The sequence below is a fragment of the Curtobacterium sp. 1310 genome (assembly GCF_017834105.1).
In the GTDB taxonomy this organism is placed as follows: domain Bacteria; phylum Actinomycetota; class Actinomycetes; order Actinomycetales; family Microbacteriaceae; genus Curtobacterium.
Genome location: NZ_JAFICY010000004.1, coordinates 224,625 through 282,295, shown reverse-complemented (window position 1 = coordinate 282,295; position 57,671 = coordinate 224,625). Strand labels below are relative to the sequence as shown.

The window sequence follows — 57,671 nt, the reverse complement described above, 5'->3', positions numbered from 1 at the left end:
CACGGGTGACCCGGATCATGTCGGCGGCGGTGGTCCCGGCGAGCAGCAGGTTCGCGGCCTGCGGGTGGTCGAGCGACGCGGGCTTGGCGAAGACGTCCGCGGCCGGGACGGTGATGCGCTCGGCCCAGCCGCCCTCGACCCGGAAGGCGAGGACCTCGTCGCCGACCGCTCCCCCGCCCGAGGCGATCTCGGTGCCGGGGCCGACCGCGCTGATCACGCCGGACACCTCGTACCCGACCGCGATCGGCAGGTCGGACGGGTCACCCTGCCGGGTGTGCTTCGTGTCGGCGGGGTTCATGCCGGCGGCACGGACGTCGATCGTGACCTCGCCGGTGCCGGGGGCGGGCACCTCGACGTCGACGTACTCGAGGACCTCGCTGCCGCCGAACTCGGGGGTGACCCAGTGCTTCGTCATGGGGTGGACGCTACGCTCCGGGACCGGCCTGCCCTCAGGTCCGGGCGGCGCCGCAGCGTGACGGCGGCGTCTCGTCGAGACGCCGCCGGGTCGGCGAGACACCGTCGGATCCGGCTGCGTCTCGCGGGCAGCGCGGCGTCTCGCGGGCGGCGCGGTACCCGGACGCACGGGAGGCGCGGTGCCGGCCGGCACCGCGCCTCCAGAGCGTCGTGTCGTCGCGTCAGCCGCGCGCCGACCGCACCCGGTCGGTGAACGCCGCGTGCAGCGGGTGCTGCGCGTCGAGCCCGGTGATCTCCGTCGCCACGTCGGCGTCCGAGCGGTCCGAACGCAGCAGCTGCTGCAGCTCGACGCTCTGCTCGTCGTCGGCGACGTCGAAGCGCAGCGCGGCGCCCATCGCGTCGAGCAGCGCGGTCGGCTCGGTGCCGTCCTCGGCGAGGGCGGCCGCGGGCGAGACGAAGCGCTCGTCACGCGACAGCTTGCGGAGCGGCTGCCGACCGACGCGGGTGACCGTGTCGGGCAGGTGCGGGTTCTCGAAGCGGCCGATGATCGCCTGCACGTACGAGCGGTGCACCTCGGGGTCCAGCTCGTGACGACGCACCAGCAGGTCGCTCGTCTCGGCGAGCACCGACTCGAGCTCCGACCGCACGGCCGGGATCGCGATCGCGTCCGAGATCTTGTCGGCGCCGGCGAGGAAGCCGTGGTACGCGACCGTGGCGTGTCCGGTGTTCACCGTGAAGAGCTTGCGCTCGATCGACGCGGCGAGCCCGTCGACGTAGTGCGCACCGGGGATCTCCGGCTCGTTCCCGCCGAAGGGCGTGCGGTCGATGGCCCACTCGAAGTACGTCTCGACCGTCACGTCGAGGCCGGCGCCCTCGGGCTGGGCCGGGACGATCCGGTCGACGGCGGTGTTCGCGAACACGGCCTTGGCCAGGGCCTCGTCGCGCGACTCGGCCGGGAGCGCCTCGACGATGAACTCGCGCAGGCGGTCGGTCGCGTTGATCGCGTTCTCGCACGCCATGACAGCGAGGGGCGCGGCACCCGCGTCGCGCTGCTGGAGCGCCTTCGCGATGACCGGGGCGATGAACTTCAGGACGGTCGGCCCGACGGCGCAGGTCACGATGTCGGCGGCGGCGACCTCGGCGACCACGCCGGCCTCGTCCTGCGCGCTGTTCACGGCACGGAAGCCGGTGACCTCGTGGTCCTGTGCGCCCTGGCCGACCTCGTGCACGGTGTACGACTCGGCGGCGGCGAGGGCGTCGATGAGCGGCGCGGCGACGTCCGCGAAGACGACCTCGTAGCCGGCTTCGTGGAGCAGGAGCCCGACGAAGCCGCGCCCGATGTTGCCGGCGCCGAAGTGGACGGCGGTCCCGGTCACTCGTTGACCTCGCCGAGGATCGACAGGATCGCGGCGGTGTCCGGCGCGTCGGTGAGCTTCTGGACCTCGTCCTCGTCCGAGAACACGATCGCGATCTTCGACAGGATGTCGAGGTGCTCGTTGTTCACGCCGGCGATGCCGACGACGAAGCGCACGGGGTTGCCGTCCCAGTCGATCGGGGTGGCGAAGCGGATGAACGACAGGGCCGAGGACTTGATGGCGTCCTTGGCGTCGTTCGTGCCGTGCGGGATGGCGAGGAAGTTCCCCATGTACGTCGAGACGCTCTTCTCACGCTCGAGCATCGCCGGGTAGTAGTCCGCCGTGACCGCGCCCGCAGCCTCGAGGATCTCGGCCGCCTCCTTCATCGCCTCCGACTTGGTCGGGGCGGTGTCCTCGGTGTGGATGCGGATCTGGCTCTCCTGCAGGACGGGCATCGGGGTTCTCCTTGTTCTCGACGGACGTGGTGGAGGGGACGGGTTCGCACCCGTCCCCTCCGATACTGCACTTCGTTACTGGTTCTTGAGCTGGTCGACGACCTGGTCGTACTGCGGCGCGTTCATGAAGTTGCCGACCGACACGTGCTGTGCGTTCGGGTTCTTCTGCTTCGCACGGTCGGTCAGTTCCTCCTGCGTGATGATCAGGTCCTCGGTGCCGTCGAGGTTGGCGATCGCCTTGTTGACGACCGTGACGCCCTCGATGCCCGCCTTCTTGACCTTGTTGCGCAGGACGCTGGCGCCCATGGCGCTCGAGCCCATGCCCGCATCGCAGGCGAACACGACGCTCTCGACCCGGGTCGCCGTCGCGGTGGACGCCGAACCGACGCCACCGAGCGCGGCCTCGGCCTCCTCGTCGTTGGCCGGCGCGTTGTTGCCGAGCAGGCCCGAGGTCGCGGCGTTGACGTCGCGGCCCTTGTTGGCCTGGAGCTTCGCCATCGCGGCGCTCATGTCGCCACCGTTGTTCGCCAGGTCACGCTTGCGGCTGGCGAGCAGGAAGAACGAGGCCACCGCGAACGAGACCGCCGCGGACAGGATCACCGAGAGGATCACGCCGACGTAGCTGTCCTTCGCCGTGGCGGTGAGGACGGCGATGATCGAACCGGGCGAAGCCGGGGCGACCAGGCCGGACTGGAACGCGACGTTGGTGGCGACACCGGTCGCACCGCCGAGGATGACGGCGAGGAACAGGACCGGCTTCTGCAGCACGTACGGGAAGTAGATCTCGTGGATGCCGCCGAAGAACTGGATGAGGATCGCACCGGGAGCGGTCGAGCGGGCGATGCCGACACCGAAGAAGGTGAAGGCGAGCAGGATGCCGAGACCCGGGCCGGGGTTCGCCTCGAGCAGGAACAGGATGCTCTTGCCCGACTCCTGGACCTGCTGCGCACCGAGCTGGTCGAGCACGCCGTGGTTGATCGCGTTGTTCAGGAAGAAGACCTTGGCGGGCTCGATGATGACGCTGGCGAGCGGCAGGAGCGAGCTGTCGACCAGGAACTTCACCGCGGCACCGAGGCCCTCGGCGATGAGCTTGAACAGCGGCGCGAGCCAGAAGAAGCCGACGAGCGCGAGCACGAAGCCGAGGATGCCGGCCGCGTAGTTGTTCACGAGCATCTCGAAGCCGGGCTTGATCTTGCCGTCCCAGATCTTGTCGATCTGCTTGATGAGCCACGCGCCGAGCGGGCCGCAGATCATCGCGCCGAGGATCATGATCGTGCCGTTGGCGCCGATGATGACACCCATCGCCATGATCGAGCCGACGACGGCGCCGCGGGTCTCGTAGATCATCCGGCCGCCCTGGAAGGCGATCGCGAGCGGGATGAGGTAGGTCAGGATCGGGCCGACGAGACCGATGTTGGCCACGCCGTCGGTCTCACCGAAACCGCCGAGGACGCCCACGGGCGTCCACCCGGTCTCGATGAAGAAGGCGGTGATGAGGCCCCACGCGATGAAGATCGCGATGTTCGGCATCACCATGCCGGAGAGGAACGTGCCGAACTTCTGGACGGCGACGCGTGCGCCGCCCCGCGACTTCGCGGGTGCGTCGGGCGCTGCAACGGACGACGTTGTCATGTGCCTGGCTTTCTGTGATGGGTGCTGCTGCGGTGTGAAGGGGTGCTGGGTGGTGCTGGTGCTGCGGTGGTGCTGGTGCTGCGGTGGTGCGGGTGCTGCGTGGGGTGGAGCTGGTCGGGTCAGACGGCGTGCGCGGCAGCCGCGGCGGACTTGGCCGCCGCCGCGGTGCTCGCGGCGAGTGCCGCCTTCGCCATCTCGCGGGCCTGCTCGAGCGAGTGCTTGCCGAGTTCGGCGCGCACGTCGGCCAGGGCCGCGGGGGTCATGGACAGGGTGGTGGCGCCGAGGCCGACGAGCACGACGGCGAGCAGCGGGTCGGCCGCGGCCTCGCCGCAGATGCCCACGGCCTTGCCCGCGTCGGCGCCGGCCGCACCGAGCTGTGCGACGAGGCGCAGCACGGCGGGGTGCCACGGGTCCTGGTAGGACGCGACGGTGCCGAGCATGCGGTCGGCGGCCATCGTGTACTGGGTCAGGTCGTTCGTGCCGATCGACACGAAGTCGGCGTTCGTGAAGACCTGCTCGGCCATGAGTGCGAGCGAGGGCACCTCGGCCATGACACCGGCGGTGCGGATGCCGAGCTCGCGGGCCAGGTCGACGAAGTACTCGGTCTCCTCGGCGTCGGCGACCATCGGTGCCATCACCCAGAGGTCGGCCTCTGTCGCCGCGTCGGCCTGGGCGAGCGCGGTGAGCTGGTCGCGGAGGACCTCCTCGTGGTTCCGCAGCGCGCGCAGTCCGCGACGGCCGAGTGCCGGGTTCTCCTCGTCCTTGTCGGTGAGGAAGGGCAGCGGCTTGTCCGCGCCGGCGTCGAGCGCGCGGACGACGACCTTCTTGCCGGGGAACGCCTCGAGCAGCTGGCGGTAGGACTCGGTCTGCTGCTCGACGGTCGGCGCCTTCGGCGAGTCGAGGAAGAGGAACTCGGTGCGGAAGAGCCCCACGCCCTCCGCACCGAGAGCAACGGCGCCGGCGGCGTCGGCGGGGCTGCCGAGGTTCGCGAGCAGCGGGACGGTGTGGCCGTCGGCGAGTGCACCGGCGGTCAGCGGTGCGGCGGCGGCGGCGAGGCGGTCCGCGATGCGCTGGTCGACGTCGGCCACGAGCTCGGTGGACGGGTCGGTGACGACGGTGCCGGCCGCGGCGTCCACGACGACGTGGGTGCCGTCGGACAGGTCGTCGGCGCCGGTGACGCCGACGATCGCGGTGATGCCCTTGGCACGGGCGAGGATCGCGGTGTGGGAGGTCGGGCCGCCGTCACGGGTGACGAGGGCGAGCACCTTGTCGAGGTCGAGCAGCGCGGTGTCGGCCGGCGCCAGGTCACGGGCGACGAGGACGAAGGGGGTGTCCGACTCGGGGACGCCCGGGGCGGGGACACCGCGGAGCTTCGCGATGATGCGCTGCGCCACGTCGTCGAGGTCGGCCGCGCGCTCCCCCATGTAGCCGCCCATGCCGACGAGGAGGTCACGGAACTGGCCGAACGCCTCGAACACCGCACGCTCGGCGTTGGTGCCGCCGTCGATGCGGGCGTGCACGTCGTCGAGGAGCGTCGGGTCCTGCGCCATGAGCGCCTGCGCCTCGAGCACGGCCTGGGCGTCGCCGCCGGCGAGCTGTCCGCGCTTGTTGAGGTCCTCGGCCACGGCCGCGAGCCCCTCGGCGACGGCGTGCTTCGCGTCGTCCGCCGTGCCGGCCAGCGCGTCCTTCGAGGGTTCGCCGAGCGGGTCCGCCATGCGGAGCACGGGGCCGTGGGCGACGCCACGGCCGACGCCGGTGCCGAGCAGTTCGGACATTCGAGACTCCTTCATCTCCACGCGCTCACGGTGGGGGTGGTTCGTTCGGTGCGCAGCGACACGAACGGACCACGCCCGTGCGGCTTGGCAGCACACTACCCCGATCCGCGTTGACAAACAAACACATCCGGGGATAAAAATGCAGAAACAGATGCCCGTTTGCGTCTGGCGGACGAAGCGATCCGGACGGATCCGGCGCCGATCTGCCCGAGCATGCCCGTTCTGTTCCGAGCAGGCCGATCGACCGAGACGACGAGGTCCATGTACGCACCAGAGCGCCACCAGCGCATCGTCGAACGCGCCAGGTCGCAGGGACGGGTCGACGTGAAGGACCTCGCCGAGCTGCTCGAGGTCACGCCCGAGACCATCCGTCGTGACCTCACCAGCCTGGAGCGCCGTGGGCTCGTCCGTCGTGCACACGGTGGCGCGATCCCCGTCGAGCGGATCACCCTGCACCCGGGCGTCGGCGACCGAGGCGGCATCAACCAGGCCGAGAAGATGGTCATCGCCGAGGCGGCCCTCGCCGAGCTGCCGGAGAACGGCTCGGTGATGATCGACGCCGGGACCTCGACGATCTGCCTGGCCGAGATGCTCCCCACCGACCGCGGGCTCACCGTCGTGACCCACTCGCTGCCGGTCGCCATGGCCGTCGCGAACCGGTCCGGCATCGACCTGCACCTGCTCGGTGGCAACATCCGCAGCGACTCGCTCGCCGGCGTCGGCACGTGGACGCACCAGCTCATCGGCATGGTCAGCGTCGACGTCGCCTTCATCAGCATCAACGGCATCACGCCCGAGCGCGGGCTGACGACCCACAACATGGCCGAGGCCGCCGTGAAGAGCGCGATGATCAAGTCCGCCCGCAGGAGCATCCTGCTCGCGGACCACACCAAGTTCGGCCGCGAGGAGTTCGGTCGCGTCGCGCCGCTCGCCGCGATCGACACGATCATCACCGACCCCGGCGTGAACGCCGACCTCGTGCGCGAGGTCGAGGCCGCCGGCACCGAGGTCCTCTGGCCCGGTCGCGACTGACCGGCGCCGGTCCCCGGGACCGCCCACCACGCGCTCGCTAGCATGAGCGCACCACCCGTCGACAGGAGTCCATCGATGTCCGAAGCCACCCGCACCGTCACCGTCGCCAGCGCGTCCGGCCTGCACGCCCGCCCCGCGTCCCTCTTCGTCCAGACCGTCACCGCGTCCGGTCACCAGGTGACGATCGCCAAGGGCGACAAGTCCGGCAACGCGGGCAGCATCCTCGCGCTCCTCGGCCTGGGCATCGAGAACGGCGACGAGGTCACCCTCACGGTGACCGGCGACGACGCCGAGACGACGGCCGACAGCCTGGTCGAGTTCCTGCAGACGGACCACGACGCGGCCTGAGCAGGTCGGTCGCGCGACGCGACCACGTGACGGACGGGAGGCACGGTGCCAGCTGGCACCGTGCCTCCCGTCCGTCTGTCGCGACCCACGGCGACGGGCTGCGACGGAGCCGTCGGCCCGCGTCGGTAGGGTGGTCGGCATGACACGCCTGCGCCTCGCATCCGTCAACGTGAACGGCGTCCGCGCCGCGTTCCGGAAGGGCATGGGCGACTGGCTCGCCACCCGCGACGTCGACGTGCTCGCCCTGCAGGAGGTCCGTGCCTCGACCGACGACCTGGCGGGGCTGCTCGGCGACGAGTGGGACATCGTGCACGACCCCGCGACGGCGAAGGGCCGCGCGGGGGTGGCGATCGCCTCGCGGCACCGGGCGCACGTCCACCGCGTCGAGCTCGGGCCGTCCGACTTCGACTCCGCCGGGCGCTGGATCGAGGCCGACTACGAGCTCGACGGCACCACGGTCACGGTGGTGTCCTGCTACGTCCACTCGGGCGAGGTCGACACCCCCAAGCAGGACGAGAAGTGGAAGTTCCTCGACGGGATGACCGAGCGGCTCCCCGCGCTGCGCGAGCACAACCCGCTCGCGGTCGTCGTCGGCGACCTCAACGTCGGGCACGACCAGCGCGACATCAAGAACTGGAAGGGCAACGTCAAGCGCGCCGGCTTCCTGCCGCGGGAGCGCGCCTACTTCTCGCGGTTCTTCGGCGCCGAGGGCGAGCAGGTCGAGGGCGCCGACGGGTCCACCGCGCCGGGTCTCGGTTGGGTCGACGTCGGCCGTGAGCAGGCCGGCGACGTCGACGGTCCCTACACGTGGTGGTCGTGGCGCGGGCAGGCGTTCGACAACGACTCCGGATGGCGCATCGACTACCAGGTGGCCACCCCCGACCTCGCCGCGAAGGTCACGAGCTCCACGGTCGACCGCGCTGCGGCGTACGACCAGCGATGGTCCGACCACGCCCCCGTGGTCGTCGACTACGAGCTCTGATCCCTTCCCCTCCACGCAGTACAGGAACACCCTCATGACCAAGACGCGCATCTTCTCGGGCATCCAGCCGTCGGCCGGATCCCTCCACCTCGGCAACTACGTCGGGGCACTCATGCAGTGGCGCGACCTGCAGGACGACCACGACGCCATCTACTGCGTGGTCGACATGCACGCGATCACCTCCCCGCAGGACCCCGCGGAGCTCCGTGCGAGCACCCGGGCGACCGCGGCGCAGTACATCGCCTCCGGCATCGACCCGACGAAGTCGACCCTGTTCGTGCAGTCGCACGTGCCGGCGCACGCCGAACTCGCCTGGGTGCTGAACACCCTGACGGGGTTCGGCGAGGCGAGCCGGATGACCCAGTTCAAGGACAAGTCGGCACGGCAGGGCACCGAAGCGGCCTCGGTCGGGCTCTTCACGTACCCGATCCTCATGGCGGCGGACATCCTGCTCTACGACACCGCCGTCGTGCCGGTCGGCGACGACCAGCGGCAGCACGTCGAGCTGACGCGGGACCTGGCGACCCGGTTCAACTCCCGCTTCGGCGACACCTTCGTCGTCCCGAAGGCGCAGATCGGCACCGAGACCGCACGCATCTACGACCTGCAGGACCCGACGAGCAAGATGAGCAAGTCCGCCGCGTCGGACAACGGCCTCATCCGCCTGCTCGACGACCCGAAGCGCACCGCGAAGAAGATCCGCTCCGCCGTCACCGACACCGAGCGCGAGATCCGGGCGGACCGCCAGGAGAAGCCCGGCGTGACCAACCTGCTCGCGATCCTGTCGGCGTTCACGCGGACCCCGGTCGCGGCGCTCGAGGAACAGTTCGTCGGCAAGGGCTACGGCGACCTCAAGGGTGCCGTGGCCGACGCCGTCGTCGCCGAGCTCGAGCCCGTGCGCGCGCGGACGCTCGAACTGCTCGACGACCCTGCGGAGCTCGACCGGCTGCTCGCCGTCGGCGCCGAGCGTGCCGAGTCCATCGCGCAGGCCACGCTCGCCCGCGTGTACGACCGCATCGGCTTCGTGCCCCGCTCGGGCGGCTGACGATGCTCCCCGTGACGCTGTCGTCGGACCGGGTGCACCTCACGGTGCCGACCCGGTCCGACACCGCGGCCATCACGCGGGGCTGCCAGGACCCGTCGGTCGTGCGGTGGACGACCGTCCCGACGCCGTACACGGACCGCGACGCGCAGACCTTCGTCGACGCGCTGGTCGGCCCGGGGTGGGCGTCCGACCGCGAGTACACGTGGGGCATCCGGCGCCCGGGGTCGACGTGGCTCGAGGGTGTGGTGTCGTTCCGCACCGAGCACCGCGACCTCGGCTTCTGGCTCGCACCGACGGCCCGAGGCCAGGGCCTGATGCACGCGGCGGTGGAGCTCGTCGTCGCGTGGGCGTTCTCCCAGGGGGCGCCCGACGTGTACTGGGAGTGCTACGAGGGCAACGTCGGCTCCGCCTCGGTGGCCCGCGCCGGCGGCTTCGCGTTCACGGGCACCGGGACCGCCCGGATCCCCGACCGGGACGGCGGGCCGACGACCGCGTGGACCGGCCTCCGTCGCGCCGACGGCGTCCCTGCGTCCGACCTGCCCTGGCCCGCGGCGTCGTTCGCTGACAGGGGACAGCAAGGTGACGCGTCATCGACGCCTCGTCGGTAGTGTCGGAGCGTGATGTCGCCGTCCGACCCGCGCGCCCGCCCCGAGGAACTCCGGGCGATGCGCCGCGCCCTCGAGCTCGCCGCGCTCGGACCGGTCGTCGGTGACCACGCCCGCGTCGGTGCCGTGCTGCTCTCCCCCGCCGGGGACGTCCTCGCCGAGGGCTGGCACAAGGGCGCGGGGACCCCGCACGCCGAGGTCGACGCGATGGCGAAGGTGCCCGCCGAACAGCTGCGGGGCGCCACCGCCGTCGTGACGCTCGAGCCGTGCAACCACGTCGGTCGCACCGGCCCCTGCGCGCTCGCCCTGATCGAGGCCGGCGTCGGCCGCGTCGTCTACGCCGTCGACGACCCGGGTGAGCAGGCGAGCGGCGGGGCCGAGCGACTGCGGACGTCCGGCGTCGAGGTCGTCAGCGGCGTCCTCGCCGACGAGGCCGAGGCGTTCCTCGAGCGCTGGCTGCTGTCCGTCCGCACCGGGCGCCCGTGGGTGACCGTGAAGTGGGCGTCGAGCCTCGACGGTCGCGCGGCCGCCGCCGACGGCACGAGCAAGTGGATCACCGGCGCGGCAGCCCGACAGCACGTGCACGAGCAGCGTGCCGCCCACGACGCGATCCTGGTCGGCACCGGCACCGTGCTCGCCGACGACCCGAGCCTCACCGCACGCGGCGACGCCGGCGAACTGCTCGCCGACCAGCCGCTCCCCGTCGTCGTCGGCGACCGCCCGGTACCCGACGACGCGGCCGTCCGACGCCACCCACGCGGCCTGCTCGCCCTGCCGGGGCACGACCTCGCCGCCGCGCTGCGCACCCTGCGTGACCACGGCGTGCACAGCGTCCTCGTCGAGGGCGGTCCCACCGTGGCCTCGGCGCTCGTCGCCGCGGGCCTCGTCGACGAGCTGCTCGTGTACCTCGCGCCCGTGCTGCTCGGTGGCCCGCGCGTCGCGATCGGTGACGTCGGCGTGGGAAGCATCGGCGACCGCCACCCGTTGGACATCACATCGACCACCAGCCTGGGACCCGACCTCCTGGTCCGCGCTCGACCCCACCGCGCCCGGACCGCCCGTGCCGACGACGCGACGTCGACGGCCGCGACGACCAGGACCGCCGACCAGGCACAGAACGACCGGAGCACCCCATGACCGACGCCCTCACCTCCCCCACCCCGGGCAGCCCGGTGCAGTTCGAGGTCGCGACCACCGTCCCGACCACCCACGGCACGTTCGAGATGCGGGCCTACCGCGACCTCGTCACGAGCGCCGAGCACGTCGCGATCATCGCCGCGCTGCCCGACGGATCGGCCCCCGGGGACGACGCCCTGGTCCGCGTGCACTCGGAGTGCCTGACCGGCGAGGCGTTCGGGTCGCTGAAGTGCGAGTGCGGGCCGCAGCTCGACGCCGCGCTCGACACCATCGCCACCGAGGGCGGGGTCGTGATCTACCTGCGCGGGCAGGAGGGACGCGGCATCGGGCTGATCAACAAGCTCAAGGCCTACCGCCTGCAGGAGGACGGTCTCGACACGCTCGACGCGAACCTCGCGCTCGGACTGCCGGCCGACTCCCGCGAGTACGGCGGTGCGGCGGGCATCCTCACCGACCTCGGCATCGCCCGCGTCCGACTGCTCTCGAACAACCCCGAGAAGCGTCGGCAGCTCGAGGAGCACGGCATCGCGGTGTCGTCGCTGGTCCCGCTCGTGGTCGGCGTCGTCGCGCAGAACGCCGGGTACCTCGACACCAAGCGCGACCGCATGGGCCACCAGCTGCCCGCGCACCTGGAGACCGGCGCGACCAGCTGACGGCGGTGGCCCGCTGACGGTCGTGGCCGGCTGACGGCGGTGGCGGCGGCTGACGGACGCTCCGCGACGCGCGGACGCTGCCACGGGCCTTCCGGCCGATTTCCAGCTGCGCGACGGGTGTCGTAAGGTGAGGGTTCCGTCACGAGCGGTCCACCACCCACCGAACGCACCCGGTCCGAGCCCGCGCCACCCCGCGCGACCGACCGGTGTCCGCAGCCTCGGTACACCGCCGCGCTCCTCGTGAGTGCTCCCCTCGGAGTCCCCGTACATGACCGCCGCCCCGGCACCCGCCGCCACGACCGACACGAAGGCCACCGGCAACCCGCGCTCCCGCGTGATCATCGCCAGCCTCGTCGGAACCTCCATCGAGTTCTACGACTTCTACGTCTACGCGACCGCCGCCGTCCTCGTCTTCCCCACGCTGTTCTTCCCCAACGAGGACCCGACGGCCTCGCAGCTGTCGTCCTTCGTCACGTTCGCCCTGGCGTTCTTCGCCCGCCCGGTGGGGTCGATCGTCTTCGGCCACTTCGGCGACCGTGTCGGTCGCAAGGCCACCCTCGTCGCGTCACTGCTCGTGATGGGGACCGCCACGTTCCTGATCGGCTGCCTGCCGACCTTCGCGTCGATCGGCATCTGGGCACCGGTCCTGCTCGCCGTGATGCGCTTCGCCCAGGGCGTCGGGCTCGGCGGCGAGTGGTCCGGCGCGGCGCTGCTCGCGACCGAGAACGCGCCGAAGGGCAAGCGCGGTGTGTTCGGGTCGATGCCGCAGCTCGGCGCCCCGATCGGCTTCCTGCTCGCGAACGGCCTGTTCATCGCGATCAACGCCGCGATGCCCGCCGGTGCGGACGGCACCCCGAACGCCGACTTCCAGGCGTGGGGCTGGCGCATCCCGTTCCTGCTCTCGGCCGTCCTCGTGATCGTCGGCCTCTACGTCCGGTTCAAGCTCGTCGAGTCCACGGTGTTCCGCGGCGTGCAGGAGTCCGGCTCGGTCGCCAAGGTGCCGCTCGGACGGGTGTTCCGCACCTCGTGGAAGGCCCTGATCGTGGGCACCTTCGGCATGGTCGCGACCTACGTGCTCTTCTACTTCATGACGACGTTCACGCTGTCCTACGGCACCACCGCCGCCGAGGCCGGCCCGCTGGTGCCGAAGGTCGGCCTCGGGTACAGCCGGGGCGAGTTCCTCACGCTGCTCATGATCGGCGTCGTGTTCTTCGGCGTCTTCACCCCGATCGCCGGGTGGCTCGCCGACAGGTACGGCCGCCGACGCACGCTGATCCCCACCACGATCGGCATCGCCCTGTTCGGCCTGACGTTCCAGTTCTGGTTCGCCGCGTCGACCGGGCCGATCACCGTCGTCACGTTCCTGGTCGTGGGGCTCTCGCTCATGGGCCTGACGTTCGGTCCGATGGGGGCCCTGCTGCCGGAGCTCTTCCCGACGAACGTCCGCTACACCGGGTCGGCGATCGCCTACAACGTGGCGTCGATCCTCGGGGCGTCGCTCGCGCCGACGATCGCCCTGGCGCTGTGGCAGCCGGACGGCACGATCGTCTGGGTCGGGCTCTACCTGACGCTCGCCGCCGTGGTGACCGTGGTCGCGCTCTTCTTCGTCCGTGAGACGAAGGGTGCGGGGCTCGACGAGGCCGACGCCGCCGGTTCGCCGGACGCTGCTCCGGCAGACGTGCGGGCGTGACCGGCGCGTCCTGACGCGACCACCCGACGGACGGGAGGCGCGGTGCCGGTCCGGCACCGCGCCTCCCGTCCGTCGCGTCCGGCGTCGCGCGCGCGATGTCGCCTGCGCGTGCTGCCGCTGTGGGACGACACCCCCGACGTCGTCCGACAGCGGGGATGTCGTTCAACGGCGAGACGACCAACACGACGCCGCGCACCACGCTCCCACGGGACGGTGCGAAGATGGACGACGGCCGCCAGCACACCCCGCACGGGCGGCAGGAACCAGGAACGATGAGCCTCTTCTCCGCACGCCGCAAGCCGTCCGAGGGCCCACGGGCGAGCTTCGGCCGCCTGCTGACCTACCTGTTCGAGAACAAGCCCGCGATGGCCGTGATCATCGTGCTGAGCGTCCTCGGAGCCGGCGCCTCGCTCGCGCAGCCGTTGCTCGTCAACCAGGTCGTCACCGCCGTGCAGCACGGCGAGACGCTCTCGATCCTGGTCTGGGCGCTCGTCGCCCTCGTGCTCGTCTCGGGCGTGCTGAACGGCGTGCAGCACTTCCTGCTCCAGCGCGCCGGTGAGGGCGTGGTGCTCTCCACCCGCCGCAAGCTCATCGCGCGGATCCTCAACCTGCCGATCTCGGAGTTCGACACCCGCCGCACCGGCGACCTCGTGTCCCGCGTCGGCAGCGACACGACGCTCCTGCGCGCCGTGCTCACGCAGGGACTCATCGAGTCGATCGGTGGCGCCCTGACGTTCGTCGGCGCGATCATCGCGATGGCGGTCATCGACCCCCTGCTCCTCGGCATCACCGTCGTCATCGTCCTCGTCGCGATCGTCGTCGTCGGCGGGCTCAGCCGACGCATCCGCGTCGCGTCGAAGCGTGCCCAGGAGAAGGTCGGCGACCTGACCGCGGCGGTCGAGCGGGGCATCGGTGCCGTCCGCACGATCCGTGCCGCCGGGGCCACCGGCCGCGAGGTCGCCGAGGTCGACGGACACGCCACCGAGGCCTACCGCCGCGGCCTGGACATCGCGAAGATGTCGGCGTTCGTGGTGCCGGTCGCGAGCATCGTGATGCAGGTCGCGTTCATCGCCGTGCTCGGGGTCGGGGGTGCACAGGTCGCCGCGGGGCAGATCACCATCGCCACGCTGATCACCTTCATCCTGCTGCTCTTCATGATGGTCATGCCGCTCGGGCAGGCCCTCGGCGCAGCCGTCGCGGTCGCGCAGGCACTCGGCGCCCTCGGCCGCATCGAGGAGATCCTGCACCTGCCGACGGAGGACCAGGACGACGGTGCCGTCCGGGTCGCCGCGGCGACGGAGACCGACGACGCGATCGCGTTCGAGCACGTGACGTTCCGGTACGCGCGGGCTGCGGATGCGACGGGCGCGGACGGCGCGTCGGGCGCGGGTAGCGCGTCGGGCGCGGACGGCGCGACGGGCGCGGGCAGCGCGACGGACCGGTCGGGAGGCTCGGGTGCCGTCGACGCCGCACCCTCCGCCGAGGACGTGGTGCTGGACGACGTGTCGTTCCGCGTGCCCCGCGGCGCGCGGGTGGCGCTGGTCGGTCCCTCCGGGGCCGGCAAGTCCACGACGCTCGCGCTCATCGAGCGCTTCTACGACCCGACCTCGGGTGTGATCCGGCTCGGCGGCGTCGACGTCCGCGGGCTCGACCGCGCCGAGCTCCGCGCGCAGATCGGGTACGTCGAGCAGGACGCCCCCGTGCTCGCCGGCACCATCCGGGCGAACCTGCTGCTCGGCTCCCCCGACGCGTCCGAGGCCGAGTGCGTCCGGGTGCTCGAGGCCGTCAACCTCGGCGACGTGCTGCACCGCGACCCCCGCGGGCTCGACGCCCAGGTCGGTGAGGACGGCGTCATGCTGTCCGGTGGTGAGCGGCAACGGCTCGCGATCGCCCGGGCACTGCTCGCCGCGCCCCCGATCCTGCTGCTCGACGAGTCGACGTCCTCGCTCGACGGGGTGAACGAGCAGAAGATGCGGCTCGCGATCGACGCCGTCGCGGCCGACCGGACGCTGCTCGTCATCGCGCACCGGCTGTCGACCGTCGTCGACTCCGACGTCATCGTCGTGCTCGAGCACGGCCGTGTCGTCGGCACGGGCACGCACTCGGAGCTCGTGCAGTCCACCCCGCTCTACCGCGACCTCGCGAAGCACCAGCTGCTCGTCTGACGTCGATCCCGCGGAACGCAACGTCGGCGGTTCCTCGCAGGGCTGTACCGTTGCGGGGAACCGCCGACGTTGCGTCGTGCGGAGGGGGGTCAGGCGGCGAAGGGGTCCGGCGTGAGGACGTAGACCGACTCCAGGTACTCCTCGAGGCCCTCGTGCGAACCCTCGCGGCCGAGCCCCGAGGACTTGACCCCGCCGAACGGGAACGCCGCGTTCGACACGACGCCCGTGTTCAGCCCGAGCATGCCCGTCTCGAGACGCTCCGCGAGCCGCTGACCGCGCCGGAGGTCGGTCGTGAAGGCGTACGCGACGAGCCCGTACTCGGTGTCGTTCGCGAGGCGGATGCCCTCCTCCTCGGTGGCGAACCGCGTGATCGACACGACCGGCCCGAAGATCTCGGTGGTGAGGATGTCCGACCCCGGCGGGACCTCGTCGAGCACCGTCGGTGCGTAGAACGTGCCCGGACGGTCGACCCGCTCCCCGCCGGTCACGAGCCGGGCACCCCGCTGCACGGCGTCGTCGACGAGCCCGGCGGCCTTGTCCACGGCGCGGTCGTCGATGAGCGGACCGATGGTCGTCCCGTCCTCGGTGCCCCGGCCGATCCGCAGTCCGTCGACCTTCGCGGTGAGCGCCGCGGTGAAGGACTCGGCGATGCCCTCCTGCACGAAGAAGCGGTTCGCCGCCGTGCAGGCCTCGCCGACGTTGCGGAACTTCGCCTGCATCGCCGCCGTGACCGCCTCGTCGAGGTCGGCGTCGTCGAAGACGAGGAGCGGAGCGTTGCCGCCGAGCTCCATGCTCGTCTTGAGGACGTTGTCGGCGGCCTGCTTGAGGAGTGCCGACCCGACCGGCGTCGAACCGGTGAAGGTGAGCTTGCGGAGCCGGCGGTCGGCGATGATCGGCTCCGACAGCGCCTTCGCATCGCGCGAGGGCACCACGTTGAGCACGCCGTCGGGCAGCCCGGCGCGGCGGAACAACTCGACCAGGAAGAGCGTCGTGAGCGGCGTGAGGTCCGCCGGCTTCAGCACGACCGTGCAGCCGGCCGCGAGTGCCGGGCCGATCTTGCGCGTCGCCATCGCGAGGGGGAAGTTCCACGGCGTGATCGCGTAGACGGGACCGACGGGGCGTCGGAGCACGATGCCGCGTCCGGTGCCCTCCGGGTTGGTGCGGTAGTCACCCGAGATGCGGACGGCCTCCTCCGAGAACCACCGGAGGAACTCGCTGCCGTAGGCGACCTCGCCCCGGGACTCGGCGAGGGGCTTGCCCATCTCGAGCGTCATCAGGGCGGCGAGGTCGTCCTCGTGCTCGTGGGCCAGGTCGAACGCCCGGCGGAGGATGTCCGACCGTCGCCGCGGCGCGGTCGAGGCCCAGGCCTCCTGCGCGGCCACGGCGGCGTCGAGGGCGGCGATGCCGTCCTCGGGCGTCGCGTCGGCGACCTCGGCGAGGACCTCGCCCGTGCTGGGGTCGCGGACGGGGAAGGTCGCGCCGCCGCTCGCGGAACGCCATTCGCCACCGATGAACAGCCCGGTGGGGACGTCGGCGACGGTGACGTGGTCGTCCGAGACGGTGGTGGTCGGGCCGGCCGGGGTGGGTCCGCTGGTCGTGGTGGTGGGTGCGGTCACAGTACTGCTCCTCCGGGGTTCGCGAGCCCCTCGTCCATGTCGCTGTGGTCGACGTGCCCGCCGACCGCGCTGATCTCGTCCAGGGCCCGTGCGCTGCGGTCCGGGTCCACCCCGGCCACGAGGTCGTCGTAGACGGCGACGTCGTACCCGGCGGCCCGCGCGTCGAGCGCCGTGGCGCGCACGCAGTGGTCGGTGGCGATGCCGACGATGTCCACCGTCGTCACCCGACGGTCGGCGAGGAGGTCCGGCAGCGCGGTGCCGTCGTCCGTGCTCGCCTGGAACGCCGAGTAGTCCGGCCGGCCCCGCCCCTTGAACACGTCGACGTCGATGACGCTCGTGTCGAGGTCCGGGTGGTACGCCGCACCGGGCGTGCCACCGACGCAGTGCACCGGCCACGTGTCCACGAAGTCCGGCCCCTCGGGTCCGGCGAAGTGTCCGCCGTTGTCGTCGTCGCCGTGGTGCCAGTCGCGGGAGCCGACGATGAGGTCGTACTCGTCCGCGTGCCGACGGAGGAACGCGCTGATGCGCTCCGCGACGGCCGCGCCCCCGGTCACACCGAGCGCGCCGCCCTCCGTGAAGTCGTTCTGGACGTCGACGACGAGCAGTGCCCTGGCCATGTACCCATCCTGCACCCGGCACCCTGCGGCTGCGTGGACGTCAGGACGAGGTCAGGCTCCCACCGCACCGGTACGTCGCCGCGGTGACGGCGTCGAGCGCCGGCAGTGCCGCGGCACGCGGAGACCCGATCGCGTAGAACGCGAAGGTGAGGCGTCGGCCGTCCGCCGCGTCGATGTACCCGCCGAGCGTGTTCGCGCTGTCGATCCACCCGGTCTTCGCGTGCACCTTGCCGCGCGCCACCGCGTTCTCCCCCGTGAACCGGCTCGACAGGGTGCCGGACACGCCGGCGACGGGGAGCGCCCCGGACAGCACGCCGAGGCCCTTATCCCCCGCGGCGACCGCGACCATGAGGTGGGCGACGAAGGACGGCGACACCGCGTTCGCCGCGCTCTCCCCCGAGCCGTCCTTGATCGTGATGCCCGCGGGATCGACGCCGTAGCCGGCGAGTGCCTCCTGGTAGACGCCGGTCAGCGACGCCGCCGACCCGCCTGCACCGGACTCCTTCGACGAGACGCGCGCCAGCATCTCGGCCAGGGTGTTGTCGGAGTTCGGGATCATCTGCCCGATCAACGTCGACACCGGCTGCGAGGAGACCGAGGCGATCTGGTCCGTGCTCGTGGTCGCGCGCTGCACCACCTGCGCGTTCCCGGCTCCTGCGACGCCCGCGTTCGCCAGTGCCGTGCGGAAGGCTGCTCCGGCGCGACCGACCGGGTCGGTGGAGCGGGGCGAGGTCGCAGCGGCCGGGTTCGCCCGGTCGCCGTCGACCATGAGCGCGGTGACCCGGGGCTGGTACCCGATGGTGCGCTCGCTCTCCGGCCAGGTCGGGTCCCACGCGTCGGCGTCGTCCCAGTAGCTGTCGTCGGCGACGATCGTCGTCACCGGGGCGTCACCGAGGGCCGCCTTCACCTGCTGTGCGAGCTGCGCGAGGGTCGGCGCGCCCGGGTACACCGTGCCGTTGCCGGCCGAGAGCGTCGCATCGCCGTGACCGACGAGCGCGACGGTGCCGTCGGCCTCCTTCGTCACCGTGGTCGGGATGCGGTGGTCGCCGCCGAGGACCGCGAGGGCCGTGGCGCTCGTCAGCGTCTTCATCACGCTGCCGGTCTGTGCCGCCTCCTCCCCGTTCCGCGAGAACAGCGTCTCCCCGGACTCCGCGTCCATGACGAAGCCCTCGAAGGACCCGAGGCCGGCTGCCGAGGCCGCGGCGTCGATCGTGCAGGTCCGCAGGGCCGACGGGCCGGCGGCGTCGTCCGGCACCGAGCGGGACTCGTCCGTCGGCGTCGCACTCGGTGTCGCGGAGCTCCGGGGCGTGTCCGACGGCGCGGTCGTCGCGGCGGCCGACCGCGTCGCCGCGGACGGGCGGGACGGCATCGTCGCGGCAGCCACGGCGACCGAGGCGCCCGAGCCCAGCAGGAGGACACCGACGAGACCACCGGCGATCCACGGGACCGGTCGGCGAGCCGCGGAGCGGCGCAGGGACCCGACGGCGCCGCGGAGGCGTGCCGGGACGGACTTCGACGTGGGCTGCTGGTCGGACATCGCGACCGATCCTACGGAACCGCGGGAGGAGCCTCCAGACCGGATCGGTCACCGGCGCACCCGCCGGCGGACGTCAGTCGGCCGACGGCGCGTCCGATCCGTCGTCGTCGGCCGCGTAGCGGACGCCCACCTGCCGACGGGCCTCGTCCATGACGGCCGTGATCGCGATCGTCTCCTCGGGGTCCATCGGGCCGCCCTCGTGCGTCCCGGAGGTGACCATCGCCTCGAACGCACGCGCCTCGTGGGCGTAGCCGGCGAGCTCCTCGCGCGAGTCGAACTCCTCGAGGACCGTGCCGTCGCGGTCACGGAGCCGCCACGTGGTGGGCGTGTACCAGGTGTCGTCGAGGTCGATGCGCCCGTCCTCGCCGATGATCGACGCGGTGTTCGGGCTCCGCAGGTCCAGGCTGAAGTGGATCATCGACTGGGCACCGCCCTCGTGGGTGAGCACCAGGCCCATCTGGGTGTCGACGCCCTGGTCGCTCAGCGTGCCCACGGCCGTGACCGCGGTCGGCACACCGAGCACGTCCACCGCGAACGAGATCGGGTACACGCCGAGGTCGAGGATCGCGCCGCCGCCGAGCGCCGGGTCGTTCAGCCGGTGGCGGGGATCGCTGGGCAGGGCCTGGTGGTGGGTGGCCTCGACCAGGCGCGGGCGTCCGATGCGCCCCTCGGCCACGAGCTCGCGGATCATCCGCATCTGCGGCAGGAAGCGGGTCCACATCGCCTCGGTCACGGCGACGTCGGCGCGGCGGGCGGCGTCGACCACCCGACGCGCCTCGGCCGCGGTGATGGTGAACGCCTTCTCGACCAGGACGTGCTTGCCGGCGTCGATCGCGAGCAGGGCGTCCTCGGCGTGACGCGAGTGCGGTGTGGCGACGTAGACGGCGTCGACGTCCGGGTCGGCGACCAGGTCCGCGTAGGAGCCGTGCGCGCGGGCGATGCCGTGCTCGGCGGCGAAGGCCTCGGCGGACTCGCGCGTGCGGCTCCCCACCGCGACGAAGTCGATCCCCGCGGCGGTGCAGTCCGCCACGAACGAGTGGGCGATGCCGCCCGTACCGATGACTCCCCAGCGAACCGTCATGCCACCTGTCTACCAGCCGGTCGCCGGGCGACGACGCGGCGGGCACCTGTACGGACCCACATGGACCACTCGGCTGACCGACAACTAGCGTGCTGCTGTCCCCCGATCGGGGGCGGTCCCCGACTCGAAGGTCACCAGGTCTCCATGCGCCGATCCCTCCGCACCGCCGTCGCCACGAGCGCGGCACTCCTCGTCGTGTCCACCGTCCTCACCGCGGCGCCGGCCGACGCGCACGGCTGGACGCCGCCCGCTCACGGCCCCGACTCCTCGCTCGCCCCGAGGACGCACTTCACGATGGCCGCGGACGGCTCCTCCGGCGCCACCGAGGGCGGCGAGGGCATCCCGAACATCGACTCCGTCAAGAAGACCATCGCCACCTACTACGGCGACCCCGGCACCGGACTCGCGAACCGAACCGACTCCCCCTACGTCCGCGAGGTGCGGTCGATCGTCGACCGCGAGACGCGCCAGCTCCGCCGCATCCACGACCGCGCCGTCCGGCACGGGCAGCGCCCGGCGATCGTCCTCGACGCCGACGACACCACGCTGTGGACCTACGACATGGAGGTCGCGGACATGCACTTCGTCTTCGACCCCGCGCGCCAGGACGAGTGGGTGCAGGACCAGCGCTTCCCCGCGACCCCGTCCATGGTCGGCTTCGTGAACCGCGCGCAGGCGATGGGCTTCACCGTGTTCGGCCTGACCGGCCGCAACGACGACCAGAAGACGGCGACCGTGCAGAACCTGGCGAAGGTGGGCTACACGGCCTTCTCCGAGGACCACTTCTTCACGAAGTGGACCGGGACCGGCGCGTCCCAGCAGCCGTCCTGGATCACCTGCGCAGCCGCGAAGTGCACCACCGTCGAGTACAAGGCACTCACCCGGAAGCACATCGAGCAGGACCTCGGCTACGACATCGCACTGAACGTCGGTGACCAGTGGAGCGACCTGCAGGGCGGGTACGCCGACCGGACGCTGAAGCTGCCGAACCCCACGTACTCCCTGCCCTCGGCGGACCTGCCCGGCGTGCGCGAACCGCGCCTCGCCCCGAGGACCCACTTCACGATGGCCGCCGACGGCTCCTCCGGCGCCACGCAGGGCGGCGAGGGCATCCCGAACATCGACTCCGTCAAGAAGACCATCGCCACCTACTACGGCGACCCCGGCACCGGACTCGCGAACCGCACCGACTCCCCCTACGTCCGCGAGACGGCCCGGCTCGTGGCACGACAGGCCCCCGCGATCGCCCGGCAGTGCTCCGTCGCCCGGCAGCAGCACCGCAACCCGGCGATCGTCCTGGACGCCGACGACACGACGCTGTGGACCTACGACATGGAGGTCGCCGCGATGCACTTCGTGTTCGACCCCGCACTGCAGGACGAGTGGGTGCAGGACCAGCGCTTCCCCGCGACGCCGGGCATGCCGACGCTCGTCGCCGCCGCGCAGCAGGCGGGCTGCACCGTCATCGGCGTGACCGGTCGGAACGAGGCGCAGCAGGACGCCACCATCGCGAACCTGCACGCCGTCGGCTACCCGCAGTTCGCCGCGACCACCGGCGGGAACCGGACCTACTACACGAAGTGGACCGGCACCGGCAGCTCCCAGCAGCCGTCGTACGTGACCTGCGCCGCCGCGAAGTGCACGACGGTCGAGTACAAGGCGCAGACCCGGGCGCACATCGAGTCCCCCGCCGGCGGCGGGTACGACGTGGTCGCGAACCTCGGCGACCAGTACAGCGACCTGCTCGGCGGATCGTCGGACCGGAGCGTCAAGCTGCCGAACCCGACCTACTACCTGCCCTAGCCGAGCGGCCCGACAACGACGGAACCCCCGGTCGGACAGTGTCCGACCGGGGGTTCCGGTGTCGAGCCGCCTGTCGGAATCGAACCGACGACCTATTCATTACGAGTGAATCGCTCTGCCGACTGAGCTAAGGCGGCGGACGCTCCGTTCCCGGAGCGGCACGAGCAATGACTATACAGGTTCAGACGAGCGAACGCGAAACGAGCGCGCCGAGCTCGTCGAACGACCGCTGGAGCTCCTCGGTCAGCTGCGTCTCGGTGGCCCCGTCGGACCACTCCCACCAGGCGTGTCGGAGCGCTGCCAGCGCCACCACCGACGCGAGCCGGGCGCGGCGCCGCAGCGCGTCCGGGTCCGACGCCAGGTCGGGTTCCGTGTCCGCGAGCCGCCCCGCCACGGCCTCCTCGATCTCGGCCTGGAACTCCTTCATCGAGGCCATCCGCCGCGTGAACAGCTCCGGAGCGGCGCGGAGCACCTGCTGCCGTTCCGCGAGCAGCCCGCGTTCTTCCACCAGCTCGCCCGTCGCGTGCACGAGCAGGGTGCCGAGGTCGGACAGGAGCTCGCCGCTCGGTCCCCCGGCGCGGAAGGTGTCGAGCGCCGGTCCCGTCGGCAGCGTCGGGTCGTCCCCGAGGAGCGCCTGTTCCTTGCTCGGGAAGTAGTTGAAGAACGTCCGCGGGGACACGTCCGCTCGTCGGGCGATCTCGTCGACGGTGACGGCGGGCCAGCCGGAGTCGAGTGCGATCCGCAGGGCGGCCTGCTGGATCGCGAGACGGGTGGCGCGGCGCTTGCGCTCACGCAGTCCGGGTGCGGCTTCGGGCATGTCGCGATCTTCTCACGGTGGTCGGGGCGATCGGCTGCGGGGTCGCGCAGGGTCCGGTGGGTGGAGGCTGACCGGCCGGGAGGCTCGGCGCACGCCCGCCCCGCGACCCCGGTCGCCAGGGGTCCGGTGTCACGGCGGTCCGGGCCGCGCGGGTCAGGGTGGCGCGGGCCGCACGGGTCAGGGTGGCGCGGGCCAGCGGGTCGCGCGGGTCAGCGGGCCACGCGGGTCAGCGGGTCGCGCGGGCCACGGTCACGAGCAGCGCCTCGAGCGCGAGCAGTGCCGCGACGTTCGCCGCGATCCGCGAGCGGGCGAGCGACACCGCGTCGAGCACCTCGAGCGCCGCGGACGGCGGCACCACCTCGAGCGCCCGGTCCAGCTGGTCGCGCATCGACAGGTTCACCGGCTCTGCCGGCGCACCGAGGCCGAGCAGGAGCAGGTCGCGGTACAGCGACGAGACGTCGACGAGGATCCGGTCGAGTCCGTCGCGCAGGCTGCGGGTCGCCCGGCGCTTCTGGTCCTCCTCCAGCGCCCGCAGCTGCGACCGCAGCGCCGGTGGCACCGTGCCGCCCGGCTCCACGCCGAGTGACCGCAGGGCTGCGTCCCGCTCCTCGCCGTCCCGCTGCTGCGTGATCGCCTTGGCGTCCTCGTCGGCGACCGCCAGGAGCTCGGCGGCGGCCATCACGGCGTCGCCGACCGAGCGCACCCCGAGCACGGTCTCGAGTGTCCGGCGTCGGCGTGTGCGGGCGTCCTCGCTCGTCGCCAGTCGCTGCGCCATCCCGATGTGGCTCTGCGCCTGCCGCGCGGCATCGGTCGCGAGGGCCCGGTCGACCCCGGTCCGGGCCACGATGAGCTCCGCGACGGACGCGACGTCGGGCACCCGGAGCCGCACCGAGCGCACGCGGGACCGGATCGTCGGTAGCAGGTCCGCCTCGCTCGGCGCGCACAGGATCCACACCGTCCGCTCCGGCGGCTCCTCGAGTGCCTTGAGCAGCAGGTTGGAGGTGCGCTCCGTCATGCGGTCGGCGTCCTCGATGATCACCACGCGGTACCGACCGACCGAGGGCGAGTAGTACGACGACGTCACCAGCTGACGGATCTCGTCGATCGTGATGATGACGCGTTGTGTGGTGAGCACCGACACGTCGGGGTGCGTGCGCGCGGTGATCTGCCGCAGGGCGTGGTCGTCGTCCGCTCCGGCACCGACCAGGGCGGCAGCGAAGGCGGTGGCGACGTTCGACCGGCCGGACCCGGGCGGCCCGGTGATCAACCACGAGTGGGTCATGCCACCGGTCCCGTCGGGAGCCTCGGCCGCACTGCGCAGGGCCGCGACGGCGTCGTCCTGTCCGGTCAGGCCGTCCCACACGCTCACGAGGACATCCTGTCAGCAGCCACCGTCACGCCGGACCGTCCTCGTCCGCGATCCCGACGACGGCACCGACCGCGGCGCGGACCGCGCGGTGGACCGTGTCGGCAGGCTGCCCGGCGTCCACGACGAGGAAGCGTTCCGGCTCCGCATCGGCAGCGTCCAGGAAGGCCCGTCGGACGGTCTCGTGGAACGACGCCGCCTCGGACTCCAGGCGGTCGAAGACGTCGCCCCGAGCTGCCGCGACCCGGCTCCGCCCGACCGTGACGTCGAGGTCGAGCAGCACCGTCAGGTCCGGGAGCAGGCCGTCGGCCGCCCAGTCGGACACCGAGCGGATGCGCTCGGCACCCAGACCCCGTGCAACGCCCTGGTACGCCACCGACGAGTCGATGTACCGGTCCTGCAGGACGACCTCCCCCCGGGCGAGCGCGGGGCGGACGACCGTCTCGACGTGGTGCGCCCGGTCCGCGGCGTAGAGGAGGGCCTCGGCGCGCGCCGAGACGTGCCCGCGCTCGTGCAGCACCATCTCGCGGATGCGCTGCCCGAGCTCCGTGCCGCCGGGTTCACGCGTGCGGACGACCGTCCGACCGTGCTCCTCGAGCCATCTGCTGAGGAGCTCGGCCTGGGTGGTCTTGCCCGCGCCGTCGCCGCCCTCGAGCGTGATGAAGCGCCCGGTCACTTCTTCTTGGCCGCGGTCTTCCGCGCCGGCGCCTTCTTCTTCACCGGCCCCTTGGCACGCTTGTCCGCGAGCAGCTGCACGGCACGGGCGTGGTCGACGGTCTCGACGTCCTCGCCGCGCGGGATCGTCGCGTTCGTCTCACCGTCGGTGACGTACGGACCGAAGCGGCCGTCCTTCACCTTGATGGGCTTCCCGGACACGGGGTCCGCCTCGAACTCCTTGAGCGCGGCCGTGGCAGCGCGTCGGCCGCCGTACTTGGGCTGCGCGAAGAGCTCCACCGCACCGGGCAGGTCGATCTCGAAGATCGCGTCCTCGCTCGGCAGCGTGCGGGTGTCCGTGCCCTTCTTGATGTACGGGCCGTAACGACCGTTCTGCGCCGTGATGTCGTCGCCGGACTCCGGGTCCTTGCCGACGACGCGGGGCAGGTCGAGGAGCTTGAGCGCGGTCTCGAGGTCCACGGTCTGCGGGTCCATCGACTTGAAGAGCGACGCGGTGCGTTCCTTCGGCGCCGCGGCCTTCTTCGTCGTCTTCTTCGCGGGGGCCTTCGCGCCCTTCGCGGTGGTGGTCGCCTGGTCCGCGGCTGCGGGTGCTGCATCGGCGGCCGGCTCGGTGACCTCGCCCGTCGACGGGTCGACGGTCGGTTCGGGCTCGGGGGTGCGCTCGGTGACGTACGGCCCGAAGCGACCGTCCTTCGCCAGGACCTCCTTGCCCGTCTCGGGGTTGATGCCCACCACGCGGTCGCCCACGACGGGTGCCTCGACGAGCTCGCGGGCCTTGTCGGTCGTCAGCTCGTCGGGCGCCAGGTCCTCGGGCACGTTGACGCGACGGGGCTTCTCGGGGTCGTCGCTCGGCACCTCGATGTAGGGGCCGTACCGCCCGATCCGCAGGGTCAGACCCGGCGCGAGCTCGACGGAGTTGATGTCGCGCGCGTCGATCTCGCCCAGGTTGTCGATGACGGTCCGGAGCCCGCGGTGGTCGTCGCCGCCGAAGTAGAAGCCCTTGAGCCAGTCGGTGCGGTCGGCGTCGCCGCTCGCGATGCGGTCGAGGTCCTCTTCCATGCCGGCGGTGAAGTCGTACTGCACGAGGTCGCCGAAGTGGTCCTCGAGGAGCCGGACCACGCTGAACGCGATCCAGTTCGGGACGAGGGCACTCCCGCGCTGCGTGACGTACCCGCGGTCCATGATCGTCGAGATGATGGCGGCGTAGGTCGACGGACGACCGATGCCGAGTTCCTCGAGCGTCTTCACCAGGCTCGCCTCGGTGTAACGCGGCGGAGCCGACGTGTCGTGGCCCTTGGCCTCGACCTCGGTGACGCCGAGGTGGTCGCCCTCGGCCATCTGTGGGAGCTTGGCATCGCCGTTCTCGCCCCCGCCGTGGCGCTCCTCGTCGCGGCCTTCCTCGTAGGCGTTGAGGAAGCCGCGGAAGGTGATCACGGTGCCCGACGCGGTGAACTCGGCGTCCGTCCCGTTCGCCGTCGAGGCGACCCCTGCGACGCTGTCGGTCGACGTGATGCCGAGGACGACCGACGCGGTCGAACCCTTGGCGTCGGCCATCTGCGAGGCGACCGTCCGCTTCCAGATGAGGTCGTAGAGCTTCCAGTCGTTGCCCCGCAGCACGCCGTTCATCTCGGACGGGGTGCGGAACGTGTCGCCGGCGGGGCGGATGGCCTCGTGGGCCTCCTGCGCGTTCTTGCTCTTGCCGGCGTAGCTGCGTGGCTTGTCGGGGATCGTCTCCGGCCCGTACAGCGCCGAGGCCTGCTTGCGCGCGGCGGTGATCGCCTGCTGCGACAGCGACGAGGAGTCCGTACGCATGTAGGTGATGTGGCCGTTCTCGTACAGCGACTGCGCGACGCTCATCGTCTGCCGAGCGGAGAAGCGGAGCTTGCGAGCCGCCTCCTGCTGCAGGGTCGACGTCGTGAACGGTGCGGCGGGCCGACGGGTGTACGGCTTCGACTCGACGCTGCGGACGACGGCGTCGCCGGCCCGCTCGAGCACGGTGGTGAGCGCCGCGGCCGAGGCCTCGTCCAGGCGGACGGCCTCGCCCTTGAGCGCGCCGCGGTCGTCGAAGTCGCGACCCGAGGCGACACGGGTGCCCTGCAGTCGGGCGAGGCGCGCCGTGAAGGCGGTGTCGCCGACCTTCTCGAACCGAGCCGTCAGGTCCCAGTAGTTCGCCGACACGAACGCCAGGCGCTCGCGCTCCCGGTCGACGACGAGTCGCGTCGCCGCCGACTGCACACGACCGGCGGACAGCCCGGGGCCGACCTTGCGCCACAGCACCGGCGAGACCTCGTACCCGTAGAGACGGTCGAGGATGCGGCGGGTCTCCTGCGCGTCGACCAGGGCGGTGTCGAGCTCACGGGTGGCCTCCTTCGCACGCTGGATGGCCTCCTTGGTGATCTCGTGGAACACCATGCGCTTGACCGGCACCTTCGGCTTGAGCACCTGCAGGAGGTGCCACGCGATCGCCTCGCCCTCGCGGTCCTCATCTGTTGCGAGGAAGAGCTCGTCGGCGTCCTTCAGGGCGCGCTTCAACTCGGTGACGGTCTTCTTCTTCGCGTCGGAGACGACGTAGTAGGGCTCGAAGCCGTTGTCGACGTCGACCGAGAACTTCCCGAGGGAGCCCTTCTTGAGCTCAGCCGGCAGGTTCTTGGGCTCGACGAGGTCGCGGATGTGTCCGACGGACGCCTGGACCTCGTATCCGTCGCCGAGGTATTGCGCGATCGTCTTCGCCTTCGCAGGGCTCTCGACGATCACGAGCTTCTTCGTGCCTGGCACGTGACTCCTTGATCGATGGTGCGCGCCGGCCCAGGACCGCAACGGTGTCCGGGTCGACCGGGACAACGGTGACCGGGGGCCGACGTGCACACCATACACACACTGGTCGGGCAGCCCGCGTGGCGGCCCGGCGACGGCCACTGCGCTCACGGCGAACGGTCCGGAGCCCGCCACCGTCCGGACCCGGGCGGCGGAGCCCGCGGTGGCGCAGGCGTCGAGTGCGGCACCGTTGGCGCGTGCCACGCGTCCGGCGACGGCGCAGGGGGCGCCGGGAAGACGGTGCACGAGCACCGCAGCGGCGGCGAGCACTGCGGCGTCGGCGGCGGTGCGCGTCCGTTCGAGCAGCACGCGCGTCCGAGCACCGGCGAGCGCCGCGGAGCCGACGAGCAGCGCGAGCGCCAGCACGGCGACGAGGGCGACGGTCACCGAACCGCGGTCCGGTGCCCTGCGGACCGCGACGGTCCCGGTCGGCCGCACGCGCCGGTCGGGTCCCGACGGCCGCGTCATCCGCCCCCTCCTGCCGCGCAGCCGGTCGCGCGGAGCGGCAGGACCGCGAAGGGACCGGCCGGGGTCCCCTGCACGTCCACGCACACCAGACCGTCCTCGTGGCGGACCCGTGAGGTGGAACCGGGCACGGTGGCGAGTGCCGCGGCGGCCGTCCGCTCGTCGTCGCGCCCGAGCGCCCGTGCCGCCGTGCCGGCGACCGACCCGAGCCGCCCGGCACGGTCGACCAGGACCACGCCGGCGACCAGGGAGACCAGGACGAGGGCGACGACCGGGAGCCCGACGGCGAACTCCACGGTCACACTGCCGCGGTCGGACGCGGACGGACGGAGCCCGGTCACGGGACCAGTGCCCCGCGGACGAGGTCGGTCAGGATCTGCTGGACCTCGCCCGAGCGCATCACGGCGACGAGCACACCGGCGAACGCCACCGCGGCGAGGATGACGACGGCGTACTCGGCGGTGGCCGACCCGCGGTCGTCCCCGGGGCGGCACCGACGACGTCCGGCACCGGGACGAGCGGGGACGTGCACGCTCGCGGCCCACCCTCGGGCGACGCCCGCCGTGTCTCCCGGTGACGGCACCGGCGCCGGGACCCGTGTCGGCTGCGGAGGTGTCGAGTCGGTCATGGTGTTCCCCTCTCTCTGTGGTGGTCCCACGTTCGCCCACCGGGGGCACCGTCCGACGCTCGGCGGGTCGGTCTGTGGACGGTTCAGCGGAGACCACCGACGGTGGAGGAGAGGACCCCGACCACGACCGGCACGACGCCCACCAGGACGAACGCCGGCAGGACGCACACGCCGAGCGGCAGCACGAGCCGGACGGCCAGTCGCTCCGCCGCAGCGAGGCCCGCCGCAGCGGCGTCGTCCCGGGCGTCCTCGGCAGCGGCGCGCAGCAGCTCCGCGGCGGGCACCCCGGCGCGACGACTCAGGACCAGCACCTCGTGCAGCCGCGCCGCCTCGACCCCGTCACCGGCGGTTGCTCCGAGGGCTCCGCGCACGGCTGCTTCCGCCGACTGCCACGACCCACCACCGGTCAGCGCCACCGCCCACGCGTCGAGCAGGACGCCCGGCACGTGCCCGTCCGGCGTCACGGCGTCGACCAGCCGTCGGGTCCAGCGCTGCCCGACGAGCACGAGTCCTGCCGCCGCTGCGCAGCAGATCCACCCGACCGGCCGGGTGAGGAGCACGACGAACGCGTCCGCGCCCCACACCGAACCGAGTCCGAGCCCGAGGAGCGGCAGCGCCAGCACGACCCGAGCACTCGTGCGCGGTCCCGACAGGGCGACCCGGACGGCACGGTCGGACGCGGCTGTCCGGCGCATCGCCGCGGCGAGGGCGCGCAGGGCACCGGCAGAGGGCGCCCCGGTCCGCTCCGCCACCTGCAGGACGAGGCGGACGTCCTGCCAGGCGGGAGCGTCGGCCTCGGGCACGCCACCCAGGAGGGCCCAGGCCCGCGGTGGTGGCACCCCCGCACCGACGAGCACCGCGACCCGGTCCAGCACGCGCGCGGCTCCAGCTGCGTCCGGACCGACCCGACCGTGGCGGCGACTCACGGGCCGGCGCGTCCGACCGGGCGGACCTCGAGCCGCCCGTCGCGGTCGATCCCGCACGTCCCGACCGCCGTGATCCCCCGCCACGACGACCGCCGCTCGACGTGCACGACGAGGTCGACCGCGCTGACGACCTGTCGCGCGAGTGCCTGCGGGCCGAGACCGGCCAGTGCCCCGAGGGCCTCGAGCCGCGCTCCGACGTCGGCCAGACCGTTCGCGTGCAGGGTGCCGGCCCCGCCGTCGTGCCCGGTGTTCAGGGCCCCGAGGAGCTCACGGACCTCGGCACCCCGGCACTCCCCCACCACCAACCGGTCCGGGCGCATCCGGAGTGCCTCGCGCACGAGCCGGTCGAGCCCGAGCGCACCGGTGCCCTCGGCGGTCGCCTGTCTCGCCTCGAGCGTGACGACGTGCGGGTGCTCGACCCGGAGCTCCGCGGTGTCCTCGACCGTGACGATCCGCTCGTCGTGCGGCACCGCGCCGAGCATCGCCGCGAGCACGGTCGTCTTCCCGCTGCCGGTGGCGCCCGTGACCAGGACGTTGCGCCTCCGGGCGACCGCGTCCTCGAGCACGGCCCGGGGGACGACCCGGAAGGCACCGAGGCGTTCCAGGCCGGCGAGCGTCGGGCGCTCCGGCCGCGGCAGCCGGACGGACAGCGCGGTGCCGCCGACGGACACCGGCGCGAGGACGACGTGCACGCGCACCCCGTCGCCGTGCCGCACGTCGGCGCACGGCGTGGTCTCGTCGACGTGGCGGCCGCCGAGGGCGACGAGCTCGGCGGCGAGCGCTCGCGCACGCCGCTCCGGGAGCTCGGGGCGGACGCGTTCGAGGCCGCGACCCCGGTCGATCCAGGTGCCCTGCCCGCCGACGACGAGCACGTCGGTCGTCTCCGCGTCCGCGACCAGGGCCGCGAGTTCCTCGAACACCGACGGATCGAGGGTCCTGCGCCGCCGAGCACGCGCGGCGCCCGGCAGGAACGGCACGCCGCCCGGCTCAGCAGGGACACCGGGACCGGTGGCGTCGTGATCGGCCCCGGGGGCGTCGGCTCGGTGGCGGTGCATGCGGTCGACGCTAGGTCGGTCGGCGGCGGCCACGTCAGGAATCGGTATGTCGTGTGGACGGCTCCCGCTCGACACCCTCGAGGTGCCGTGTTGTACCCCGTTACGCAAAGCCGTACCCCGTTCGGTGTCCGCAGGCGACCGTGCGGAACCGACGGCACCGGGCCGGGCGGCCGGTCGCCCGGGCACCCTCCGAGCGGACGCCGTCGCGAGCGGCCCTGCAACGAGGACGTGGACAAGTCTGTCCACTCTTCGGCACCAGGACGCCGATCGAGCCGTGCCACCCGGACACGCTGCGCAACAGGCGTCGGGGAAAAAGAAGAGGCGGCACCTGTTGGGGGGAACCGGTGCCGCCTTGACATCGGTGGATTGGGGGGAATCCGGCCCGGTGCCACCGGAAACGAGTCCGGCAGGAACCACTGTACCCCATGACGACCCGTGCTCGGCAACCCCTCGGCCGGAATGTCCGCGGGGCCCCGCAGCACGGTCCCGCACCGGGGGTAGTCTCCGACTGCACCCCAGCCGCAACGATGCGAGAGGACACCGATGTCCACACCGACCCAGGCCGACGAACGCCACGAGGACGGCCCGACCTTCGCTCCGCCGGCGGACTTCGTCGCGGACGCCGTCGCGCGGGAGGACCTGCACGAGGCGGCCGCCGCCGACCGCGAGGCGTTCTGGGCGGACCAGGCCCGGACCCTGCTCGACTGGCGCACACCGTTCACCCGGACACTCGACTGGTCGGGCGCGCCGTTCGCGAAGTGGTTCGACGACGGCACCCTCAACGTGGCCGAGAACTGTCTCGACCGGCACGTCCGCGCGGGCAACGGCGACCGGGTCGCGATCCACTTCGAGGGTGCACCCGGCGACACGCGTCGGATCACCTACGCGGAACTCACCGCCGAGGTGCAACGCGCCGCGAACATGCTCACCGACCTCGGCGTCGCGCAGGGCGACCGCGTGGTCGTCTACATGCCGCTGATCCCGGAGGCGGTCGTCACGATGCTCGCCGTCGCCCGGATCGGCGCCGTCCACTCGGTCGTCTTCGGCGGCTTCAGCGCCGAGAGCCTGCGCGCCCGCATCGAGGACGCCGGCGCGAAGCTCGTCGTCACCGCCGACGGGGGCTGGCGGCGCGGCGCGGTCTCCCCGCTGAAGCCCGCGGTGGACGAGGCACTGGCCGGCGAGGGCACCGACTCCGTCGAGCACGTGCTCGTGGTCAGGCGCGGCGGCAACGACATCGCCTGGAACGACCGCGACCTGTGGTGGCACGACGAGCTCGCGAAGGCAGCCCCCGAGCACGAGGCGCGGGCGTTCCCCGCCGAGACGCCCCTGTTCGTGCTCTACACCTCGGGCACCACCGGGAAGCCGAAGGGGATCGTGCACACCTCCGGCGGCTACCTGACACAGGCCGCCTACACGCACCGGAACGTCTTCGACATGCACCCGGAGAAGGACGTCTACTGGTGCACCGCCGACATCGGCTGGATCACCGGGCACTCCTACGTCGTCTACGGCCCGCTCGCGAACGGCGTCACGCAGGTGCTCTACGAGGGCACCCCGGACGAGCCGCAGCCCGGCCGCTGGTGGGACATCGTCGACAGCTACGGCGTCACCGTCCTCTACACCGCGCCGACCGCCGTCCGCGCCGCGATGAAGGCCGGCCGGCAGATCCCCGAGGCGCGGAGCCTCGAGTCCCTCCGCCTGCTCGGCAGCGTCGGCGAGCCGATCAACCCCGAGGCGTGGCAGTGGTATCGGCAGGTCATCGGCCACGACCGGACGCCGATCGTCGACACCTGGTGGCAGACCGAGACCGGCGCGATCATGATCTCGGCGCTGCCCGGCGTGACGAAGCTGAAGCCCGGAGCCGCACAGACCCCGCTGCCGGGCATCGTCGCCGAGATCGTCGACGAGGAGGGCCACCGCGCCGACCCCGGCGAGAGCGGCTACCTGACGATCACGGAGCCGTGGCCGTCGATGGCCCGTGGCATCTGGAACGATCCCGACCGCTTCGTCGAGACCTACTGGAGCCGCTTCCCCGGCCGCTACTTCGCCGGCGACGGCGCGCGGCTGGACGGGCAGGGCGACATCTGGGTGCAGGGTCGCGTCGACGACGTCATGAACGTCTCCGGCCACCGGCTCTCCACCGCCGAGATCGAGTCGGCCCTGGTCGGGCACGAGGGCGTCGCCGAGGCCGCCGTCGTCGGTGCCGCGGACGAGACGACCGGCCAGGCCGTCGTCGCGTTCGTCATCCTGACCGCCGAGGCGGCCGAGGGTGCCGACCGCGACGCGGTCGCGAAGGAACTCCGCGACTGGGTCGGCAAGCGCATCGGTGCGATCGCGAAGCCCCGGCAGGTCGTCGTGGTCCCGGAGCTGCCGAAGACCCGCTCGGGCAAGATCATGCGTCGCCTGCTGCGCGACGCGGCCGAGGGCCGTCGCATCGGCGACACGACGACGCTCGCCGACCCGACGATCATGGCGACCATCGCAGAGCTCATGTAGCCGGAACGACGCGAGCCGCGCCTCCCGACCGGTCTGGAGGCGCGGCTCGCGTCAGCTGCGTCGCTGACGGTCGGTCAGTCGGTGAGTTCCACCACCAGCTCGACCTCGACCGGTGCGTCCAGCGGGAGCACGGCCACGCCCACCGCGCTGCGCGCGTGGACGCCGGCGTCCCCGAACACCTCGCCGACGAGCGTCGACGCGCCGTTGGCGACCGCGGGCTGCCCGGTGAAGGACGGGTCCGACGCGACGAACACCGTCACCTTGACGACCCGGGCGACCCGGTCCAGCGAGCCCGCGACCGACTGCACTGCGGCGAGGGCGTTGAGCGCGGCCACGCGCGCCTGGGCGGTGGCGGTGTCCGCGTCGACCGCGGCACCGACCTTGCCCGTGACCGACAACGCCCCGTCGACGAAGGGCAGCTGCCCGGCCGTGTACACGTACTGCCCGGTGAGGACGGCCGGCACGTAGGCGGCGACGGGCGCAGCCACCTCCGGGATCGTCAGACCGAGCTCCGCGAGGCGGTCGGCGGTGCTCACGCGTCGGCCTTCGGGCGCTTCAGGTAGGCGACGAGCCCGCCCTCGGGGCCGCTGACGACCTGGACCAGCTCCCACCCCTCGGAACCGAAGTTGTTGAGGATCGCGGCAGTGTTGTGGATGAACAACGGAGCGGTGAAGTACTCCCACTGAGTCATGCGGTTCCTTGCCAGCCTTTCAGTCGTGGGCGTCGTTTAGGCTGCATCCTATGTCTGCCCAGAAGTCTGCCTCGCGGACCAAGCCCGTCTCCGCGATCGGCGCCTTCGTCGGTTTCGTCGGTTTCAGTGCGCTCGCTGGTCTGCTGGTCACGATCGGGGTCACCCCGGCGATCGCCGTCGCCGGCGTCACGACGACCTCGACCATCGGCGTGTTCGAGTCCCTGCCGGAGTACATCGAGATCGGTGACCTCCCGCAGCGCAACGAGATCTACGCCTACGCGAACGGGCAACCGGTCAAGCTCGCGACGGTCTACGACCAGAACCGCGAGGAGCTCAAGTACGACCAGATCAGCGACCAGCTGAAGAACGCCGCGATCGACGGCGAGGACAAGCGCTTCTGGGACCACGGTGGCGTCGACATGACCTCGCTCGTCCGCGCCGGCGTCGGCAGCATCGCCGGCGGCCTCGGCGAGTCCGGCGGTGGCTCGACCCTGACGATGCAGCTCGTCCGCAACATCAAGATGCAGCAGGCCCTCGAGCTCCCGTCCGAGGAAGAGCGCCAGAAGGCGTACAACGACGCCGTCGAGCAGACCATCCCCCGCAAGCTCGAGGAGATGAAGCTCGCCATCGGCCTGGCGAAGAAGTACTCGCACAAGGAGATCCTGACCGGGTACCTCAACATCGCCTACTTCGGCGACCAGACGTACGGCGTGCAGGCCGCCGCACAGCACTACTTCAACAAGTCGGCGACCGACCTCACGCCGGCCGAGGCGGCCTCGATCCTCGCGATCGTGCAGTCCCCGAACACGCGCAACCTGGCGAACGAGAAGAACTACGAGGCGAACAAGGCTCGCCGCGACGTCATCCTCAAGTCGATGTACGCGCAGAAGCACCTGACCAAGGACGAGTTCGACCAGGCGATCGCCTCGAACCCCGCGGACTACGTGCACCTGACCGAGCCGAACCAGGGCTGCCAGTCGGCGGCCGGCAACGGCGCGCAGTTCTTCTGCGACTACGCGGTCAAGGTCGTCAAGCAGATGTCGCAGCTGGGCGGGACCCAGAAGGAGCGCGACCAGGCGTGGCGCAACGGCGGGTACAAGATCCAGACGTCGCTCGACATCAACCTGAACGGGCAGCAGAAGGACCTGCTGAACACCTACGACCCGAACACCGAGTCGCGGCTGCAGCTCGGCAGCGCGCTCAACTCGGTCGAGGCATCGACGGGTCGCATCCTCACGATGGCGCAGAACAAGGACTACGACCAGTCCCTGCAGTCCCCGCCGACGGCGACGTCGATCAACTACAGCGTCGACAAGGAGTACGGCGGTTCGATCGGCTTCCAGGTCGGCTCGACCTACAAGGTGTTCACGCTGCTCGACTGGCTCAAGGCCGGGCACGGCCTGAACGAGAGCGTCAACGGCACCCCGCACAACACGTCCCAGTGGACGCAGTGCGGCTCGACGATCACGTCCCCGTGGGCTCCGAAGAACGACTCGGCGGGTGAGCGGGGCCAGTTCACCGTCGCCCGTGCGACCGCCCTGTCCGTGAACGCCGCGTTCGCGTCGATGGCCGCGAAGCTCGACCTGTGCGACATCCGGCAGACGGCCCAGGACCTCGGTGTGCACTCCGCCGACGAGAAGACGGAGCTGAACGCGTACCCGTCGTCCATCCTCGGGACCAACAACATCGCCCCGCTGACGATGGCTTCGGCCTACGCGACCATCGCCAACGGCGGGACCTACTGCGCCCCGATCGCGATCGACCAGGTCACCGACGCCTCCGGCAAGGAGCTCGGCGGCCAGCCGAAGCAGTGCAAGCAGGTGCTCGACCCGAGCGTCGCCGCGACCGCTGCGTTCGCGATGCGTGGCACGATCCAGTACGGCACAGCCCAGGGCGCCCAGACCCCGGACGGCACGCAGCTGTTCGCGAAGACGGGTACCACCGACGACGCCGACCAGATCTGGCTCGTCGGCGCGAGCTCGAAGGTCGCGACCGCCTACTGGCAGGGCAACACCGACGGCGCGAAGAACAACCTGCGTCACTACTACAGCCCGGGTGGCTACGGCTCGTACGCGTCGCAGCGTGCGCACGTGTGGCAGCAGGCGATGATGCCGATCAACCAGCTGCACCCGGCCGACCCGTTCCCGACGCCGTCGCAGACGGCGCTGCGTGGGAACAGCGTCAACGTGCCGGACGTCCGTGGCAAGACCGCGGACGCGGCCCGCGCGACGCTCGCCGGGGCCGGCTTCACCTACGTGGACGGCGGCGCGCAGCCGGGCGGTGGCACGCCGGGCACGGTCTCGTCGACCTCTCCGGGTCCGGGGTCGCTCCTGTCGACCGGATCCAGCGTGACCGTGTACACGACCGACGGCAGCCAGACGACGGTGCCCCAGGTCACCGGCAAGAGCGTCGGGGATGCCCGCAACGTCCTGCAGGAGTCCGGCTTCACGAAGGTCGCCCTGTCCGGCGAGTACGCGAAGGGCGACGACGGCAACAAGTGCACCGTCGCGGCGGTCGACCCGGGCGAGGGCACCGCGGTCGGGAAGGACGCGCCCGTCACCCTGCAGCTGTTCGGCAACAAGGACGGCAAGGCACCGAAGGACTGCAAGTGAGTCGCGGTCGCGCCGCGCTGGGAGTGATCGCAGCGGGCGCGGCCGTCGGAGCGGCGACGGCGGCGTGGGGTTCCCTCGTCGAACGTCGCCGCTTCGGCATCCGCTGGGAGACGGTCCCGGTGCTGCCGCCGGGGTCCCGGGACGTCACCGTCCTGCACCTCTCCGACATCCACATGGCGCCCTGGCAGGCCGACAAGCAGCAGTGGCTCCGCGACCTGAGCCTGGTCGAGCCCGACTTCGTCGTGAACACGGGCGACAACCTCGGGCACCCCACGGCCAACACCGCGGTCGAGTACGCACTCGAGCCGTTCCGCGGTGTCCCGGGCGCCTTCGCGCACGGCTCGAACGACTTCTACGGCCCCTCCCCACGGAACCCGTTCAAGTACTTCACCGGCCCGAGCAGCCACCCCACCGGTCGCCGTCCGGTCGAGCTCGACATCGACCGGCAGACCGCGTTCTTCGAGTCGCTCGGGTGGCTCGACGTCAACGACCAGGCCCACGCGATCGAGCTCCGCGGGTCGCGCTTCGAACTGTTCGGCACCTCGGACGCCCACCGCGACTGGGACCGCCTCGACCTGCTGCCGACCAACGTCGACGAGATGCGCAGCGCCGTGCCGTGGACCGAGGACGAGGACGGCCCCTCCCCCGTCGCGATCGGCATCACCCACGCCCCGTACCGGCGCGTCCTCGACGCCTTCGTCGACCAGGGTGCGGACATCGTCTTCGCCGGGCACACGCACGGTGGTCAGGTGCAGGTGCCCGGGGTCGGTGCACTCGTCACGAACTCCGACCTGCCCCGGCAGTACGTCAGCGGTCTGCACCGGTGGCAGCACCGTGGACACTGGTCGTGGCTCGAGGTCTCGGCGGGCATCGGCACGTCGATCTACGCTCCGGTGCGGTTCTCCTGCCGCCCCGAGGCCGTGGTCGTGACCCTCACCGCGAAGACCTCCTGACCCGAGCGGCCGCGACGCGCCCGGGTGTACCGCGAATGGTCGTGAGCACCCTCGAACGTCCGGTAGACTTTCCTGGTCGCTCCGGTTCGGAGCAACCACACCGCGGGGTGTGGCGCAGCTTGGTAGCGCGCCTCGTTCGGGACGAGGAGGTCGCAGGTTCAAATCCTGTCACCCCGACACTGTGTTGAGACAGTAGAACAGCAGGGCCCTGATCCACTCGGATCGGGGCCCTGTTGCTTTCCCGGGACGCTCCTCCCCGCCTGTGTCCGACGACACAACGCCCGGCCGTCGAGCACGTCGACGAGACCGGGGCCGCTACGCTCGCAACCGTCATGACGATCCCCGCCCCGCTCGCCACCGTCCTCGCGGAGATCGGCGCGCACTTCCCCGAGCTCGCCGACGACCCGGTCCTCGCACAGAGCCTCCTGGACAACGTGACGTCCATGATCAGCGAGGCCCACGAGCGTTACGCGACCGGCGACGGGGCCGCGAGCGTCGTGAGCGACCGGTACCTCGACCCCGAGCACCTCGCGACCGGCGTCCTGCACGCCGAGCGTGCACAGCACCCCGCCGGCGCCATGCTGGCGGCCGAGATGCTGTTCGACGCCTACCTGCCGGTCTTCGTCGACGAGGTCGGAGCGCGCACCACGGACGAGGTCCTCCGCGCCACCCGGGCACTGCACGCGGGCGTCTGGAGTCGGTTCCCCGCAGGGGCGATCGCGTACACGGAGGCACTCCGGCAACGGGTGACCTCGACGAACCTCGACTCGCGGGAGCAGATCGCCCGCGACCTGCACGACCGTGTCGCACACGGGGTGCTCGCGGGACTGCAGCGCCTCGACCTGGTGCTGCTCACCGACCCCGCGGAGGCAGAGCGGACCGCGCAGCTCGAGTCCGCGGCGCGGCTGCTCCGAGGAGCACTGGCCGACGTGCAGGACCTCGCGCTCTCCCTGCACGCCAGGGTCGGCCAGGACCGGCTGGACGACGCCCTGCGGCGGCACGTGGACGACCTGTTCCCGGGGGACGACCGCCTGGTGATCACGACGACGGGCGTCGCCGGCACCCTGCCGAACTGGAAGGCCGAGGAGGCGCTGACGATCCTCCTCGAAGCGCTGACCAACCGACGGAAGCACGCGCCCGGTTCCGCGGCGTCCGTCGAGTTCGCGTGGTCGCCGGGGACGGTGGTCGTGACGGTGCGGGACGACGGCCCCGGGTTCGCTCCCGACGCCGTCGCCGAGGGCCGCCTCGGGCAGCGCACCATGCGTGAGCGGGCCGGTGTGCTCGGCGCCCGACTGGACGTCGAGAGCGCCCCGGGCTCGGGCACCGTCGTCCGGCTGACCGTCCCGAGGGGAGCCATGTGACCGCCGTCACCCACGTCGCGATCGTCGACGACCACCGACTCTTCCGCGAGGGGCTCGCCACGATCCTGGCAGCGGTCCCGACGATCCGGGTCGTCGCGCACGGGGAGCGCCCGTCCGACGTGCTGGACTCCCCCGAGGCGGCCGCGATCGACGTGCTCCTGCTCGACGTCGAGCTCGACGGGCCACCGGCGCGGACCACCATCGCCACCGTCCGCCGCCGACACCCGCACATCAGCGTCGTCGTCCTGACGATGCACCGTGACGCCGTCCTCCGGCGCGCGCTGCTCGACGCCGGAGCCGTGGACTTCGTGACGAAGGACACCCCGAGCCGGGAGCTCGTCGGCCGGATCGTCCGAGCGACCCGCAGGGGTGCGGGTCCCGTGACGTTCCCGGTCGACCTGGTCACCGACGCCCGCGCCGGGTCACCGCTCAGCGACCGCGAGCTCGAGGTGCTCCGTCTCGTCGCAGATGCGCGGTCCAACGCCGAGATCGCCACCGAACTCGGGCTCGCCGTCGGCACGGTGAAGCGGCACGTCTACAACGTCTACCGGAAGCTCGACGTCGGGACGCGCGTCGCCGCGATCACCGCCGCGACGCGCCTCGGGCTGCTGGCCTGACGGCTCCCACGGCCGGACGGCCGCAGCGGGCGTCCGTCCGCTAGACCGTCGCCCCCGCCGGCACCAGGCGGCCCTCGGCCTGCAGGGACGCCACCACGTCGAGCGCCTGGTGCCGGTAGCGTGCCTGGGCGGCACCGGGCGCGACGATCACCCCGTCGGCACCGGTGGACGCGACGAGCTCGTTGATCTTCGTGGCGACGTGCTCGCGGTCGCCGTAGGCCTGCCGCTCCGTCCGCGCGGCGATGAACCGGCGCTCGAGGTCCGAGAACTCGTACGCGCGGGCCTCGTCCATGGACACCGGCTCGGGCTTGGCACCCTGTCGCATGCGGATGAACGAGATCATCCCCGGAGCGCTCTGCTCCTCGACGATCGCAGGGTCCTCGTCGGTGACGACCTGCACACCGATGAGGGCGTTCGGGGTCTGCCGGAAGCGCGACGGGCGGAACGAGTCGCGGTACAGCGCGAGCGCCGCCTCGGTGTTGTCCGACGCGAAGTGGTGCGCGAAGGCGAACGACACCCCGAGCGCGCCGGCGACCTGCGCGCTGTAGCCCGAGGAACCGAGCAGCCAGAACTCCGGCACGTCGCCGTAGCCCGGGACCGCACGGATGCGCGACAGCGGGTTCGACGCGTCCATGCCGGTGAAGAAGCCGATCAGGTCGGCGAGCTGCTGGGGGAAGTCGTCGACGTCGAGCCGGTCGGTGCGGCGCAGCGCCATCGCCGTCGCGCCGTCGGTCCCCGGGGCGCGCCCGATGCCGAGGTCGACGCGGTCGCCGTACAGTGCGCGCAACGTGCCGAACTGCTCGGCGATCACGAGCGGCGCGTGGTTCGGGAGCATCACCCCGCCGGAACCGATCCGGATGCGTGACGTCGCGGCGCCGACGGCACTGAGCAGCACGGCGGGCGCGGACGAGGTGATGCCCGGCATGCCGTGGTGCTCGGCGACCCAGACACGCTCGTAGCCGAGCTGCTCGGCGTGCACCGCCATGTCGATCGACCCCTGCAGGGCCTCGGTGTTCGACTGGCCGTACTCGCGGGTGGCCAGGTCGAGGACGGACAGGTGCACGGTGGCGTCGCTCATGGGGGTGACAACCGTCGCCGGCGTGCGCGCATTCCGCGCCACGGGCCGGTCTGGAGGCGCGTGGCGGCGCCGCACCGTGCCTCCCGTCCGGCGGTGGCCCACCTGGCGGACGTGGGTCGGATCAGTGGGCGAGCTCGCCGTCGAGCCGCCCGCCCGACTCGCTGAGGTAGCAGTTCGCGCAGAGCGACTCGTAGGTGACGTCGACCCCGTCGATCGCGACCTGGGACCCGTCGAAGACGAAGCGGCCGTCGACCTTGCGCGCGTTGAACACGGCCTTGCGACCGCACCGGCAGATGGTCTTGAGCTCCTCGAGCGAGTGCGCGACCTCGAGCAGTCGCGCGCTGCCGGGGAACGCCTCGGTGCGGAAGTCCGTGCGGATGCCGTAGGCGAGCACGGGGACCTCGTCGAGCACGGCGACGCGGAGCAGGTCGTCGACCTGGCGCGGGGTGAGGAACTGCGCCTCGTCGACGAGCACGCAGCTCACCGGACGCACCATGCCGTCGAGCCGATCCGACTCGGGGTCGGTGGCACCGGCGTGGGCGACCGCGTGCCGGACGTCGTCGTGGGGCGCGAAGACGACGTCCACGGAGCGTGTGACGCCGAGTCGGGAGACGATCTCACGGTCGCCCTTGGTGTCCACCGACGGCTTCGCCAGCAGCACGCGTTGCCCGCGTTCCTCGTAGTTGTACGCGGCCTGCAGCAGCCCGGTGCTCTTGCCGCTGTTCATCGCGCCGTACCGGAAGTAGAGCTTCGCCACTACGCGAGGAACCCGTCCTCGGCGGCACGACGGATGAGGTCCGACTTCTTCGACGCGGGACGGCCGACCTTGCTGTACTTCTCGCGGACGCGGCGGAGGTAGGTCTTGGCGGTCTCGTACTGCACGTTCATCTGCGCGGCGACCTCGTTCGTCGAGTAGCCGGACACGTACAGGCGCAGTGCCTCTTCCTCGCCCGCACTGAGCTTCGGGCGCTGGTGCGCGCTCGCGCCGGTCGGCAGCGGGCGCCAGTCGCGCTGCGCCGGGGTCTCCCGCGAGACACCCATGACCTCGCGCGCGACGTCCATGACCTCGCGCATCGGCAGCGACTTCGACAGGAACGCGGCCGCACCGGCAGCCAGGGCACGGTCGCGGGACTCGCGGCTGTCGACGCTCGAGAGCACGATGACCTTCGCCCCGGCAGCACGACAGGTGCGCACGCGGGCCTCGATCGACACCGGCTCCTTGAGCTGGAAGTCGAGGAAGACGAGGTCCGTCGGGAAGTTCTCGCTGTGCACCATCTCGAGCCACGTGTGGGCGGTGAGGGCGAGGTCGAAGTCGAAGGCGTTCACGGCGATCCAGCTCGACAGGCTGTCGAGCAGCACCTCGTGGTCGTCGAGGATCGCCAGCCGCACGCGTCGGGTTCCGGGCTGCGGGAGCGGTGGCACGCCCTCCGTGGTCCGGTTCGGGTCAGTGCTGGTCATAGGAGAACCTTAGTGCGAGGGACGATGGTCGGACGGCGACGTCGAGGTCGGGGAAGGTCACGCGGAGCACCGCGAAGTAGGGGTCGAACGTGCGGTGGATGCCGACGTCCGAGTCGTCGACCGCGAGCTCCGTGCGGACCTCGACGCGGTCGGGTGGCGCGCCGGGCTCGCGCGAACGGCGGACCGTGGCACGGAACCGCGCGGGGTCCACCGTCGCTGCGCCGAGCGCCGCACGGAGGAACGTCCGGACCACGGTCCGCTGGTCGGTGTCGAGCGTCGCGATGAGGCCGTCCGGGTCGTCCACCGACTCGGCGGACCCGCCCTCGACGGCGACCGCGTACTCGAGCCACGTCCGGTCGGCGTCCGCGACCATGGCCTGCCGGATGCCGTCCGCGATGGAACGAGCGCGTGCGCGGTCGGCGTCGGTGATCACCTCACGCGTCCGGAGTTCGGCGAAGAACGGGGCGACGTCGCGCGCGAGGATGACGGAGCGGTCCTGCTGCACGCGCGCGGCGATGCCGTCCCGCTCGGCGCGCGCCACCGAGTACGAGCCCGCACGGATCTGCACGCGCTCCGCCAGGCCGCCGAAGGTCCACGCGAACACGACGGACGCCGCGGTGAGGACCAGCGTCGGCGCGGCGGCGAGGAAGGCGGCGACGGTCACCGGCACCTGGTGCGGGAACACGGCGGCGGCGGCACCCCAGGCAGCTGCGTCGACCGCCGCCAGGACGAGCCCGCCGACCGCCAGGTCCCGCCACGGCCGGTAGGGCGCGACCGTCACGATCCCGGTGGCGGTGAGCAGGCACATGAAGTCGTTGAGCGCGTTGCGGTCCGGCCCCCACTGCGCCGCGACGCTCGCGGCCGACGCTGCGCCGAGCAGCACGACGTGGAGCACGTACGCCCAGCGCGGGAACGGCGCCCGGAAGGGCGACGACGACGCGATCACGACCGCGCCCGACGCGCCCAGGAGCAGCACCGTGAGGGCGCTGAGCGTCGGGCTGCCGACCACGTCGCGGTCGAACACCGACACGACCAGCGCCCACAGCACGCCGGCCGCACCGAGCAGGACGGCGAGGGGGCGGGAACCCATCGCGCCGAGCGGGTCCCACTGCTGTGCGGTCCGAGCGCCCCGGACGGCGGCCCGCACCGCGTCGACGCGACTCACCGGGCGGCTCCGCGGTCGGACTCACCCGTGACGGCGTACGACGCCGCGCCGCCGGTCCGTGCGCCGCCGGTGTGCGCGCCACCCGTGTGTGCGCCACCCGTGTGTGCGCCGCCGGTGTGTGCTCCGTCGGCGCGGGCCGCGTCCTCGCTCGTGTAGGGCACGGTCATCATGACGCTCGTCCCGGATCCCGGCGACGACCACACCTGGACGTCACCGCCGACCCGGCCGATGCGTTCCCGGACCGAGCCGCGCAGCCCCATCCGGTCGCTGCCGGTCTCCTGCTCGTCGAACCCGCGGCCGTCGTCGACCACCATCACTGTGCACGACGAGCCGTCGTCGAAGACGCTGACCTCGGCCTCGTCGGTCCCCGCGTGCTTGCGGACGTTCGCCAGGCACTGCCCGACGGCCCGGAGCAGTGCCGTCGCCGCCGACGGGTCGAGCCGCGCCAGGGCAGCCGGATCACCGGTGACCGCGACCGCGAGCCCCTCCGCCCGGTGCTCGTCCACCATCGCGTCGAACGCGGCACCGGCAAGGGCCGGGTCCGGCTCGGACGTCGGGTCGGACGACGCGAGCCACTGCTTCCCGGTCAGCATCGCGACGTCGGCTTCGACCGTGCGCGCGAGCTGCGGGTCCATGGGGCCGTCGGGAGCGAGCGCGATGGCACCGAGGTGGTTGAGGACCGTGTCGTGCAGGATCGCCGCGGCCTCGGCCTCGACCCCGGCCCGGTAGGCGGACACGTGCTCCTCGCGCGCGGACCGGAGCAGCTCGGGCTGGACGCGCTCGGACCGCGCGGTGTTCCGGCTGGTGAAGAGCACGAGGGCGACGACGAAGCCCAGGGTGACCCAGGCGAGGAGGAGCGGTCGGGGCGGCCCGTCCGCCTGCAGCACCGCGATCCCGGTCGCGAGCCGACCGACCAGGAACCCGCCGAACGACCAGACGACGACGCGACTCGCGACCGCACCGGCCCCGCCCACGAGCACGAGCGGGATCACCGCGAGCGACACCAGGTAGCTCGTCACCCAGCCGGCGGGCACCTCGCGCTGCACGATCGTGGTGAACCACCACGTGCAGACCCCGCCGGTGACGAGGAAGGCCACGGCCGAGCGCCAGGTGCCGAACTGCACGTGCACGCCGATCATCGCGAGCATGGGGAGGAGCGCGAGCACGGCCCCGGCGACCCGCACGTCGGGCTCGGCCAGTCGGTACAGCAGCAGGGTCACGGCGGCGGCGACGACCGATCCGATCGCCGCTGCGTGGAAGGCGCGCACGGTCGACCACGCGTTCACTCGCGGAGCGAGGTGCGTGGGGATGCCGAGCACGGGTCGATGGTCCTTCCGAGAGTCGTCCGGTCGCCGTGTGACGCGACCGTCCCGGGGGCCGGTCGTGTACCCCGAAACGAGCACGATCCGGCGACCCGCTCGATGCTACCGCCGATCACCGACACAGGGTGTCCCCCGAACGCGGAAGGTGGACGCTCCTCAGAACAGGGTCGGTCCGGACGGGCCTCCGATCACGGTCGTCCCGGCACCGCGTCGGTCGAAGTCGGGGTCGGCACGCTTGAGCGGCGACGAGGTCGGGCGGGACTGCTCGTCGAGCGACACCGGGACGCGGTACCCGTTCGTGATGCCCCCGTTCGTGATGACCGACCCGACGAGGGCGCGCGGTCCGGTGTCGCCCGACCCCGGACGCGGTGCACGCGGAGCGGTCGCCGCCGCGGCCCGCTCGCCGGGTACGAGGTGCGCCTGCCGGTCGCTGAACCCCATCGAACCGGTCGCCGGGTCCACCCGGCCGAGTCCGAGACCGTGCACGGCCAGGATCGGACGCACCCGGTCCGCGAGCCACCGGCGGTAGTCCGCGGGCGCGTAGGTGTTGTCGAGGTACATCGAGCGGTAGCGCGCGACGAGGTCTGGACGGGTCCGCTGCAGCCAGGCCGCCCACCACGGCTTCACGCCAGGACGCAGGTGCAGTGCGGAGTACATGACGCTCGAGGCACCGGCCTCGGCCGCGCGACCGATCGCTTCGTCGAGGTGCGCGCGCGTGTCCGTGATGAACGGGAGCACCGGCATGAGGAACACCGAGCACTCGAGCCCCGCGTCGCGGATCGCCCGGACGGTCGCCAGCCGGGCGGCGGTCGTCGGGGTCCCGGGCTCGACCTGCTGCTGCAGCTCGTCGTCGTACACGGCGATCGACATCGCCAGGTCGACCGGGACGCTCCGTGCCGCCTCGACCAACGTGGGCAGGTCACGCCGCAGCAGCGTCCCCTTCGTCAGGATGCTGAACGGGGTGCCCGACTCGGCCAGCGCGCGGATGACCCCGGGCATCAACCGGTAGCGCCCCTCGGCACGCTGGTACGGGTCGGTGTTGGTGCCGAGCGCGACGGGGTGCCGGTCCCACGTCGGCTTCCGGAGCTCACGGCGCAGGACGTCCGCGACGTTGGTCTTCACGACGATCTGCTGGTCGAAGTCGGCGCCCCCGTCGAACTCCAGGTACGTGTGCGTGGGCCGCGCGAAGCAGTAGACGCACGCGTGACTGCAGCCGCGGTACGGGTTGATCGTCCACCCGTAGGTGCCGCTGCCGTCGGCAGCCGGCACACGGTTCAGGGCACTCTTCGCCAGGACCTCGTGGAAGGTGACCCCGGCGAACTCCGGCGTGGTGACGCTGCGCACCAACCCGCTGTTCGACTCGAGCCCCGGCAGGGCGTCACCGCGCTCCGCTCCGATCGACTGCCCGCTCCACCGCATGCCCTCATTCGAACACACGTTCGAACCAGGGGCAAGTCGCCCGAGCGGCGGGGCTCAGTGGTGCAGACCGAGGACCTTCGCGGTGTGCTCGAGGGTCTCGTCGGCGAGCTGCGGGTCGGCGCCGAGGTCCTTGCCGTACGTGGGCACCATCGTCCGCACCATCGGGGCCCAGGCGTCCCACCGGTCCGGGAAGCACCGCTGCAGCATCGTCAGCATGATCGGCACCGCGGTGGACGCACCGGGGCTCGCGCCGAGCAGGCCGGCGATCGAGCCGTCGGCCGAGGTGATGACCTCGGTGCCGAACTGCAGCACCCCGCCCTTCTCCGGGTCCGGCTTGATGACCTGCACGCGCTGCCCGGCCGTGATGCGGTGCCAGTTCTCCGGTTCGGCGGTCGGCATGAAGTCGCGGAGGGCGTCGAACTTCGTCTGCTTCGACGCCAGGAGCTGCCCGACCAGGTAGCGGACCAGGTCGAAGTTCGAGAACGCCACGCTCAGCATCGGTCGCAGGTTGTGCGGTCGGATCGACCGGAACAGGTCGAGCAGCGAGCCCTGCTTGAGGAACTTCGGGCTGAACCCGGCGTAGGGGCCGAACATCAGCGACGCCCTGCCCTCGACGATCCGGGTGTCGAGGTGCGGCACCGACATCGGCGGAGCGCCGACGCTCGCCTTGCCGTACACCTTCGCCGCGTGCTTCTGCACGACCTCGGGGTCGTCGGTGCGCAGGAACTCGCCGGACACGGGGAACCCGCCGTACCCGCGGATCTCCGGGATGCCCGACTTCTGCAGCAGGCGCAGGGCCCCGCCGCCGGCGCCGACGAAGACGAACTTCGCCGCGATGCGCTGCGTCGACCGACCGATCTCGTTGCGGACGTCGAGCGCCCACCCCTCGGAGACCTTCGACCGCGTGATCTTCTGCACCTGGTGCGACGGCTCGAACTCGACACCGGCGATCTCGAGCTCGTCGAAGAGCTGCTGCGTCAACGAACCGAAGTCGACGTCCGAGCCGGCGGCCGAGTACGTCGCAGCGACCGGCTGGTCCTTCTTGCGCCCCGGGATGAGCGCGGGCGCCCACCTGCGGATCTGCGCCGGGTCGTCCGAGTACTCGATGCCCGCGAAGAGCGGGTGGCCCTTGAGCGCCTCGTACCGCTTGCGCATGTACTCGACGTTGTCCTCGCCCCACACGAAGGAGATGTGCGGGGTCGGGTTGATGAAGTTGGACGGCTGCGGGAGCGCGCCGGTCTCGACCAGGTGCGCCCAGAACTGCCGCGAGACCTGGAACTGCTCGTTGACGGTCACGGCCTTGGCGATGTCGACGTGTCCGTCCGGCATCTCCGGCGTGTAGTTCAGCTCGCACAGCGCGGAGTGACCGGTCCCGGCGTTGTTCCACGGGTTCGAGGACTCCTGCGCGACCGAGCCGAGCCGCTCGTACACGCGGATCTTCCACGTGGGTTCGAGGCGGTGGATGATGGCGCCGAGCGTGGCGCTCATGATCCCTCCCCCGATCAGGACGACGTCGATCGGGTCCACCTGCTTCACTGCCACACGACGATCCTACCCACTGCCGCTGGGTCGCCCGGGGGCATCGTCCGGGTGCGGGGCGCTGGTCGTACCCATCGCACTTGCTAGTGAAGTACGACATTCCGAATGTGGCACCATTTCACGGTCCCGATCGACCGTCCCCTCCCGGAGGCCCCACCGTGAACCACCCCCTGCGCGCCCGTCTCGCGCTCCCGCTCCTGCCCGCGGCCGCGATCGCCCCGCTCCTGCTCGGCCCTGCCGCCATGGCCGACCCGCTCCCCTCGCCGCAGCCCGAGCCACGGGCTGCACCCGCTGCGACGCTGGAGGGCACCTTCCACGTCGTCGGCACCACCGGCTTCGTCGCCGTCGCCGACCGCGACGGCCAGCCCGTGCTCGACACCCGCCCGGTCGCCGCCGACACCGCGCACTACCCCGCGCCCGGCACCACCGGTCCGCTCGTCGTCGGGTCGATGTGCCTGTCCGCCCTCAACGGCCCCGGGCTGCCCTTCGCCGTGCTGGTCGACGCCGCCGTCCCCTCCGGCTGTCTCCAGGTCCGCACGTCGAGCCCCGCACCCCACGTCGTCCGGTTCACCGCCGACGACCCGTCCTCACCGGCGAACGGCCTCGAGCTCGGCCTGCAGGCGAACGGCGCGCTCCTGGCGCTCGGCACCGCGGGGTCCGACATCGAACTCGTCACCGAGGGCCCCGTCGTCGCACCGACGCTCGACCAGACCGACCTGGCACCCGGTTCCGGCCTCTCGGGCACCGCCACGCCCGGCGCGCACGTCGTCGTCGTCCGCGACGGGACGGTGGTCTGCGAGGCCGATGCCGCCGATCGAGGTGCGGACGACGCCGGACACTGGTCCTGCTCGCCGATCGATGCGCTCACCGTGGGCACGTACACCCTCGAACTGTTCGCCTCGACCCCCGCCGGTCAGCTCGCGCCGCCGGTCACCGTCGAGGTCGTCGTGTCCGCAGGGCCCGGCGCCGGCGACGGTCCGGACCCCGACCCCGGGCACGGCGAGGGCACCGATCCGGGTGACGCACCGTCCCCGGGGGACGGTGCCGGAGGCACGGGCGGCACCGGGACCCCCGGTGAGGCCGACCAGACCGGCGAGCCCAGCGCGGACGGACCGTCGCCAGGACCGGCGACGACCGCCCGGACCGCCGACGCCGCGCCGCAGGGGCGCCTCGCCTGGACCGGCACCGAGGTGACCGGACCCCTCGCCGTCGCGCTCGCGCTCCTCACCGCCGGGACCGGCGCGCTGCTGCACCGACGACGTCGCGCTCGGTCCCGATCCTGACGGTCGGGACGACGGACGGGAGGCCCGTGGCGGTGTCGCCACGGGCCTCCCGTCCGTCACGTGTCGCGTCGGCGACGGCGCTCGCTACGCGGCGACCGCGCGCCGCTCGAGGATCGTCTCGGCGATCTGCACCGCGTTGAGCGCAGCGCCCTTCCGCAGGTTGTCGTTGCTGACGAAGAGGACCAGGCCGTGGCCGTCGGGCGCGGACTGGTCCGCGCGGATGCGGCCGACGAAGGACGGGTCCTGACCGGCTGCCTGCAGCGGAGTCGGGACGTCCGCGAGCTCGACGCCCGGGGCCGTGGCGAGGAGCTCCGCCGCCCGCTCGGGCGAGAGCGGCTGCGCGAACTCGGCGTGCACGGAGATCGAGTGCCCGGTGAACACGGGGACGCGCACGCAGGTCCCGGCGACGAGCAGGTCGGGCAGCTCGAGGATCTTGCGGCTCTCGTTGCGGAGCTTCTGCTCCTCGTCGGTCTCCCCCATGCCGTCCTCGACGATGCTGCCCGCGAGCGGGACGACGTCGAAGGCGATCGGTCGGACGTACTTGACCGGCTCCGGGAAGGTCACCGCCGAACCGTCGTGGGTGAGCGCCGCGGTGTCCTGCTCGAGCGCCGCGCGCGCCTGGCCGAGGAGCTCCTCGACGCCGGCGAGGCCCGACCCGGACACGGCCTGGTAGGTGGTCGCGACGAGACGGCGCAGCCCGGCTTCGATGTCCAGCACCTTGAGGACCGGCATGATCGCCATCGTCGTGCAGTTCGGGTTGGCGACGATGCCCTTCGGGGCGTCGTCGATCGCGTGCGGGTTGACCTCGCTCACGACCAGCGGCACCTCGGGGTCCATCCGCCAGGCGCTCGAGTTGTCGACGACCACCGCACCCGCCGCCGCGAACTTCGGCGCGAGGGCGCGTGACGCCGTGGCACCGGCCGAGAACAGCGCGATGTCGATGCCCGACGGATCGGCGGTCTCGGAGTCCTCGACGACGATCTCCTCGCCGCGGAACGACAGCGTCGAACCGGCGGACCGGGCACTCGCGAAGAACCGGACGTGGTCGGCCGGGAACGCGCGCTCCTCGAGGAGGCGACGCATCACGGCGCCGACCTGGCCGGTGGCGCCGACGACGGCGACGGTGGTGCTCATGTGGTGCTCCTGCTCGTGGGTCGTGTCGGCGCGGGGCTCAGCGCCCGGTGCCTGCGTAGACGACGGCTTCCTGGTCGGCGTCCAGCCCGAAGGCCTGGTGCACGACGCGCATGGCCTCGTTCAGGGTGTCGGCGCGCGTGACGACCGAGATGCGGATCTCCGAGGTGGAGATCATCTCGATGTTGATGGACGCCTCGTGCAGGGCGCGGAAGAGCGCCGCCGAGACACCGGCGTTGGTCCGCATGCCGGCACCGACCAGGGCGAGCTTGCCGATCTGGTCGTCGTACTGGATGCCCGAGTAGCCGATGTCGGCCTTGGCGACCTCGAGCGCGGTCAGGACGCCCTGGCCCTGGTCCTTCGGCAGCGTGAACGAGATGTCCGTGCGACCCGTGACCGCCTCGGACACGTTCTGCACGATCATGTCGATGTTGGCGCCGGCGCGGGCCACGATCGTGAAGATCTCGGCGGCCTTGCCGGGGGTGTCGGGCACGCCGACGACGGTGATCTTCCCCTCGGAGAGGTCTCCGGCGATGCCGGTGATGATCGGTTCTTCCACGGTTTCCCCCTCTGCAGGGTTGTAGACGATGGTGCCCTCGGCGTTGCTGAACGAGGAGCGGACGTGCAGGGTGACGCCGTGCCGACGGGCGTACTCGACGGCACGGATGTACAGGACCTTGGCGCCGGAGGCGGCGAGCTCGAGCATCTCCTCGCTCGTGATCCGGTCGACCTTCTTGGCCTTCGGCACCACGCGGGGGTCCGCGGTGAAGATGCCGTCGACGTCGGTGTAGATCTCGCAGACGTCGGCGTCGAGCGCGGCGGCGAGCGCGACGGCGGTGGTGTCCGACCCACCGCGACCGAGCGTGGTGATCTCGCCCGTCGTGCGGTTGAACCCCTGGAACCCGGCCACGATCGCGACGTGCCCGGCGTCGAGCGCCTCGCGCACGCGCTTCGGGGTGACGTCGACGATGCGGGCCTTGCCGTGCTGGGCGTCCGTGAGCATGCCGGCCTGGCTGCCCGTGTACGACGATGCCTCGACCCCGAGGCTCTTGATCGCCATCGCGAGCAGCGCCATCGAGATGCGCTCCCCCGCGGTGAGCAGCATGTCGAGCTCACGACCGGCGGGGATCGGCGTCACGGAGTGCGCGAGGTCGACGAGCTCGTCGGTGGTGTCGCCCATCGCCGAGACGGCCACGACGACGTCGTTGCCCGCCTTCTTCGTCTGGACGATCCGCTTCGCCACGCGCTTGATGCTCTCGGCGTCCGCGACGGACGATCCACCGAACTTCTGCACGATCAGGGCCACTGGCTGGTACTCCCGGGGACGACGGTTCCGCGACGGTCGCGCGGTCTGTCAATCGTAGAGGGTGTTCCGCGGATGTTGCGTGCGAGGCGGGCTCGACGCAACGATCCTGCGCGCACGTCCGTCAGTGACCGACCACGCGTCGGCCCTCGAAGGCGCGGCCGAGGGTCACCTCGTCGGCGTACTCGAGGTCACCACCCACCGGCAGCCCGGACGCGAGTCGCGTGGTGCGGATGCCCATCGGGACGAGCAGTCGGCTGAGGTAGGTCGCCGTCGCCTCGCCCTCGAGGTTCGGGTCGGTGGCGATGATGACCTCGTCCACGGTGCCGTCGGCCAGCCGCGTCATCAGCTGCTGGATCCGCAGGTCGTCCGGACCGACACCGTCGATCGGGCTGATCGCTCCGCCGAGCACGTGGTAGAGCCCACGGAACTCGCGGGTGCGCTCGATGGCGGCGACGTCCTTCGCCTCCTCCACGACGCAGATCACCGACGGCGACCGACGGGGGTCACGGCAGATGCTGCACCGCACGTTCTCGGTGACGTTGCCGCAGACCTCGCAGAAGCGCACCTTCTCCTTGACCTCGGCCAGGAGCTCGGACAGTCGCGCCGGGTCGAACGACTCGGTCTGCAGGATGTGGAACGCGATGCGCTGCGCCGACTTCGGGCCGATGCCCGGCAGCCGACCGAACTCGTCGATCAGGTCCTGGACGATCCCGTCGTACATCAGGCGCCTTCCTCGTGCAGGGCGGTCTCCTCGATGAACTGCGCGCCGAGGATCTCACGGACGACCGCCTCGCCGTACCGACCAGCGACCGGCGTCCGACGGACCTGGGGTGCAGCGGTCCGTGCCGGAGCTGGCTGCGCAGCCGCCTCCTGGGTCGGTGCTGTCTGCGCAGGTGCTGCCTGCTCGGGCGCTGCCGGTGCGGGTGCGGCCTGTGCCGGGCCGGTCGGCGCCGGTGCTGCCTGCGGTGCTGGTGCCCGCGTCGGTCGCTGGCTCGGTGCACCCGAGGACGCGTGCGCTCCCGGGTCGGGGAAGGGAGCGCCGTCGTCGTAGGGCTCGTCGTCGAGCGGGTAGTCGTCGACCGGGACGTCCGGCCCGCCGGAGGGTACGGCGGCCGCGGTACCCGGCGCGGCGGGCGCTGCCGATGCGGGCGCTGCCGATGCGGGCGCTGCGGCTGCGGCCGGTGCCGGCGCTCCCGGTGCGTCGGGTGTCGGGTCGCTCGGCGCAGCAGCACGGGCCGGCGCCGTTCCGGCACCGCCGAGCGCGGAGGCCGGACGGAGCTGTGCAGCGAGGGCCGCGTCGGCGGCGGGGTCGGAGACCGGTGCGACGGGCACGACCGGCTCCCCGGTGTCGGTCGTCCCGAACGGTGCCGACCACCCCGGCTCGAGGTGCTCGGGCACGGCACCGGCGGTCGGGTCGGTCGCCGGGATCGTGGCGACGGCCCAGTCGGTCACCGGAGCGCTGGGCGCGGCCGGCTGCTGCCGTGTGGTCGGCTGCTGCTGGCTCGCCTGCTGTTGGTTCGCCTGCTGCTGCTGGCTCGCCTGCTGCTGCTGCGGCTGGCTCGGCTGCTGCTGCTGGCTCGGCTGCTGCTGCTGGCTCGGCTGCTGCGGTGCGGTCGGCTGCTGCGGTGCAGTCGAATGCTGGTGCTGCGGTGCGGTCTGCTGCTGCGTCGGCCCTTCGGCAGTCTCCGGCTGCGGCGGTGCGGACTGCTGGCGCGCGGCCTGCTGCCGGCTGGTGTCCTCCGACGTCACCTGCGGTCGCGTCGGCTGCTGCTGCGACGTCTGCCGACCCGGCTCCGACGCGGGAGCACCGGCCGAGCGCTGTTGTCCCGGCCCACGGGCGACGAACTTCACCCGCAGGCCGAGGACGTCGATGATCGCCGACCGGAGCAGTTCGCTGACGCTCGTCGCGGGGTCGGACATCTCCTTGAACGACGCCACGTCCTGCTGGCTGGGGAAGGTGAGCGTCAGCACGTCCTCGCGCAGGGCCGTCACCTGAGCCGTGACCACCACGGACCAGGCCGAACGCCGAGCGCGCTGGACGTGCTCGACGACCTGGGGCCAGGCGTCGCGGAGCTGCTGGAAGCCGACGGCGGCGACCGGTCGGACGACCGCCTCGTCGCCGACGGCCGTCCCCTGCCCGGTGGACGACGCGTTCGCGGTGCCCGACGGATCGTGCTGGTGCTGCTCGATCGGGTGTGCCGTCGTCATCGCACTCGACGCGCTCTGCTCCGCCGGTCGGCCCGAAGACCGATCGGTCGGGCCGTCGGCCGGACCCTGGCTCGGTGGCGTCGCCACGGCTGCCCAGGAGGCAGCGGCATCGCGCACGGTCGCGCCGGGGTCCCGCGGCTCGGCGTCACGCGCGGTCGTCGGAGCCTGATCGGCGGGCTCCTGGTCCGGTCGGGTCGGCGCCGCTGCTCGGGTCGCGGTCGCGGTCGCGGTCGACGCAGCGAGCTGCGCAGCCGGGGTCGCCTGCGAGGAGCCGGCCTGCGCCGCGGCGCCGCCCGCTCCCGTGCGCGGAACCGAAGCGCCCGCGGAGGACTGCTGTGCAGCCTGCGGTCGTTCGACCGCGGCGGGAGCCTGGTGCCCGCCGGCGTCGCCAACACCGACGCGACGCTCGAGCCGCTCGACGCGGGCGAGTGCACCGCGCTGGGTGTCGTCGACCTCGGGCACGAGCATGTGCGCCGTCATCAGCTCGAGGTGCAGTCGGGGCGACGTCGCACCGGTCATCTCGGTGAGCGCGCGGTTGGCGATGTCGGCGGACCGCGACAGCGCCGTCGCGCCGAAGACGCCGGCCTGCCGGGTCATGGTGTCGAGTTCCTCGGGAGAGATCCCGCGCAGCACGGCTGCGGCGCTCTCGTTCGTCGCCGCGACGACGATCAGGTCACGGAGCCGCTCGAGCAGGTCCTCGACGAAGCGACGCGGGTCCTGCCCGGTCTGCACCACGCGGTCGACCGCGGCGAAGGCCGAGGCGGGGTCGGCCACCGCCAGTGCGTCCACGACGTCGTCGAGCAACGCAGCGTCGGTGTAGCCGAGCAGGGCGACCGCGCGTTCGTAGGCGATCGCGCCGTCCTCGCTGCCGGCCATGAGCTGGTCGAGCAGCGACAGCGTGTCTCGCACCGACCCCCCACCGGCACGGACGACGAGCGGGAGGACACCCGGCGCGACGGAGACCGACTCCTGCTCGCACAGCTGCTCGACGTACTCGAGCATCGTGGCCGGCGGGACGAGCCGGAACGGGTAGTGGTGGGTCCGGGAGCGGATGGTGCCGATGACCTTCTCCGGCTCGGTGGTCGCGAAGATGAACTTCACGTGCTCCGGCGGTTCCTCGACCAGCTTGAGCAGGGCGTTGAAGCCCTGCGGCGTCACCATGTGCGCTTCGTCGAGGATGAAGATCTTGTAGCGGTCGCGCGCCGGTGCGAACACGGCGCGGTCGCGCAGGTCGCGCGCGTCGTCGACGCCGTTGTGGCTCGCTGCGTCGATCTCGATGACGTCGAGCGATCCCCCGCCACCCCGGGCGAGCTCCACGCAGCTCGGGCAGACGCCGCACGGCGTGTCCGTCGGGCCCTGTTCGCAGTTCAGGCACCGGGCGAGGATGCGCGCCGAGGTCGTCTTGCCGCACCCGCGCGGCCCGCTGAACAGGTAGGCGTGGTTCACACGGTTCGTCCGCAGGGCGGTCCGCAGCGGGTCGGTGACCTGCGACTGACCGATCAGCTCGGCGAAGTTCTCGGGCCGGTAACGGCGATACAGGGCGGTGACCACGGACCAAGGGTAGCCGGGACGGCCGACAGCGCGACGCCCTCGGCGACCACCTGTGGAGGGGGCGACGAGGGGCGGGACGACACCGCGCCTCCCGGCCGTCGTGACGACGGACGAGAGGCGCGGTGCGGTCGGTGTGGGCGGACGGTCAGGCGCGCCCGCGGCGGATACGGCGTGCCAGTCGGGAGAGACCGAGCAGCAGGAATCCGAGGACCACCAGGCCGCCGGCGGCACCCGCGAGCGGGGCGACGTCCGCACCGGTGAAGGCGAGATCGCGACCGGAACCGTTGCCGGATCCGGATCCCGTGCCGTTGCCCGTGCCCGTGCCGGTGCCGTTGCCGTTGCCGTTGCCGTTGCCGTTGCCGTTGCCGTTGCCGAGCGATCCGTTGCCGGCACCGAGACCCGATCCGTTGCCGGTACCGATCACTCCGGTACCGGTGCCGGCTCCGTTCCCGGAGCCACCCGGCAGGCCTGGCTGGCCCGGCTGCCCTGGCTGCCCCGGCTGCCCCGGCTGGCCAGGTCCACCGGGCTGGCCCGGCTCTCCAGGCTCCCCGGGCTGACCCGGCTCTCCAGGCTGCCCGGGCTCACCGGGCTCACCGGGCTGACCAGGCTCACCGGGCTCACCGGGCTCACCGGGCTGACCAGGCTCCCCAGGCTCACCGGGCTGACCAGGCTCACCCGGCTCACCGGGCTGACCCGGCTCTCCAGGCTGAGCCGGCTCTCCAGGCTCTCCAGGCTCTCCAGGCTCTCCAGGCTCCCCAGGCTCCCCAGGCTCCCCAGGCTCCCCAGGCTCCCCAGGCTCCCCAGGCTCCCCAGGCTCTCCAGGCTCACCGGGCTGCCCCGGCTCACCGGGCTCACCGGGCTCACCGGGCTCACCGGGCTCACCAGGCTCACCGGGCTCACCAGGCTGACCCGGCTCCCCAGGCTCACCGGGCTCACCGGGCTCACCCGGCTGCCCCGGCTCACCCGGCTGGGCGGCGACCACCACCACCGGCACCGTCTGGGCGGCGGACGTGGCACCCTCGACGGTCTGGGTCACCGTGAAGGTGTGCGCACCGACCCCGAGCTCCACGGACACCGACCAGGAGCCGTCGGCAGCCGCGGTCGTCACGACGGGGTCTCCCGCGTCGCTGCGGACCGTGACGGTCGCACCCGGGTCCGCCGTCCCGGTGACCTGCCAGGTGGCGGTGCCGTCGGCACCGGCCGTCTGCCGGGCCCCGGGCAGGGGCGAGGTGACCGTCAGGGGGTCCGCGACCCGGACGACGATCGGCACGACCTGCGAGTCGGAGGTGCCCCCGTCCACGGTCTGCGTCGCCTGCAGCGTCCAGTCACCGGCCGGGACCTCCTCGAAGGTGACGCTCCAGCGACCGTCGCCGCCGGCCGTCGTCGTCCGGACCTGCCCGGTCGAGAGCCGGACCTCGACCGCGGCGTCAGCTGCGGCAGTCCCGGAGACGGGCACGGTGGTCGTGCTGTCGAGCCCGGGGGCCTCGAAGAGGCGACCCGGGGTCGGGTCCGTGATGACGACGTCGTCCTCCTGCGCGGCGACCACGCTGATGCCGCTGGTCACCGGGGCCGAGGTGGCCCCGCCGACCGTCTGCGTCGCCGACACGGTGTGGTCGCCGACCGGGACGTCCGGCACGGTCACCGTCCAGGAGCCGTCCGCACCGGCCGTCGTCGACACCGTGGTGCCGTCGATGTCGACCGTCACGGTGGCGCCCGGCTCGGCGGTCCCGCTGACCGGCACGGAGACCGTGTCCTGGTCCGTCGGGAACACCTGGCCGTCCACGGGGGCGGTCACCTGCAGCGGGGCCACGGCGGCGACGGTGAAGGCGACGTCGGGTGCTGCAGTGGTCCGGCCGTCCACGGTCTGCGTGGCGGAGGCGGTGTGGCCGCCGAGCGCGACGTCCGGCACGGTGACCGTCCAGTCGCCCTCGTCGTCGGCCGTGGTCGCGACGGCGGTGCCGTCGTCGATCGTGACCGACACCGTTGCGCCGGGCGCTGCCGTGCCCACGACCCGGACCGGCGTGGTGTCACCGACGATCCGGACGGTGCTGCCGGCCGCCGGCGTCGTGATGACGACGGCGTCCTCGTCGGCGACGTCCACGGTCACGTCCACCACGACAGGGTCGGAGGTGGTGCCACCGACCTCCTGGCCGACGGTCACCGTGTGGTCGCCGGGACCGACGCCCGGTACGACCGTGTCCCAGGTGCCGTCGTCACGGACGGGCACCTCGATCGGGTCGCCGTCGTCGACCACCACGGTGACCGTGCCACCGGGCTCGCCGGTGCCCGCCACGGGCAGGTCGACCGTCGGGTCGGACGCCGGCACCGTGACGACCTGGTCGTCGGTCGGCGTGCTGACCGTCAGGGGCGCACCGGCCTCGACCGTGAACGTGTTGACGACCGGACCCGAGGTGGACCCGTCGACCGTCTGCGTCGCCCGGACGGTGTGCTCACCCGTCGCGACGCCGTCGAACCGGACGCTCCAGGTGCCGGCGTCGGTCGCCGTCACGGTCTGCTCGTCGCCGTCGTCCAGGGTCACGCGGACCTCGGCACCGGGCTCGGCCGCCCCGTTCGCGACGATCGTCGCGAGGGAGTCGTCCTGTGCGACCGTGACGGTGGACCCGTCGGCCGGGGTGGCGATCGTCAGCGGTGCCGCGACCACGACCTCGATGGCGACCGTGACCGGCTGCGACGTGGTGCCGCCGACCTGCTGGGTGACGCTGACGGTCGTGGTGCCCGCGGGGACACCGGGGACGTCGACCGCCCAGTCGCCGTCCTCGTCGGCCTCGGTCG

General features: G+C 72.2%; 45 protein-coding genes, 2 tRNA genes and 2 pseudogenes (2 of these 49 cut by a window edge). 17 read left to right on the top strand and 32 right to left on the bottom strand.

Annotated elements, in window-relative coordinates; translation table 11 throughout:
* From JOD95_RS12075 to ptsP, 5 genes are all read right to left on the bottom strand, one after another.
* Positions 1-415, bottom strand: the start of a protein-coding gene (locus JOD95_RS12075) for an NADP-dependent oxidoreductase (RefSeq protein ID WP_209685123.1). 518 nt of this gene lie to the left of the window's left edge; 415 of the gene's 933 nt are visible here — the first part of the coding sequence; its start codon is at positions 413-415; its stop codon lies off the left edge, out of view.
* A gap of 220 nt (positions 416-635) precedes the next feature.
* Positions 636-1,790, bottom strand: coding sequence for a mannitol-1-phosphate 5-dehydrogenase (locus tag JOD95_RS12070; protein ID WP_209685121.1), 1,155 nt, complete (start codon positions 1,788-1,790; stop codon positions 636-638).
* Positions 1,787-2,224, bottom strand: a complete 438-nt coding sequence (locus JOD95_RS12065) for a PTS sugar transporter subunit IIA (protein WP_209685120.1) — start codon at positions 2,222-2,224, stop codon at positions 1,787-1,789. The genes JOD95_RS12070 and JOD95_RS12065 overlap by 4 nt, the downstream gene beginning before the upstream one ends.
* Positions 2,225-2,299: 75 nt before the next feature.
* Entirely contained in the window at positions 2,300-3,856 is a 1,557-nt protein-coding gene (locus JOD95_RS12060; protein ID WP_066655119.1) for a PTS mannitol transporter subunit IICB, read from the bottom strand.
* A gap of 119 nt (positions 3,857-3,975) precedes the next feature.
* Positions 3,976-5,631 (bottom strand): phosphoenolpyruvate--protein phosphotransferase, encoded by a 1,656-nt coding sequence (gene ptsP, locus JOD95_RS12055; protein ID WP_209685118.1) that lies wholly within the window; start codon positions 5,629-5,631, stop codon positions 3,976-3,978.
* A gap of 261 nt (positions 5,632-5,892) precedes the next feature.
* On the opposite strand from ptsP, the gene JOD95_RS12050 reads away from it, so the two are divergent.
* The 9 genes and pseudogenes from JOD95_RS12050 to JOD95_RS12010 all read left to right on the top strand — a co-directional run bounded on the left by JOD95_RS12050 (position 5,893) and on the right by JOD95_RS12010 (position 15,288).
* Positions 5,893-6,663 (top strand): DeoR/GlpR family DNA-binding transcription regulator, encoded by a 771-nt coding sequence (locus JOD95_RS12050; RefSeq protein WP_058728882.1) that lies wholly within the window; start codon positions 5,893-5,895, stop codon positions 6,661-6,663.
* A gap of 75 nt (positions 6,664-6,738) precedes the next feature.
* Positions 6,739-7,011: an HPr family phosphocarrier protein gene (locus tag JOD95_RS12045; RefSeq protein WP_066655121.1), complete on the top strand. Its 273-nt coding sequence runs from the start codon at positions 6,739-6,741 to the stop codon at positions 7,009-7,011.
* Between the two features lie 139 nt (positions 7,012-7,150).
* On the top strand, positions 7,151-7,993 hold the full coding sequence (locus JOD95_RS12040) for an exodeoxyribonuclease III (protein ID WP_209685117.1): 843 nt from the start codon (positions 7,151-7,153) through the stop codon (positions 7,991-7,993).
* A 34-nt stretch (positions 7,994-8,027) separates the two neighbouring features.
* Positions 8,028-9,038 carry a tryptophan--tRNA ligase gene (trpS, locus tag JOD95_RS12035; RefSeq protein WP_209685115.1) on the top strand — a complete coding sequence of 337 codons (1,011 nt, stop codon included), beginning with the start codon at positions 8,028-8,030 and terminating at the stop codon, positions 9,036-9,038.
* Between the two features lie 11 nt (positions 9,039-9,049).
* Positions 9,050-9,646 carry a GNAT family N-acetyltransferase gene (locus JOD95_RS12030; RefSeq protein ID WP_209685114.1) on the top strand — a complete coding sequence of 199 codons (597 nt, stop codon included), beginning with the start codon at positions 9,050-9,052 and terminating at the stop codon, positions 9,644-9,646.
* Positions 9,647-9,658: 12 nt separating this feature from the next.
* Positions 9,659-10,780, top strand: coding sequence for a bifunctional diaminohydroxyphosphoribosylaminopyrimidine deaminase/5-amino-6-(5-phosphoribosylamino)uracil reductase RibD (gene ribD, locus JOD95_RS12025; protein WP_081984948.1), 1,122 nt, complete (start codon positions 9,659-9,661; stop codon positions 10,778-10,780).
* 29 nt (positions 10,781-10,809) lie between these two features.
* Positions 10,810-11,433 (top strand): annotated as a pseudogene (gene ribA, locus JOD95_RS12020) (GTP cyclohydrolase II); the annotation flags it as partial.
* A gap of 268 nt (positions 11,434-11,701) precedes the next feature.
* Positions 11,702-13,123 (top strand): MFS transporter, encoded by a 1,422-nt coding sequence (locus tag JOD95_RS12015; RefSeq protein WP_066655129.1) that lies wholly within the window; start codon positions 11,702-11,704, stop codon positions 13,121-13,123.
* A gap of 272 nt (positions 13,124-13,395) precedes the next feature.
* Positions 13,396-15,288, top strand: coding sequence for an ABC transporter ATP-binding protein (locus JOD95_RS12010; RefSeq protein WP_209685112.1), 1,893 nt, complete (start codon positions 13,396-13,398; stop codon positions 15,286-15,288).
* An 89-nt stretch (positions 15,289-15,377) separates the two neighbouring features.
* Here JOD95_RS12010 and JOD95_RS12005 read toward each other — a convergent pair whose 3' ends face one another.
* The 4 genes from JOD95_RS12005 to JOD95_RS11990 form a co-directional block, all read right to left on the bottom strand.
* Positions 15,378-16,805 carry an NAD-dependent succinate-semialdehyde dehydrogenase gene (locus tag JOD95_RS12005; RefSeq protein ID WP_245172296.1) on the bottom strand — a complete coding sequence of 476 codons (1,428 nt, stop codon included), beginning with the start codon at positions 16,803-16,805 and terminating at the stop codon, positions 15,378-15,380.
* A 95-nt stretch (positions 16,806-16,900) separates the two neighbouring features.
* On the bottom strand, positions 16,901-17,521 hold the full coding sequence (locus JOD95_RS12000) for an isochorismatase family protein (RefSeq protein WP_066655131.1): 621 nt from the start codon (positions 17,519-17,521) through the stop codon (positions 16,901-16,903).
* A 40-nt stretch (positions 17,522-17,561) separates the two neighbouring features.
* On the bottom strand, positions 17,562-19,058 hold the full coding sequence (gene dacB, locus JOD95_RS11995; RefSeq protein WP_245172195.1) for a D-alanyl-D-alanine carboxypeptidase/D-alanyl-D-alanine-endopeptidase: 1,497 nt from the start codon (positions 19,056-19,058) through the stop codon (positions 17,562-17,564).
* 73 nt (positions 19,059-19,131) lie between these two features.
* A complete protein-coding gene (locus tag JOD95_RS11990) occupies positions 19,132-20,139 on the bottom strand; it encodes a Gfo/Idh/MocA family protein (RefSeq protein WP_209685108.1) in 1,008 nt (335 codons plus the stop codon).
* 144 nt (positions 20,140-20,283) lie between these two features.
* Here JOD95_RS11990 and JOD95_RS11985 point away from each other — a divergent pair, with 144 nt between their 5' ends.
* Positions 20,284-21,942 (top strand): HAD family acid phosphatase, encoded by a 1,659-nt coding sequence (locus JOD95_RS11985; protein ID WP_209685107.1) that lies wholly within the window; start codon positions 20,284-20,286, stop codon positions 21,940-21,942.
* Between the two features lie 64 nt (positions 21,943-22,006).
* On the opposite strand, the gene JOD95_RS11980 is transcribed toward JOD95_RS11985, so the two are convergent.
* The 9 genes from JOD95_RS11980 to JOD95_RS11940 form a co-directional block, all read right to left on the bottom strand.
* Positions 22,007-22,079: transfer RNA gene (locus tag JOD95_RS11980), tRNA-Thr, on the bottom strand.
* A gap of 44 nt (positions 22,080-22,123) precedes the next feature.
* Positions 22,124-22,759 carry a TetR/AcrR family transcriptional regulator gene (locus JOD95_RS11975; protein ID WP_066655137.1) on the bottom strand — a complete coding sequence of 212 codons (636 nt, stop codon included), beginning with the start codon at positions 22,757-22,759 and terminating at the stop codon, positions 22,124-22,126.
* Between the two features lie 226 nt (positions 22,760-22,985).
* Entirely contained in the window at positions 22,986-24,128 is a 1,143-nt protein-coding gene (locus JOD95_RS11970) for a DNA polymerase III subunit delta' (RefSeq protein WP_209685105.1), read from the bottom strand.
* A 25-nt stretch (positions 24,129-24,153) separates the two neighbouring features.
* Positions 24,154-24,801, bottom strand: coding sequence for a dTMP kinase (gene tmk, locus JOD95_RS11965; RefSeq protein WP_066655139.1), 648 nt, complete (start codon positions 24,799-24,801; stop codon positions 24,154-24,156).
* Complete coding sequence (gene topA / locus JOD95_RS11960; protein WP_209685275.1) at positions 24,798-27,575, bottom strand: type I DNA topoisomerase; 2,778 nt, start codon at positions 27,573-27,575, stop codon at positions 24,798-24,800. Before topA ends, tmk begins: the two co-directional genes overlap by 4 nt.
* A 503-nt stretch (positions 27,576-28,078) precedes the next feature.
* Entirely contained in the window at positions 28,079-28,420 is a 342-nt protein-coding gene (locus JOD95_RS11955) for a hypothetical protein (RefSeq protein ID WP_066655141.1), read from the bottom strand.
* Positions 28,417-28,611, bottom strand: coding sequence for a DUF4244 domain-containing protein (locus JOD95_RS11950; RefSeq protein WP_066658434.1), 195 nt, complete (start codon positions 28,609-28,611; stop codon positions 28,417-28,419). Before JOD95_RS11950 ends, JOD95_RS11955 begins: the two co-directional genes overlap by 4 nt.
* A 179-nt stretch (positions 28,612-28,790) precedes the next feature.
* A complete protein-coding gene (locus JOD95_RS11945) occupies positions 28,791-29,633 on the bottom strand; it encodes a hypothetical protein (RefSeq protein ID WP_209685104.1) in 843 nt (280 codons plus the stop codon).
* Complete coding sequence (locus JOD95_RS11940; RefSeq protein WP_209685102.1) at positions 29,630-30,688, bottom strand: CpaF family protein; 1,059 nt, start codon at positions 30,686-30,688, stop codon at positions 29,630-29,632. Before JOD95_RS11940 ends, JOD95_RS11945 begins: the two co-directional genes overlap by 4 nt.
* A gap of 543 nt (positions 30,689-31,231) precedes the next feature.
* Between JOD95_RS11940 and acs the strand changes: the two genes are divergently transcribed.
* Positions 31,232-33,184 carry an acetate--CoA ligase gene (gene acs / locus JOD95_RS11935; RefSeq protein WP_209685101.1) on the top strand — a complete coding sequence of 651 codons (1,953 nt, stop codon included), beginning with the start codon at positions 31,232-31,234 and terminating at the stop codon, positions 33,182-33,184.
* Between the two features lie 74 nt (positions 33,185-33,258).
* Here acs and JOD95_RS11930 read toward each other — a convergent pair whose 3' ends face one another.
* Together JOD95_RS11930 and JOD95_RS11925 are read right to left on the bottom strand one after the other, a co-directional pair.
* Positions 33,259-33,720, bottom strand: a complete 462-nt coding sequence (locus JOD95_RS11930; RefSeq protein WP_066655154.1) for a RidA family protein — start codon at positions 33,718-33,720, stop codon at positions 33,259-33,261.
* Positions 33,717-33,875, bottom strand: coding sequence for a hypothetical protein (locus tag JOD95_RS11925; RefSeq protein ID WP_182046010.1), 159 nt, complete (start codon positions 33,873-33,875; stop codon positions 33,717-33,719). Before JOD95_RS11925 ends, JOD95_RS11930 begins: the two co-directional genes overlap by 4 nt.
* 50 nt (positions 33,876-33,925) lie before the next feature.
* On the opposite strand from JOD95_RS11925, the gene JOD95_RS11920 reads away from it, so the two are divergent.
* The 5 genes from JOD95_RS11920 (at position 33,926) to JOD95_RS16965 (ending at position 39,418) form a co-directional block, all read left to right on the top strand.
* The gene (locus tag JOD95_RS11920; RefSeq protein ID WP_209685099.1) at positions 33,926-36,487 is read left to right on the top strand and encodes a transglycosylase domain-containing protein; all 2,562 of its coding nucleotides are present in this window, start codon (positions 33,926-33,928) and stop codon (positions 36,485-36,487) included.
* Complete coding sequence (locus JOD95_RS11915) at positions 36,484-37,440, top strand: metallophosphoesterase (RefSeq protein WP_209685098.1); 957 nt, start codon at positions 36,484-36,486, stop codon at positions 37,438-37,440. Before JOD95_RS11920 ends, JOD95_RS11915 begins: the two co-directional genes overlap by 4 nt.
* A 103-nt stretch (positions 37,441-37,543) precedes the next feature.
* Positions 37,544-37,617: transfer RNA gene (locus JOD95_RS11910), tRNA-Pro, on the top strand.
* A 155-nt stretch (positions 37,618-37,772) separates the two neighbouring features.
* Complete coding sequence (locus JOD95_RS11905; RefSeq protein ID WP_209685096.1) at positions 37,773-38,801, top strand: sensor histidine kinase; 1,029 nt, start codon at positions 37,773-37,775, stop codon at positions 38,799-38,801.
* Positions 38,798-39,418 (top strand): response regulator transcription factor, encoded by a 621-nt coding sequence (locus JOD95_RS16965; RefSeq protein WP_209685095.1) that lies wholly within the window; start codon positions 38,798-38,800, stop codon positions 39,416-39,418. Before JOD95_RS11905 ends, JOD95_RS16965 begins: the two co-directional genes overlap by 4 nt.
* 40 nt (positions 39,419-39,458) lie before the next feature.
* Here JOD95_RS16965 and JOD95_RS11895 read toward each other — a convergent pair whose 3' ends face one another.
* From JOD95_RS11895 to JOD95_RS11865, 7 genes and pseudogenes are all read right to left on the bottom strand, one after another.
* Positions 39,459-40,496, bottom strand: a complete 1,038-nt coding sequence (locus JOD95_RS11895) for an LLM class flavin-dependent oxidoreductase (RefSeq protein ID WP_066655165.1) — start codon at positions 40,494-40,496, stop codon at positions 39,459-39,461.
* Between the two features lie 121 nt (positions 40,497-40,617).
* Positions 40,618-41,253 (bottom strand): thymidine kinase, encoded by a 636-nt coding sequence (locus JOD95_RS11890; RefSeq protein WP_209685093.1) that lies wholly within the window; start codon positions 41,251-41,253, stop codon positions 40,618-40,620.
* The gene (locus tag JOD95_RS11885; RefSeq protein ID WP_235426346.1) at positions 41,253-41,954 is read right to left on the bottom strand and encodes a response regulator transcription factor; all 702 of its coding nucleotides are present in this window, start codon (positions 41,952-41,954) and stop codon (positions 41,253-41,255) included. The genes JOD95_RS11890 and JOD95_RS11885 overlap by 1 nt, the downstream gene beginning before the upstream one ends.
* Entirely contained in the window at positions 41,941-43,119 is a 1,179-nt protein-coding gene (locus tag JOD95_RS11880; RefSeq protein WP_209685092.1) for a hypothetical protein, read from the bottom strand. The genes JOD95_RS11885 and JOD95_RS11880 overlap by 14 nt, the downstream gene beginning before the upstream one ends.
* Positions 43,116-44,438, bottom strand: a complete 1,323-nt coding sequence (locus tag JOD95_RS11875; RefSeq protein ID WP_209685090.1) for a sensor histidine kinase — start codon at positions 44,436-44,438, stop codon at positions 43,116-43,118. The genes JOD95_RS11880 and JOD95_RS11875 overlap by 4 nt, the downstream gene beginning before the upstream one ends.
* Before the next feature lie 350 nt (positions 44,439-44,788).
* Positions 44,789-45,860: pseudogene (locus tag JOD95_RS11870) on the bottom strand (Rv2578c family radical SAM protein); the annotation flags it as partial.
* Positions 45,861-45,914: 54 nt separating this feature from the next.
* Positions 45,915-47,402, bottom strand: coding sequence for a malate:quinone oxidoreductase (locus JOD95_RS11865; RefSeq protein WP_209685089.1), 1,488 nt, complete (start codon positions 47,400-47,402; stop codon positions 45,915-45,917).
* Positions 47,403-47,557: 155 nt separating this feature from the next.
* Here JOD95_RS11865 and JOD95_RS11860 point away from each other — a divergent pair, with 155 nt between their 5' ends.
* Positions 47,558-48,682, top strand: a complete 1,125-nt coding sequence (locus JOD95_RS11860) for a hypothetical protein (protein ID WP_209685088.1) — start codon at positions 47,558-47,560, stop codon at positions 48,680-48,682.
* Positions 48,683-48,766: 84 nt separating this feature from the next.
* On the opposite strand, the gene JOD95_RS11855 is transcribed toward JOD95_RS11860, so the two are convergent.
* The 5 genes from JOD95_RS11855 to JOD95_RS11835 form a co-directional block, all read right to left on the bottom strand.
* A complete protein-coding gene (locus JOD95_RS11855) occupies positions 48,767-49,816 on the bottom strand; it encodes an aspartate-semialdehyde dehydrogenase (RefSeq protein ID WP_209685086.1) in 1,050 nt (349 codons plus the stop codon).
* A gap of 37 nt (positions 49,817-49,853) precedes the next feature.
* The gene (locus JOD95_RS11850) at positions 49,854-51,119 is read right to left on the bottom strand and encodes an aspartate kinase (protein WP_066655175.1); all 1,266 of its coding nucleotides are present in this window, start codon (positions 51,117-51,119) and stop codon (positions 49,854-49,856) included.
* Positions 51,120-51,240: 121 nt separating this feature from the next.
* On the bottom strand, positions 51,241-51,840 hold the full coding sequence (recR, locus tag JOD95_RS11845; RefSeq protein ID WP_066655176.1) for a recombination mediator RecR: 600 nt from the start codon (positions 51,838-51,840) through the stop codon (positions 51,241-51,243).
* Positions 51,840-54,878, bottom strand: a complete 3,039-nt coding sequence (locus tag JOD95_RS16435) for a DNA polymerase III subunit gamma and tau (protein ID WP_307810433.1) — start codon at positions 54,876-54,878, stop codon at positions 51,840-51,842. Before JOD95_RS16435 ends, recR begins: the two co-directional genes overlap by 1 nt.
* 145 nt (positions 54,879-55,023) lie before the next feature.
* Positions 55,024-57,671, bottom strand: partial view of a choice-of-anchor G family protein gene (locus JOD95_RS11835; protein WP_209685084.1) — the end only. The gene runs 5,266 nt beyond the window's last position; the window shows 2,648 of its 7,914 coding nt (coding positions 5,267-7,914); its start codon lies beyond the right edge, outside the window; it ends in the stop codon at positions 55,024-55,026.

Excerpts from the sequence above, each read along its gene's own strand:
- ribD (WP_081984948.1), top strand. The coding sequence starts at position 9,659 with ATGTCGCCGTCCGACCCGCGCGCCCGCCCCGAGGAACTCCGGGCGATG.
- ptsP (WP_209685118.1), bottom strand. The coding sequence starts at position 5,631 with ATGTCCGAACTGCTCGGCACCGGCGTCGGCCGTGGCGTCGCCCACGGC.
- JOD95_RS11990 (WP_209685108.1), bottom strand. The coding sequence starts at position 20,139 with ATGACGGTTCGCTGGGGAGTCATCGGTACGGGCGGCATCGCCCACTCG.
- JOD95_RS12010 (WP_209685112.1), top strand. The coding sequence starts at position 13,396 with ATGAGCCTCTTCTCCGCACGCCGCAAGCCGTCCGAGGGCCCACGGGCG.
- JOD95_RS11985 (WP_209685107.1), top strand. The coding sequence starts at position 20,284 with ATGCGCCGATCCCTCCGCACCGCCGTCGCCACGAGCGCGGCACTCCTC.
- recR (WP_066655176.1), bottom strand. The coding sequence starts at position 51,840 with ATGTACGACGGGATCGTCCAGGACCTGATCGACGAGTTCGGTCGGCTG.
- JOD95_RS12050 (WP_058728882.1), top strand. The coding sequence starts at position 5,893 with ATGTACGCACCAGAGCGCCACCAGCGCATCGTCGAACGCGCCAGGTCG.
- JOD95_RS12045 (WP_066655121.1), top strand. The coding sequence starts at position 6,739 with ATGTCCGAAGCCACCCGCACCGTCACCGTCGCCAGCGCGTCCGGCCTG.
- acs (WP_209685101.1), top strand. The coding sequence starts at position 31,232 with ATGTCCACACCGACCCAGGCCGACGAACGCCACGAGGACGGCCCGACC.
- JOD95_RS12015 (WP_066655129.1), top strand. The coding sequence starts at position 11,702 with ATGACCGCCGCCCCGGCACCCGCCGCCACGACCGACACGAAGGCCACC.
- JOD95_RS11925 (WP_182046010.1), bottom strand. The coding sequence starts at position 33,875 with ATGACTCAGTGGGAGTACTTCACCGCTCCGTTGTTCATCCACAACACT.
- JOD95_RS11905 (WP_209685096.1), top strand. The coding sequence starts at position 37,773 with ATGACGATCCCCGCCCCGCTCGCCACCGTCCTCGCGGAGATCGGCGCG.
- JOD95_RS11940 (WP_209685102.1), bottom strand. The coding sequence starts at position 30,688 with ATGCACCGCCACCGAGCCGACGCCCCCGGGGCCGATCACGACGCCACC.
- JOD95_RS12000 (WP_066655131.1), bottom strand. The coding sequence starts at position 17,521 with ATGGCCAGGGCACTGCTCGTCGTCGACGTCCAGAACGACTTCACGGAG.
- JOD95_RS12040 (WP_209685117.1), top strand. The coding sequence starts at position 7,151 with ATGACACGCCTGCGCCTCGCATCCGTCAACGTGAACGGCGTCCGCGCC.
- JOD95_RS11855 (WP_209685086.1), bottom strand. The coding sequence starts at position 49,816 with ATGAGCACCACCGTCGCCGTCGTCGGCGCCACCGGCCAGGTCGGCGCC.
- JOD95_RS12065 (WP_209685120.1), bottom strand. The coding sequence starts at position 2,224 with ATGCCCGTCCTGCAGGAGAGCCAGATCCGCATCCACACCGAGGACACC.
- JOD95_RS11885 (WP_235426346.1), bottom strand. The coding sequence starts at position 41,954 with ATGACCAGCACTGACCCGAACCGGACCACGGAGGGCGTGCCACCGCTC.
- JOD95_RS12060 (WP_066655119.1), bottom strand. The coding sequence starts at position 3,856 with ATGACAACGTCGTCCGTTGCAGCGCCCGACGCACCCGCGAAGTCGCGG.
- dacB (WP_245172195.1), bottom strand. The coding sequence starts at position 19,058 with ATGTCCGACCAGCAGCCCACGTCGAAGTCCGTCCCGGCACGCCTCCGC.
- JOD95_RS11920 (WP_209685099.1), top strand. The coding sequence starts at position 33,926 with ATGTCTGCCCAGAAGTCTGCCTCGCGGACCAAGCCCGTCTCCGCGATC.
- JOD95_RS11895 (WP_066655165.1), bottom strand. The coding sequence starts at position 40,496 with ATGAGCGACGCCACCGTGCACCTGTCCGTCCTCGACCTGGCCACCCGC.
- JOD95_RS11975 (WP_066655137.1), bottom strand. The coding sequence starts at position 22,759 with ATGCCCGAAGCCGCACCCGGACTGCGTGAGCGCAAGCGCCGCGCCACC.
- trpS (WP_209685115.1), top strand. The coding sequence starts at position 8,028 with ATGACCAAGACGCGCATCTTCTCGGGCATCCAGCCGTCGGCCGGATCC.